Here is a 57,671-nt window from a genome sequence, read left to right on the forward strand (position 1 = left end):
ATTATAACTAATAAATGATGTCAAACTCTATTATTTATTATGAATAATAACAAAAATCGTAATTTTTTCTAATTATTCCTAATAAAAATAACAAATTTAAATTAATAAAAACAACAAAAAAAATCATTGAACAAGTTAATTTATTAAAAAAATAGAGATTTGGAATTTTCTATACAAATCTTATGAAATCAAAAAATAATCAGTTAAAACAACGTCAATAACGATATTCATTAAAGGAGATTTGGAAATGAAAAAAATATTTTTATACTTCCAGGTAACTATTTTTTTAGTATTTGCTATTAATATCACTTTTGCCCAAATCCAAAAGCCAAAAAATGTGATTATTATGATAGGCGATGGTATGGGCGAGAATCAAATAAAAGCTGCAACTTACTATCAACGTGGAGTTGATAACTCTCAGCAGTTTCATAAGTTTCCGGTAAAACTGTATGTATCGACTTATGCTGCAAAAGCCGGACAAAAAGGAGAAGACTCGGATTTAGACTGGAGCATAGGATACAATACTAAGGATGCGTGGGATAATTATTCGTGGATACAGAAGCAGTACACTTGTTCGGGTGCCTCGGGAACAGCAATTGCCTGTGGCGAGAAAACATATAACGGGGCAATTGGTATGGATATAAATAAAAAGCCAATTGAAAATTTATCAGAGGTTGCAAAAAAATTAAAGAAATCTGCGGGAGTTGTTACGTCAGTAATGTTGAGCCACGCTACACCTGCGGTGTTTGTTGCACACAACGAGCATAGGAACAACTATTCGGAAATAGCTAAAGAAATGCTACTTGATAGCAAGGTTGATGTGATTATTGGAGCAGGACATCCTTATTATAATCACGATGGAGAAAAAACATCCCAAGCAAAAACATTTAAATATGTTGGTGATAGCCTTATATGGGTTGGACTAACCAAAAATTCGACTGAATTTATTGTGGATGGCAAAAAGAAGACTGTTGCTGATATAGATGGAGACAAAGTTCCCGACGCGTGGTATTTAATTGAGAAAAAGCAAGATTTTGAGAAAATTGCACGTGGAAAATTCGTTCCCAAAAGATTGCTTGGAGTGGCACAAGTAGCTGAAACATTCCAGCAGAGAAGAAAGACAACTGACGATAAGTCATATTTCGAGGGGAAAGGTCAGGCAATGGAAGATGCATATGAAGTGCCATTCAACCAGAATATACCTGATTTAGCAACAGTATCGCTGGCGGCACTAAACACTTTAAAACAAAACAAGCAAGGCTTTTTCTTGATGATAGAAGGAGGAGCAATAGATTGGGCTTGTCACGGCAACCAAAAAGGGCGTTTGATTGAGGAAGCAGTAGATTTCTTTGTTGCAATTGATAGCGTAATTGCCTGGATAGAAAGAAATAGTTCCTGGGATGAAACTTTATTGATAATAACAGCAGACCACGAAACCGGATATTTAACGGGAACAGACGAAGAAAAGAACAAACCTTTTGACAAACCAATAAAGAACAACGGCAAAGGCAAAATGCCAGAAATGCAGTTCAATTCAACGAGCCATACAAACACTCTTGTCCCATTTTTTGCAAAAGGAGCAGGGGCAAATATATTTTCTCTGCTTGCTGATGAAATTGACCAGAAAAAAGGCAAATATCTGCAAAATTCAGAAATCGGAGCAGGAATAAAAATATTGTGGCAAATGCTGAACAACTAAAATCGTTCGGCAATTGCCTTTAGAATTTCTTTTGCAGCCTGAAGTTTTGGCAAGGGCATAAAATTAGTTTCATTGCCAAGCTTATCAATAATTGTAATAGTATTTTTATCACCGCCAAATCCACTGTCGGGAACATTTGCCAAATTGGCAACAATCAAATCGCAATTTTTTTGATGGAGCTTACGTTTTGCATTTTCATGCAGATTTTCCGTTTCGAGAGAAAATCCAACGATAAATTGATGAGTTTTTGATTTGCCAGCTTCGGCAAGAATATCTTTGGTGCGAACAAGTTCAATAGTAACGCTCTCCCCTACCTCTTCTTTTTTCATTTTATGTTCAAATTTGATTTTTGGAGTGAAATCAGCAACTGCAGCTGAAAATATTGCAACATCAACATTTGGGAAATATTGCATTACCGCCTGAAACATTTCTTCGGCAGACTGGACAGAAATATAACTGCAATTTTGGGGTTGTTCGAGTTGGGTTGGACCAGAAATCAAGATTACCTCTGCACCAATTTGAGCAGCAAAATCAGCAATCGCAAAGCCCATTTTCCCTGAAGAAAAATTGGAAATAAAACGCACGGAATCGATTTTTTCGATTGTAGGTCCAGCTGTGATAAGAATTTTCTTTCCCTTCAACCTGTCAAAAGTCTGAGAATGAATTTTCTTTTTTAGCATTTCGAGTTCAAGTTCGGCATTCCATTTATCTTTTTCAAGGCTTTCGTCAATTGTTTCGAGAGGTTTTTCTGTTAAATTGACGGCTTCATTTTTGGAGTTAATTGGGGATGAACTGCTTAATGAATCGAATGATTTGAAAATATAGTCCATTAATACGGGAATATCAGGCAAACGTCCAGGACCTATAAGCCCACTAGCAAGTTCACCTTCAGCAGGAGGAATGACAGTGTAGCCAAAAGATTTCAGAATCCGGACATTATTTTGAGTAGCGGGATGTTGCCACATATCGTAGTCCATAGCAGGAGCAATAAGCAAAGGTTTTTCCGGTGGAAGAGCCATCGCCACACATACGAGTGCAGTATCGCTTAATCCATTTGCGACTTTAGAAAGCGTGGTTGCCGAGCAAGGAGCAATAATCATCAAATCAGCCCATTGAGCAAGTTGAACGTGCCAAGCACCGCTTGTTTGATTAATATCTTCGAACATCTCAACAACGACCGGATGACGACTCAGGCTTTCGAGTGTGGTAGTAGTAATAAATTTAGTTGCGGCAGGTGTCATCACAACCTGAACATCAGCACCGGATTTGATTAGTTCACGAACAAGCAGAGCAGATTTATAAGCAGCAATTGAGCCTGTTACTCCCACAACAATTTTTTTATTTTTCAAAACTTTTTCCATAGTAATCAACAATTATTGAAACATTCCTTTTTTTTCGCCCTTATATCCATTGATAAAATCAGCAACAGTTGTTACTTTTTTACCTTCAATCTGCAATTCTTTGATAAAGATATATCCAGCTTTGCATTTGACGCAAAATAGCCCTTTCTCAATCAAAAATTCACCCGGATTTTGAAGACTTAAAAAAGCTTCATTTACTGAACAGCTACATTTTTCGTAGTCAGCGCGAAAAATTTTCATTTTCTTACCGTCGAAAATTGTGTAAGCGCCGGGGACAGGTGAATAACCGTGAATAAAGTTGCGAACTAATTCTGCATAATCATCGAAATTAATTTTGGCATTCTGACTGAAAATCTTAGGAGCAGAAGTGGCAAGACTCTCGTCTTGTGGAATTGGTTTGTAGTTGCCTTTTGCAAGTAGTTCACAAGTATCGATTGACAATCGGGCGGCTAATGGCGACATCAAATCGTGCAAATCACCGGCTGTTGCACCGTCGGGAATCGGAACAACAGTCTGAAGCAAAATATTACCTGTATCGACTTTTTCCTGAATAAGAAAAGATGTGAGACCGGTTACTGTTTCACCATTTATAATAGCCCAATTAATTGGTGCAGCACCACGATATTTTGGGAGCAAACTTGCGTGAATATTGAAGCATCCAAGACGAGGTATGGTAAAGACTTCCTTTGGCAAAATTCTGAAAGCAACGACAACTATTATATCCGGATTTATAGCTTTAAGAGTTTCTATAAATTCATTATCTTTCAGATTATTAGGTTGAAGAACCTGCAAACCAAGTTCCAAAGCAGTTTTTTTTATCGGAGAAGGCAGAACTTTGTGTCCACGTCCCTGAGGCTTGTCGGTAGCGGTAACTACGGCTTTAACGTCGTATTTCTTATTCAGTTCAATAAGAGTGGGAACCGCAAATTCAGGGGTTCCCATAAAAACAATTGAGAGACTCATTATTGTTTGTTCCTATTAGCAAGAGTAACATTAAAGAACATTTCTTTGTTATTTCTAAGGACACGAACTTTGACAGTATTGCCGGCTTTATATTCGCCGATAATATACATAAAATCGTGTAAATTTTTGACTTGTTTATCATCAATATGGGTGATAATGTCGTCTTCTTTCAGACCGGCTGCTTGTGCCGGGCTACCGGGCGAAGTACCGGAAATTTTCAGTCCGAGAGGAGATTCCTCGAAATTAGGTACAATACCGAACCAAGGACCACCTCCACGCATCGCGGGACGATTAGTTGTGTCCACAACTTCAGTAAAAGCAGGTTTCTGCTGGATAGAAGCGAAATGACGGACAACGCTTTCGGCAAAATCAACAACGCGAGCAGAAGCAACATAATCTAATTTTTCCCAAGTATCTGTGGGTTTGTGGTAATCACCGTGTGCACCGGTAAAGAAGTGCATAACAGGAATTTTCTTTTTGTAGAAAGGTGTGTGGTCGCTTGGACCAAATCCATCTTGAAGTTTGACAATCCCGATATTTTCAATTGAGGAAATTGAATCAATTACATTGGACAGAACGGGTGAAGAGCCTAAGCCAAAAATCTGGAGCTTGTTATCTTTCATTCGTCCAATCATATCAAAATTTAGCATAAGGAATGTGTTTTCGTGAGGGAAAAAGTTGTTTTCGACATAGTGAGTAGAGCCAAGCAATCCCATTTCTTCGCCAGTGAAAGCCATAAACACAATTGTTCTATCGGCAGGATTTTTTGCGAAGCGTTCGGCAAGTTCCATTACACCGGCAACACCAGAGGCATTATCATCTGCGCCGGGATGAATTTTAGGAGTTTTTCCTACATAAGCAGAATTTCCAAGTTGCCCGTATCCAAGATGGTCGTAATGAGCACCGACAACGATGTATTCCTGAGGATTGAAACGCCCTTCGACGTAACCGATAACGTTGCTTGTTGGTCTATAGTCGTCTACTAAGTCAATAGTAAGAGACACTTTAGTATATGGGACAGCAAAACTATTTGGTTTTTGAGATTTATTAATTGCGTTTTCAACATAATTGAGTTGCACATTCTTAGGCATAAGCGAGAAAGCAAGTGTTCTCTTGATATAGGCAACTAAAATACCAGAATTGCGGGACATCATCTGAAAGCTCAGAGGTTTCAAAATGTTTGCAGAATCACCTTGCGGATTGACAATCAGGACACCCACAGCACCTTTATTTCTGGCATTAGTCGCTTTGTATCTATCGGAAAGATAATTGACAAATTTTGATTTTTCGGTAGAGCCATCAGGACTACCAGAGATAACGATTACTATTTTGCCATTTACATCAATATCTTTATAGTCGTCATATCCCAGAGGTTCGGCAGAAATGCCATAGCCGGCAAATACAAGGTCTGCACTAACGGAACCATTTTCGCTGAAAGCCGCAGGCAACCATTCTTCTTCGACGTTAATATTTTTAGTTGCGGGTTTCCATTTTTCGACTGGCACACCGAGGCGCTCAACAAGCACAGTCAAAGCAAATTTATTTTCAGAACCAAGCTTAATTCCGGTTCTAACGTCGAATTGCTGAAAATAATTTTCACGAAAAGATTTTAGTCCAACTTTTTTAAAATGTTGGGAAATATAATTTGCAGCTTTGTCGATGCCGGCGGTGCCGGGTAGGCGTCCTTCGAGTTCTTCTGAGGCAAGATATTGGACGTATTTCTTAATATTATCTGGTGAAGAAGGGTCTTTCTGAGCAAAGGAATTTACAAAAAAGAGTGCAACAAAAATTTTTATAAACAATAATTTTTTCAGCAAATTCATAATTCAACCTATTTATTATTATAGCAAAGATTAAAAATAATCAAAATAAACTAAAAAATAAAAAAATATAAGACCAGAAATCGAATAATATTTCTCGAAATAAAAGAAAATTCATTTTGACAAATAAAATATTATTGATATATTTTATTAAATCAAGCGATTATGAATATTAATTAATTATTTTAAGCATTCTAAATTTGTTTGTAAAAAATGAAAAATATGGTGAATAAACGAAATCAAACTCAATATTAATGAAAATATGTTAATTTTTTAATAATTTGGATAATTAATTATGGAGTTACAGTAATGAAAAAATTTTTTATAGTTTTAATTTTGCTCACAGCAGGAATAATAGTTGGATGCTCGGATGACAGCAAAGACAATCCATCGGACAACACCAAAAATGTTGCTTCGTGCGAAGGTTGCCATACCAATTATGAGCATCTGAAAGCTGTGTATACTCCTGATAGCGAGGCTCCTGTCGGCGGCTGTGGTGGCGATGCACCGCATTTTGAGCCATATGACCGTGTGTATATGGGAGGGAATGGCTACCAGAGTTTCAAAAATTCTCCGCACGGCAGAATGAAATGCACAGATTGCCACAACGGTGTTGATAATACTGCGGATAAAGCAACTGCTCACTCGGGGAACTTTTTGAAGTCTCCATCAGACTCGGCAGTAGCAAAATGCGGGAAGTGCCATTCAACTTATGCAAACAATCAGCACTATAATCTGCATCAAGGATGGGGGCAAAAACGCAAAGTATGTTTACGTTCTGGATTAAGTGGAGCTGATGATTTTGCACAATTGCCTGCAAAACATCAGCAGGGTTACAATAAAAACTGTTCTATTTGCCACGCAAGCTGTGGAGATTGCCATGTGAACAGACCACACGCCGGCGGAGGAGGATTGGCACAGGGGCATAATTTCAAAAAACCTGATATGATGAATACTTGTGTTGTATGCCATTCATCACGTGGTGGACATGCATTTTTAGGTGTAGGAAGTGGCACTCAACCTGATGTTCATCTTACGAAGGCTGGATTTAACTGTCTCAGCTGCCATAAGAAAGATGAATTGCACGGGAACGGGCAGAAAGTTGTTCAGCGTTATGCTTATGAAAAACTTCCGAAATGCGAAGATTGTCATAAAAATGTAGCAACTTCTAACACTTACCATTCAGTACACGCAGATGATTTCAATTGTCATGTATGCCATTCGCAAAACTACAATACTTGTGGAAGTTGCCATATTGGTGGAGCCGGAGCCCGAATAACCTCTCATCTTGAGTTCAAAATAGCATTAAATCCAATACCTGATGTTAAGAAGAATTACAAGTTCACACTTGTACGCCGCACACTTGCAGCACCGGACAATTGGAGTATGTATGATGTTCCGCAATATGCAAAGTTTGATGCAGCGCCAACATTTAATTACACAAGTCCGCACAATATTTTGAAACGCACAGCAAGAACAACTGTGGCACAAGGCGAAGCTTGCTACGCAAGCTGCCATATTTACAAAGATGGAGATGTGTGGAAAAACAAAAACTTATATTTGTTCGATTCAGATTTATATGATTGGGAAAAACAAGCGAGCAAAAATATAGTAGTTGATGGTAAATTACCTAATTCCTGGGGTCTTAAATAAATTTCAATAAGATAACTTTTTGTTCCACTTTTTTGGAGAAATTATATGAAAGATTATTTTAAAAAACTTAATTCATTAATCGCAATATTATTGATTGCACTATCGCTTACTTTTGTAGGATGTTCGGACGATGATGACGACAATGGTCCGACGAAAACTGAAGCAGAACTTTTGCTCGAATATTTGGAAACAACAGGTGGCGATTTTATTAATACGCAAGCACCTACGATTATTAACGCAATTGACGTTTACAACAAGAACTTAGCTACACCAGACAAAATCAAAATCATTGACGTTCGCGCAAAAGCTGACTACGACAATGGTCATATCAAAAATGCAGTAAATGTACTAATTCCTAACTTATATGACTATTTCAAAACAAATGCAACTAATTTAGCAACATACGAAGATGTTGTGCTGGTATGCTATACCGGACAATCAGCAGCTTATTCAGCATCGTTATTGAGATTGCTCGGGTATTCAAATGTTAAGTCAATGAAATTTGGTATGTCTGCATGGCATGATGATTTTGCAAATACTTACAAAAACACTATTGCTAACGGGAATTCACGGGCTACCCAATTTGTGCAAACAGAAACACCAAAACCAACAACAAAGAACCCGCTACCTACTTTGAGCACAGGCAAGAAAACAGGCAAAGAGATATTGGAAGAAAGAGTTAAGTATTTATTCGGAAAGGGATGGGCATCCGGACTTGGAGTTGATGCAACAGGAATTAGCCACACTGATGTATTTAACAACTTAAACAATTTATTTATTATTAATTATTGGCCTGCTGCACATTATTTAGATCCCGGACATATTCCCGGTGCAATGCAATACACTCCGAAGGAATCTTTGAAATCAACAAAAGACTTACTCACACTTCCGACCAACAAACAAATTGTCGTTTATTGCTACACAGGTCAAACAAGTGCTTATGTAATTGCATTTTTAAGAGTTCTTGGATATGATGCAAAATCATTATTATTCGGAACATCAGGAATGATTTACGACAAAGTTAAAGAAAAAGGTTTAACGGCATTTGATCCAACAAGAGACATTATCAATAAAGATTACGAAAAGCCATAATATAATTGCTTTTCAATGATAAAGAACCTTCGTGCAGATAGCTGTCGCCCGAAGGTTTTTTATATAAATTTGAGGATAATAGCAAGAAGAGCAAGAATAATAGCAATTGAGGCGATGAGAATAGACGTATTGCTTTGCGAACTTGCAATTGTTTTTTCGATTGAGTCAATTTTTCTTGAAAGAAATTGCAGCTTACTATCTAATTTTTCGATTTGTTCGCTATCTGACGAGCGTTCTTTTTCATATTTAATCTTGCCACCGGAAAGAGAAGAGATTTTTTCATTGATTATGTTGAGCATATTTTCCAAAGAAGCAATTTTGTCCGATATTTCCTGATTTACAAGCTGGTTGTTATATTCGTTGTTTTGTTCTAAATCCAGAGAATAGCCGTGTTTGATAATATCAATGTCAAGAGTAATTTTTTTAATTACAGAAGAGAAATTAACTTCAAATGATTTAACTTTTTCGTCGAGACCTATCAAAGCAGATTCCATTTGTTTAAGCCGCATATTAATGCGAAGCTCGATTTTTTGAGATTCCACAGCAACTTCTTTTTCGATTTTAGATTTCAAGCCAATCAGGGTTGATTCAAGTTCAAGTTCGGATTTCTTTTTGAAAAATTTGAGCGATTTATCCATTTCTTCGACTATTTTAGCAGAGTTGCTTTGAATAGAAACAATATCATCTTTGAGTTGCTCCATTTCTTTTTTGAATGCATTAATATCACCAAGGTCATTGGCAAGCTTAATAGTTTCTTCGGTTTTATTTTTAAGAAGAATGATAGATTCAAGAATATTAGTATTGATTTTGCTAATTGCAGATTCAGCATCCTTAGATATTTTGGTCTCCATTTCATTTAGGCGGTTGATAGCTGCGTCGAAATCTTTCACTTTTTTATCAAGAAGTTCGAAAGCACGATGATATTCTTCGGCTTGCTGAATAATTTTATCGAAAAGCCCAATAATTTCCGGACTTATTGATTTGATTCTCTCCATTGGGACGTATACTCCAAAAAGTAGCTCAAAGATGAAATGAGTTTCTCCAAATAGTATTTTTCGACTTCTACAAAAGGTTCATTGCTATGCAATAGAAGAGTTTCGAAAATTTCACGCTTAAAATCTTCGTCGCTGTTAATTTTATCAGATAAAAATTTATTTAAATAATCTACAAGGAGACCATCTTTAGCTAATTGTTCGTAGAAAGTCTCAGGTTTTATTTTTTTCTTAATATTTAGTAGTCGAATAATACTCAATATTTTGGCAATAATTAATTTAACATAAATATCGACATCAATAATAATGAACTTAATAATAAAGACAAAAATAATACCAAAATATTTGTAGTGAATAAAGAGATAATAAAAAGAATACTCTTCAAATAATTAAGATAATTATTTGAAATTGCATTAATTTTGTATTTTAAACAAAAAAATGGAGCGATATGATACTTGAAAAACAGAATAAAATTGAGGAAAAACGTGAAAGAGCAATTGCTTGTAGTGTGAAAGTTAAGGGAAGCAATAGAGAAGAAGCTTTGGAAGACCTTGATGAACTTGTTTTTCTTGCTGAAACAGCAGGTGCGGAAATAATTCACAAGATATATCAGGAATTGCCAAAGATAAGTTCGGCAACAGTACTTGGAAAAGGAAAGCTCGAAGAGGTAAAACAAATTGTTAAAGAAGAGAACATTTCATTAATAATTTTTGATGATAATCTATCGCCGGCGCAAGTAAGTAATCTCGAAAAGGAACTAAATATAAAGGTTACAGATAGAAGTGGTATAATCTTAGATATTTTTGCTACGCGGGCAAGAACAAACGAAGCTAAGACACAAGTAGAGCTTGCACAATTGCAATATATTTTGCCGCGACTTACACGAATGTGGACACATTTATCCAAGCAATATGGAGGAATTGGGACACGAGGACCTGGAGAAACTCAGATTGAGACGGACAGACGAATAATAAGATTACGTATTCAAAACCTGAAAGAAAAGCTCAAAGAAATTGAATTACAGAAGAAAGAACAAAGAAAAAAACGTTCTGAAATGCCAAAATTCGCTCTTGTCGGATATACAAATGTCGGAAAATCAACATTAATAAATACAATTACAAATGCTGGGGTTTATGTTGAGGACAAGCTCTTTGCTACATTGGACACAACGGTTCGGCAATTCAGTTTGCCGAGCGGGCAGAAAGCACTGATTTCCGATACAGTAGGATTTATAAAGAAATTGCCTCACAATTTAGTTGCATCGTTCAAAAGCACATTAATGGAAGCAATGGAAGCCGATGTGTTGCTACACGTTATCGATGTATCGCATAAATTATTCAGAGAGCAAATACAGACAGTAAACAAGACGTTAGAGGAACTTAAAATTAATGAGAAGCCAACAATAATGGTGTTCAACAAGGTTGATATGCTTGATGATATAACAATACACAGAGCTTTGAAGCAAGAATTTGCTGATTCGATATTTATTTCTGCAAAAAGAGGAATTAATATTGAAAGTTTGCTTGAATTGATGCAAGAAAAATACAATCGTTTTCACAATATTTTTGAAGTAAATCTGCCTTATGAAAAATCTGAATTAGTATCTCATCTTTATGATAATTATGAAGTGCAGGAAAGACTGGATACAGAAACTTCAATGGTGTTTAAAGTGAAAATTCAGGCAGAAAAAGAGAAATATTTTGAGAATATTTTTGGAAAGTATATTTCAAAATAATTATTTATTAAAAATAAAAGAAGCAGGGGATAACCTCTCCCCTGCTTTTTTATTTATTTAGAAATATACACCAAGAGCCACCGATAAATAATTTTTAGAATCTTCTTTGTCGGACTTACCAATAAAATTGATATAGTTATATTTAGCTTCGACATTGAGAAGAATTAAGCCCAAAGAAAAATCAATACCTGTACCAATGCCAAAGCCAAGACGACCATCAGTTGGAGTTTTAGTAAGCGGCACTTCCACACCAGCAACTTTATAATCAAGCGAACTCGAAATATAGTTGTAGGACAAGTCGCCAGTAGCATAAATACCAATTATAGAGCGAATAGGATATAGATTAAGTCCAGCACTGATAGGAATGATATTAGTGGTAGAGTTCAATGTCGCCAAAACTTTGTTGGTTTGAGGATCAATAACTTCGATTTTAGTCTGAGGGAACTTGTGATAACCAAAACCTAAGTATAAATCTGCATTATCAGCAAGACCGATGCGTCCTTTGACAGCTAAATGATAGCCGGCATCCATTCCATTAGAAACCAAATTTCCTAAGGAATCACCATTAAGTTTAATTTGGCTTTTGTTGTAAACGTTTGCTATTTTGTCGTTTGGAGTGGAAAGCCCCAAATGAAAGCCAACATCGATACCCTGAGCAAACAGATTAGTTGAAATTACAGATAAGATAAAGGTAAAACTAAAAAATAAAATAAAACGTTTCATAGTGAAATCCTTTATTAACAAACAATGATTTTTTTATTAAAAAATTTTCTGATTTTATATGTTACCATAAACAACATTTTTCGTATCAAACTAATAATAGAGTAACGAATATATTATTTTTTTGTTTCACAATTTGTAAAGGAAGAGATAATGAGAACGAAATTGAAATTTTTCGCGATGGCATTGACATTTCTTTTCGGCGGAGTATTGTTTGCTCAAACATATCCGTATAATGGTCAAATCAACATAGGACCATATATAGGAGGTCATTTTAATTTTCATCAGCCATCAAATGTCAATCCAACAGGGACACTAAATCCGACTACTTTATTCAACACAAACAGCAATGAAATATTCTTCAATGGTGGAATAATTGCATATTTCCCTATCAGTAATATGATTTCAATATCGGGACGCTTGGGATATAATGGATTTCGCGGAGAATTAAAGGAAAACAATGAAAAATTAACAACTAAGATGGATTATTTGGAAATTACACCTTTGGTTCAATTTCATAATTTATTTGGGGATATACCATTGTATCTGAATATTGGTCCAGAAGTTGGGATTCCGCTAAATGGACATTACGAGTATCAATCTTTTCCTGAAACGGATATTCCAGATAAGAATTTCAGATTAGGAGTTGCTTTGGGCGCCGGCTACACATTCCAAATAGGAAGAAGCACGTATTTTTCACCAGAAGTATCATTTAGAATACCTTTTACGAAGGTATCCGGCAATACCAGTTGGGATAGTTATACAGTTCCACAATTGAGATTAGGAATGAATTTAACTTTTGGTTTAGGTAAGAAGAAAGTGCCGGAAGTAGTAGATGTTCCGGGTGTCGAATTAGAAGTCGGGTTCAAAGAAGTACGTTATTACGACAAGCAAATGAATACTTATCCATTGCAAAAAATCACAGTAGAAGAGACACAATATGGTGAGCTTTTCCCATTGCTGCCGTACGTATTTTTCACGGAAAGCACTGCCCGACCAGTAACAGAAGATGCTCTTCAAGCAAGTGGGAAAACAGGTGAGTTTTCAATCAAATCGCTTCCACCTGATGCAATGATTATTAACAATCAAGTTCTGGACGTTATTGGGGAAAGAATGAAGCAAAATATGAATGCAAGAATAACAATTACCGGAACTTTAGACAATCAAAGAGAGAAAGATACAAAATTATCGGCTGAAAGAGCTGAATTTGCAAAGAACTACCTTGTAAAGAATTTTAACATTGACCCGTTACGAATTCAGACAGTAGCAGGCAAAGAGCCGGCAAAACCATCTAACCCGAAAGTAGCAGATGGAATTGCAGAAAACCGCAGAGTTGAAATTTCAACTACAAATAATGATATTTTAGCACCGATAACAATCGAAAGTGAAAGACGTAGAATAGCAGATCCAGATTTAGTAGAGTTCGTTACATATGCTCGTTCGAACGAAGCGATAGCAGACTGGTATTTAGAAATCAAACAAGCCGGGAAATTAATTAAGAAGTTTGAAGGTAAAGGCGAACCACAACCTATTAAATGGGCAATTACTCCGAATGAATTAGCTCCGTCGCAGGTTCCGCTTGAATATACTTTTACAGCAAAGACATCGTCGGGCGCATCAAGATATGCTACTGCTTCTGTTCCAGTTGAATACTATTCATTCAATAGAAAAGTATCAGAAGACAGACCCGACAGAGTAATATACAAGTATTCATTAACACTGTTTGATTTCGATAGCCCGGAAGTATCTGAATTCGATAGAAAAATATTGGATCAATATGTAGTACCAAACATTAAGTCTAATTCAACTGTGCAGATTTTTGGATATACAGATAGAATTGGTGATGAAAATTACAATAAACGACTTGCTCAGAACAGAGCAAATAATGTAAAGAAATATTTAGAATCGAAAGTTAAAGCAAAATTTGAAACATTCGGAGTAGGCGAAAGCGAAATAATATTCGACAACAATTCACCTGTTGGAAGACATCTATCGAGAACAGTTCAAATATATGTTTCAACTCCGAAACAATAAAAGTAACAGAAACAAAAATCCCCAGCAAAAGCTGGGGATTTTTTTATTAATAATCGGTAATTATTCTGCTGGGGCTTCTTCTTGTGGTTGATTTTGAGCTTCTTGTTCAGCTTTCTTTTTGGCTTCGATGCGTTTACGGCGAAGTTCTTTGCGGCGACGATAGCGTTCAGCAACGATTTGACGATGTTTAGCAATTTCCTGCTCAATTTCTTCTGATTTTCTACCTTGTTTCATCAAAGCGCGACGAAGAAGGACACCATCGTAGCTTAGAAGAAGACGAACAACATCAGTAGGTTGAGCACCAACATTAAGCCAATAGACGGCACGTTCGTGGTCAATACTGATTGTTTTGGTATTTTGATGAGGATCAAAATAACCTAATCTTTCGATAAAAGCACCATCGCGACGTTTACGGCTATCGATTGCAACGATATCATAAATCGGATGATGAGTTCTACCTTTTCTTCTTAATCTTAATTTTACCATTTTAAAAAATCCTAAAATATTTAACTAAAAATTATTTTCGTTTACCACCAACTCCAAAGGGGAGATTTGGCAGGAATTTGGAACGCTTGCCCAAAGCAACGCTTTTCATTAATTTTTGCATTTCTTCGAATTGTTTAAGAAGTTTGTTTACATCCTGAACACTTGTGCCACTACCTTTGGCAATGCGGATACGGCGGGAACCATTAATAATTTTAGGTGCAGAGCGTTCTTTTGGGGTCATCGATAAGATAATAGCCTCGACTTTGGAGAAAGCTTTGTCGTCGATATTGACGTTTTTCATAGCTTTATCCATACCTGGGAGCATACCGAGCAAATCGCGAAGAGAGCCCATTTTTCTGATAGTGCGGAGTTGAGTAAGGAAATCATCGAAAGTAAATTGATTTTTACGGATTTTTTCTTCCAAAGCTTCAGCTTCTTTTTGGTCGAATTCTTGCTCGGCTTTTTCTACAAGAGTGAGGATATCGCCCATCCCAACAATACGGGAAGCGATACGCTCGGGATAGAAAGGCTCGAGGTTATCGAGTTTTTCACCAGTTCCGACGAATTTAATAGGTTTGCCAACTACTTTCAAGACTGAAAGAGCGGCACCGCCACGTGTATCGCCATCGAGTTTTGTAAGCACAACGCCGGTGAGGTTCAACCGTTCGTGAAAAGCACGAGCGGTGGTAACGGCGTCTTGCCCAATCATTGCATCGCAGACGAATAATGTTTCTGTTGGCTTGACAGCAGCCGCGATGTCAGCCACTTCTTTCATCATCTCCTCGTCGATTGTCAAGCGTCCGGCAGTATCGACAATGACGACGTCGCGAGCAAATTTGCGAGCATAAGTGAGTGCATCTTGAGCAATATCGACGGCAGATTTACCATCTTCAGAAAAAACGGGAACATTGACTTGTTCGCCAAGTTGCTTAAGTTGCAGAATTGCCGCCGGACGGTGAATGTCGCAAGCAACAAGCAAAGGCTGACGGCCTTTTTTGCGTAAGCTTCTTGCAAGCTTTCCGCAAAAAGTAGTTTTACCTGAACCTTGCAAACCTGCGACAAGAATGACAGTTGGGGGCTGTGGTGAGAACATTAGTTCAGCATTTTTGCTCCCCATAGTTTCAACTAATGCATCGTAGATAATTTTGACGATTAGCTGCTCGGGAAGCAATTTGCCACGAACTTCTGTTCCAATTGCTTTTTGTTTGACAGATTCTACAAACTCTTTAGCAACATTTATATTAACATCAGCTTCGATAAGAGAACGACGAATTTCTCTCAGAGCTTCGCTAATGTTTTCTTCTGTTATCTTGTTCTGACCACGAAACTTCTTTAATGCTAATTCTAATTTTTCTTGTAAGCTTTCAAACATAAATAAATCAAATTACTAATAGTTAATTTAAAGAATTACAAATATATTATTAATTCATAAAATTAACAAGAAAATAATCTATAAGTTGCTATTTTTCAATATGAAAGCGAACATACAAACAATACTAAGATATTAATAACGTCCATAATTATACTAAACTTTGAAATATTATTTTTATGAAAAACAGGTACGCAATTTCTGACATCCACGGATGTTACAAAACGTTGAATGCGTTGCTTTTCGATAAGTTAAGAATAACGAAAGACGACGAAATTTTTTTCGTTGGAGATTATATTGATCGTGGTCCGCGTTCAAAAGAAGTATTAGATTTGCTAATGGATTTAAAAATTGAAGATTATAATGTTCACTTTGTGCGAGGAAATCACGAGCAAATGATGATTGATTCTATGAAATCATTATCAGATATGGAATTGTGGATACTCAACGGGTGTAATGAAACGCTTAATAGTTTCGGAGTTTTTGAAACAAGTGAAATACCGATAAAATATATTAATTTCATCAATGAGATGCCCAATTACATAGAATTGGATGAATACATTCTTGTCCATGCAGGGCTGAATTTTGATATTGAGAATCCACTTGACGACCAAACAACAATGTTGTGGATCAGAAATTCAATTCCGAAAAAAGAAAAGATCAACAACAAAAAAATGATTGTCGGGCACACACCGAAAACAATAGATGAGATAGTAATTTCATTGAAAACGGACAAAATCACAATAGATGGCGGGTGCTGCTACCACCACAGGTATTCATCATTGGGGAATTTAGTTGCTTTAAATATAGACACATTAGAGCTTACTGTTCAAAAAAATATTGATTTATAATTTAGCATATTTCCTGAGCACTTCCAGAGTAGCCCCGAAATCTTTTGGATAAGCTGCTTCAAATTTTACAGTTTGATTAATAGACGGATGAATGAATTCAATCGAGCAGGAATGCATTGAAATACGGGAAATAATGGGTTTTTCGTCGGTATTCTTTTTCAAATTATATCGCCTTTTAATTGAAGACAGCAAAAAGGCAGAATTTTCTCCATATAAATCATCAACCAATAAGGGATGTCCGATAGCAGCAACGTGAGCACGAAGCTGATGTTGCCTGCCGGTAACTAAGTTTACTTCTACAAGAGTGGCGACTTTAAATCGTTCGATAACTTTAATAATCGAGAGGCATTCTTTACCTCGAATTGAAGGCAGCACACCAACACCATTAGGATTTTGAATTAAAGGGATATCTACTTCGAGTTCATCCTTTTGCAAAATACCCTGAACAATTGCGTGGTATATTTTTTTTACTTGCTGGTTGTCGAATTGCAGATTTAATTTTCTGTGAGCATCTGCATTTTTTGCAAAAACCATAACACCGCTTGTGTCTTTATCAAGACGATGAACTACAAAGCATTCCCCGAATTTTGATTTCAGATAAGAGATTGCTGATGGGAGCAAGTGATTGTATCTATCAGGGATTGTAAGCAGTCCCGATGGTTTATTTATGACAATAATGTCCTGGTCTTCAAAGATAATGTTTATATTGGGTTTCATCAGTAAATTGCACCTTCTGCGGAAAGCAAAGTGTTGTACATAAGCATAGCAATAGTCATAGGACCAACACCACCGGGGACAGGAGTAATTGCAGAAGCTTTTTTCGAAACAGAATCGAAATGAACATCGCCCACGATGCGATAGCCTTTTTCAGTTGATGGGTCGTCAATCCGGTTAATTCCGACATCGATTACAACCACACCTTCTTTAACATCTTCGCCACGAATAATTTCAGGTTTACCAACAGCAGCAACTAAAATATCGGCTTGTTTTGAATAGTATGATAAATCTTTTGCAGCAGTATGGCAGATTGTAACGATTGCATTAGCGAAAGCCTTTTTCTGATAAAGAATATTTGCGATTGGTTTGCCTACAATATTGCTTCTGCCTACGATTACAGCGTGTTTACCTGAAGTTTCGATATTAGAACGTTTTAGCAGTTCAAAAATACCAGCAGGAGTGCAAGAAACGAAGCCGGGAAGACCAATCACTAAACGTCCGACATTTTCAGGGTGGAAGCCATCAACATCTTTGTTTGGCTGAATAGAGAGCAATACTTTTGTTTCGTTAATATGCTTCGGCAGAGGCAACTGCACTAAAATCCCGTGAACAGACGGGTCGGCATTCCACTGATTAACAATATTAATCACCTCGCTTTCAGGTGTATCTTCGGGCAAACGCTTAACGATAGAATCGAAACCGAGAGATTGGCAAGCCTTTGCTTTGCTATTAACATAAATAGACGAAGCAGGGTCGTTGCCAACTAATAATACAGCCAAGCCCGGTTTAATAGATTTTTCAGAGAATAATTTTTCAGTGCGTTGTTTGATTTCTGATTTAATTTCGTCAGAAATTTTTTTCCCGTCAATGATTATTGCCATAAAAAAATCCCCAAATTTCAATATTACAAAAATACGAAATTTGGGGATAATTTCTACTTAACAATTATAAATTTATCTTTGTAGATACTTCTACTATCTATTACTATTATTTGATAAATCCCCGACGATATATTTACTAAATCTAACTCTACACGATTATTTGTACTTTCGACGTTTTTATTGAAAATCTCTGTCCCTTTGTAGTCAAATACTATTACCTGACACTTTTTCTCAAGATTTCCCAATACACTTATCGTAATTCTACCTGATGACGGTTGAGGATAAATTAGCAATTCTTCTGTTATTGCACTTGCAAGCTGCCCCGAAATATTCAAAATGTCGTCAGTTTTGTAAGAAAGAGTAGTTTCATTTGTTGATTTATCAAGATTATTTATTGTATTAATATTTGTATTGTAAACTGAATTGGTCGAATTCTTCCAAATTTTTATCTGTAATCTTTCGTTTTCGAATGCACCATCTTTTTCCGATGTGAATTCATCATCACCCCAGACAACCACACCTCGGCATACGTCCGACCACACTGAAGAGCCCACAAGCAAACCGTCTTCTGTGAAAACACCAATTTCATCGCCTTCGACAAGTCCGGGTATATCTATTGCAATGACTGATGTTTTTCCTGTAATATGCTTATTTCTTTTGAAAAATACAGGTTCATATATCGAATTATTCGAAGAAGATTTAATAGAAGGATTTGCAGGATAGACGAGCACACCAGTAGTAGAAGTGGAACGCAGCATATAGCCTTTGCCGGGTTCCAGATTTTGCAATGTTGTGATATACGGTGGATAGTAAACTTCGCCGGTTATTGATTTCACTTGCAGATATTTACCATTAATAGATGATAAAGCTGTGGAAACAGGCATAGACGCAGTGCGGAAATAAGGTATCCAATACCACCCAAATGAATTAAGCACAATCGGAGTTGAGTTGGGTATAATTTTCAAGCCTTGTATGTTCAAAGTAGAGCCGGAAAGAGTTCTTATCTGATAAGCCTGACGAATTTGCCACTCATTTATCATATTTGATAGATTTGGGATATACGTTTGTCCGGCAACGTTGCGTACAATCTGGAGATTGTTGCCAAGAGGGCTGAAAATATTAGCAATTGCTAAGTTATCTGGTTCGGCATAGGATGAAATCATATTCCAGCCAGAAACAAGCGGAATGCTATGAGTAACAGTTGAACGAGTTATAGTAAAGTTGCTTGTGCTCCAGCCACTTGTATCGGTCCCCGAAATTGCACGAACGCGCCAAGTAACCTGACCTTCGTAGAACAAAGGAGCAGACTGGTATTGCGTCTGATTAGTAAAAATATTCAGCATTTGTGCGTTGTTTGCGTTTATCACCTGAAGCTGGTATGATTGGGCATTATTTACTGCCGACCACGAGAAGGCAGGTCTATCGTGAGCAAGTACCGCCGACTGGGCTGGTGCAAGCAAAACAGGAGGCAGAAGAGGAGAGGAAATTGTCAGACGAATATTTGCACGGCTTGGGCTAGTTGCACTTGATGGGTCAGTTGAGCAAGTATTTGTATGATTGTCGGCGTACCGAGCATATGCACGATTCGAAATTGCTGTTGCCTGAACAACGGAGGAAGCTGTCCAGCTATTATTGTCGAAGCAGATTTTTATGAGTAAATTTTTTGTTGTATCGTATGCAAAAGGAGTTGATAGAACGTGTTCAGTCCATCCGGTCTGAGCAACTGCAAATGAGCTTGATGAATGAACAAGTGTCCATCCTGATGTAATTGGTGCAGTAACGGACGAAAGAGTAGTATTTTGCATATATATGGAAAAGCCGTTCATCGGTTGAGTTGCAACAGAAGTAACATTGAAGCCTATCGACTGGATGAGCCCACCAAAACCGCCTGCTGAAAGAATTTCAGACGAAGTATAGAGCAGGTAAGTAACAGCATCGTGATAATAGGTATAGTATGGGAATTGCGAAGTTGCAGTTCCTGAACCAATTTGAACGGTAACGAGGTTATAAGTAGTGAGTTTGCGGATTTCGCTCCATCCACTTGTATAATTTGAATTGAACGCCTGGACACGCCAATAGAAAGCACTATTCGCGGGTAAATTGCTCCAGGAATAAGAAGTGTCGGAGAGCACCTGATTTAAAATTAATGAGTTAAATAAGCTGTCGTTTGATATTTGCAATCGATAAGATGTTGCATTCTCGGCAACATTCCAGAAAAAGGTTTGCAAATTAGCATAGTTGTTAGCATTATTTTGAGGGGAAACAAGAGTAGGCGGATAGATTTCGATACGAGTAGTGAAATTCCAGCTTTCGCTCCAATCTGTTGAATCATTTTGCTTATATGCTTTTACGCGCCAGAAATACTGTGTGTTGTAATTTAAGTTTGTAAGATTAAACGATGTATTAGCAGTCAAAGAATTAACAATTAAGTTGTTGAAATTACTTGAAGTGGAAACCTGAACCCTATATGATACGGCATTTACAGAGGGCGACCATTGCAAAGAAAGATTCTGGTTAGTATTGCCTGCATTGTTTAGCGGAGAAGTAAGAGATGGTGGCGCGTTAGGTGCTCCGAGCAAAGTTGCTTCCCAAAGCCCGCGACCATAAGTACCTAAGCGAAGTTTATTAGCTGAATATTGAATTTCTAAATCATTGCAAATTACATTAGGCAGACCATCGTTATAGTCAACCCAGCTTGGATCACTATCTCCACGGTACCAAACACCGATATCAGTACCAACCCAGACACGGTTATCTGTGTTTGGCTGATAAATGACTACGTTGCAAGGGACATTTGGAAGATTTCCGGAAATGTTTTGCCAGGTTTGCCCACCGTTTGTAGATTTAAAAACTTTATTACCTGAGGAGTAGCCACTCATAGTAATCCAGATAACATCGGGATTAGAATGATTAGTGGTAAGAGAAGAAAGCGAAGCATAAGGAAGGGTGATTTGCGACCAGGTTGAGCCACCATCAGTTGTTCGCCAGAGTGCAGAACTGTGCCCGGCATAGATATAATTTGAGTTGGCAGGAGCAACGTGAACAACGTTAAGATAGGAACTATTAGTAAAAGTTGAGATTTTTGTCCAATTTGTTCCATTATTAGTTGATTTCCAGACGCCAGTATATCCGGCAACCAATGTTGTATGATTATTGGGATCAATCACGTATGGAGTAACCCAACCACCATTGTCGTTAGGCTCAGAAATATCTGTCCAGCTACTGCCTCCATTTGTAGAACGGTACAAATCACCATAATAACTTGAAGTAAACATAGTATTGCCATTAGAAGGATTAATAGCCTGATCCATTCCATCGCCGGTTGCCATTGTCATGGTAAAAGAAGAAGCGGTCATAAGGCTGGAACTATTATCCTGAGCGCCGCCAATAACGACGCTTGGATTAGTTTGGGAAGTAGCAATTCGATAGTATTGAGTAACACAAACTCCGGAACTTAAATACGTCCAGTTCACACCTCCATTTGTCGATACGTCTAACCCACCATCATTAGCAGTATAGAGACGGTTTGTGCCGCCAAAATAGAGCATATGATGGTCTGCGTGAACAGTTTGGACACTTGAAGAACTTGTCCAGTATGCCCGAAGCGACCAATTTGCTCCACCGTTTGTAGATTTCCAGATATTTACGCCGCCAACATAAACAATATTTGCATTAGTTGGATCAACAGCAATTGAAAGATCATACCAACCTTGTCCAGTGGTGCCTGTGCCAGTAGCTGAAGAACTCAAAATATTCGGGGTTGAAGAAACAAGAGAAAAGCTGCTGCCGGAATTTGTTGAACGGTAGAGACCATTATATGCTCCACTGCCATTTGAAGAGAGGGCATAGACGCTTGCACTATCTGCGGGAGTAACAGCCAGTGCAATTCTTGTGGAACCACTGATAGATGAAACAGATGTCCAATTAATTCCGCCGTTAGTAGAACGATATATCTGGTTTGTGGTAGCTGCATAAACAATATTTGGATCGGCAGGATTTAGTTTGACATCCCAGAAATCACCATTTTGCACGGATGTCCAGTTTGTCCCTGCGTTGGAAGTTCTATATAAGCCATTGTTTGTTGCAACCAGAAGAATATTAGGATTAGATGGATTAATAACCATTCTTCGGCAAGTAGTGAAATTAGTTATTTGGAACTGCAAACCAGTCAAATTCCACGTGTTGCCTCCATCGGTAGATTTCACAACACCGAATGAATAGGTATCAGTAGCATCGCCGTCCCCTGTTGCAACATAAATAATATCTGGGTTTGACGGATTAATCACGATATCGGCTATGCCAAGAGCAGCAAATTCATCGGTGGTAGTAGCCCAAGTTTGTCCACCATTTGTAGTTTTCCAAACTCCGCCGCTTGCACCACCGACAAAGATAGTTTTGTTGGTTACTCCATCGTAACGTGGATCCTCGATAATACAGTTTAAACGACCAAGTCCCCAATAGCCTCCCGAGGAACTCGAAGGTCCTAAGAAAGTCCAATCACCTGCTTGTTTTCTATCTTTTTGCTTAGATTTCAGCTCACGATATTTGGCGTACTCCAAATAAGTATGTCCGGGATTAGGGAAAACACCTGAAGGAGCAACACGTTGTTCCCAAAACCATTCCCAACGCTTGAATTGCTTCCACCCCATTCGTTCTTCGCGAGGTGTTTCTTTTGTTATTACTTTGCCTTCCCAATATTTATTGAAGTCAGCCTGAATCTCATAAAAATTACGATTATAATCTTTAATCATCCATAGAGGAGGCCTGTCCTGGGAAAACAATTGATTGGAAAACAGCCCAATTCCCAAAAGCAATATAAGGTAAAGGAAGTTTTTCATAATAATTGCTCAAAAAAACTTACAATTAGTAAAGACATTTAGTTAATATAATTATTTTGCTTTCAAATACAAAATTCATTTTGCTAACTACCATAAAATATTATAATTTTGTTTTTTTTAATAATCATAGGAACAAAATGAAAAAATTATTCCTGATTTTATTAGCAAGTTCTATTATTGCTGGATGTGTTTCAACAACCACATTCGAGCAAACCTGCCTAACCTGCGTTAGTTCACAAAGGTTTTCCTGCAAAAAAGGAGAATGCCCTGAAAGTTTTATGGTAGGAAACGATTGTTATGTAACGATTATTGAAACCGGCGAAAACATCTATCTAAACGACATATTGAAAGAAGAGCAGATACAACCAAGAAACGGAATCAATTTTTCAATTGCAAAATACAACGGAAGATATTTTCTTTATAGTGATAGTTTCACAAAAATGTGGCTAATTATCCCACACAAAAAAAATATTGTGAAGTATAAGTCGATTGAATTGCCTGAAAAGAATTTAGGCTTAGCAGTTTTCGAAATCAACGAAAAATTATTAAGAATATATGACCAGAATAGAGAAAGGTTCTATATTTTTGATGATGAAAAAGATAAATGGATAAATAATAAATCAGTTAAAGCAGGAGAATAAAATGAAAAGTATGACAAAAATTATGCTATTGTTGCTAATATTTGGTTTCATTAGTATTCAAGCACAACAAATAAGCGAAAATTTTCAAACATTTTATTCTGATATTCAGAAAGTATTGGCTAAAGAAACTGAAAGCTTAACACAAAAAGATATTGATTTTTTAAATGCAACAATCCAGCTTAATCCGAATCATTTTGGAAATGCTAATCAAAAATTAACATCAAAAGCAATTCAAGATGCTAAAAATAAGAAAGCAGAATATGAAACCTGGCTACGAAACAAGCAACATTTAGAAGCAACCAAACAGAAATTAGACGAAACTTCCGAAGAACTGAAAGTATCGATTGCACGCGGCGACAGCTTGTATGCAGAAAATGTGCAGTTGAAAGAACTAATCGAGCAACTTACCAAAAGAGTAAAATTTTTGGAGAGAGAGGCAACACATCTGCAAAAAGTAAATAAAAATCTAAAAGAGGAAAATATTCAAACAAGGTATGTGCTTGAACAAAGCAAAACAGCAGTTCAGCGAATTATGCGACTATTGCCAAAGAACACACAAGATAACGAGTTGTTTAGCCAGGTGCCTTCGACTTTGCAAGATTCTTTGAACCAATCGGAATGTCAGATCGCAGAATTAATAATGAACAATTTTTTGATAACACTCGAAAAAGTAGAAAAGGACCAGACGTTTCTTGATTCTGCAAGAGCATATTATAAAGAGAACAAAGTGCATCTTGCTGAAGTTGAATCATATATTTCGCAAGCAAATGAGTTAATTAACAAATTCCGGGAATTGAACACATCCTGCACAAATAGTTATGCATCTCAAATCGAGAGTGCGGTAGCGGATTTAAAGAATATGATTGAGATGGGCGATGCTTCGTTTGGAGAAAAATTGGCAAAATTCTTAGCAGAAAATCTGTTGATTGTGATAATATTTATTGTGTTAATCGGAGTAATAATATTTTTATTAGTGCAAAATCGGAAAAAGACAAAAGAACAAAACGTTAAATAACTGAAACAAAAAAAAACAGAATAAAGAAGACGCTTATAATTAAGCGTCTTTTTTTATACAGTTCGGTAAAAAATACTTAGAAAATTCCTGGACTTTTATAAGAGATGATTGCAACAGTAACTATTATCTATAATACTGGAACGAGAAAGGTTTGAAAAGAAAAAAGGCTGTCCAAATATATTGGCAGCCTTTTAAGGAATGCGGAGCCGACGAGACTCGAACTCGCGGCCTCCTGCGTGACAGGCAGGCGCTCTAACCAAACTGAGCTACGGCTCCAAAGAACGGATTTTCGATTGCGGAGCCGACGAGACTCGAACTCGCGGCCTCCTGCGTGACAGGCAGGCGCTCTAACCAAACTGAGCTACGGCTCCAAATTGCGAAGTGGACCCAAGGAGAATCGAACTCCTGACCTCTTGAATGCCATTCAAGCGCTCTCCCAGCTGAGCTATGGGCCCCTTCGAGAGTTATTAATTTGTCAATCACACTCACAAGGGAAAGCAAAATTACAGAAAAAAAATAATTTCTCAAAAGAAATTTTTTGACTCAATAAATTTATCGTTTCAAGATAAACTAAATAATTTGTTTTATTAACTTATTTTTAAGATATTTGTTTATGTATTTTTTTGTATGGAGCGAAAATAATGAATAATGATCCAGCAGTTAGATTGCAAGATTATCAAGTTTTTGGTGAATTCGGTGATGTGAACCCATCAATTTCAGATGCAGCCACATATACTTTTTTAAGTGTTGAAAAAATGCAACAATTATTTAGTGAAGAAGTTGAAGGATGCTTTCTTTATTCAAGACATATGAGCCCGATGAATCACTATTTGACGCAGGCACTTGCAGCGATCGAAGGCACAGAAGATGCGAACGTAATGGCTTCAGGAATGGGAGCTATTTCGACTTGCTTGCTACAATTATGTGGTTGCGGTGATGAAATTGTTTCCAGCAGAACGATTTATGGTGGAACTTACGCTTTGCTTAAAAACTTCTTCCCTAAGCTTGGCATTAATACTCACTTTGTAAACATCACAAAACTTGATGAAGTTAAAAGCAAAATCAACGAAAAGACAAAAGTGATTTATTGCGAAACCATTAGCAATCCATTGCTTGAAATTGCTGATATTAGAGAATTAAGAAAAATTGCTGACGAACGCGGTATTAAATTAGTCGTCGATAACACTTTCAGCCCGATGGTTGTGCCTGCCTACGAATTAGGTGCTCATATTGTTGTTTATTCGCTGACAAAATTCATCAATGGCACAAATGATTGTGTTGCAGGAGCGGTATGCGGACCTCACGATTTTATTGCAAGCATGAGAAATGTTAATGATGGTGCAGCAATGTTGCTTGGACCGGTTCTGGATAGTTTCAGAAGTGCCAGCATATTGAAAAACCTTCGGACATTGCATATCCGAATGAAAAAACATAGTGAAAATGCAATGTTTATTGCAAGTGAATTGGAAAAAGCAGGAGTAAAAGTATTTTATCCCGGTTTGCCATCACATCCGCAGCACGAATTAATCAAATCGATGATAAATCCGAAGTACGGATACAGCGGAATGATTACAATCGATGCGAAAGACGCCGAAACTGCCGGCAATTTAATGATTTGTATGCAGGAAGCAAAAGTAGGATATTTTGCTGTATCGCTTGGTTTCTATAAGACGCTGTTTAGCTCGCCCGGAAGTTCAACTTCTTCAGAAATACCGAAAGAAGAACAAGAAGCAATGGGAATGACACCGGGTCTTGTTCGTTTTTCGATGGGATTGGATAATGATATTCAGGATACATTAGAAAGAATATTAGGTTGTATGAAAAAAGTTGGGTTATTGAAATAATCATTTAAATTATATAATATAGAGAAAGAGGCTGTTTCATTGTTTGAGACAGCCTCTTTTTTATAGATGAAAGAATTTGATATTATTCTTCGTTATTTAAAAAATCATTGAAACGACGTTCCGGGCGTCCTTCCCAAGCGCGAGTGTGATAACCGTAAGCAGTAATTAACGGAAATGCGATTGTTGCTTCGCTGAAAACCATTTGTTCATAAGTAGTTTCAACTTTGCCCCAAGAACTTGCTTCTTTGAGTGTTGAGCCGGAAAGCCCGCCATCACGTTCATCAGCAACGGTAATCTGTATAGCATATTTATGCATATCTGCATCAATATCAAGCACTTCGCAAGCAACAACAATGTCCTGAGTAAAGTTTTTTGGCACACCGCCACCAATCATATAAATTCCAGTAGTTGGATTTTTGATTTTTGTCTTGGTCAGTTCAAGGAAATCCTTTGCAGAATCAATAGAGACAACATCTTTTCCTTTTCTATGATATTGATGATGAACAAGTCCGAAACCAGCACTACAATCAGAGAAAGCAGGACAGAAAATTGGCACACCTTTTTCGTAAGCAGTTCTAATAATGGAGTCTTCGCCGCGATTGTTTTCAACCAACCACTTACCAATTTCCTCGATAAACTCGCGGCTACTATATGGGCGAGGCTCTAAAGAATTAGCAATTTCTGCAATTGTCATATCGCAGACGCGCAAATCTTCTTCATCGATATAAGTATCGTAAATTCTATCAATCATCAATTCGCGAAGTTCGTTGTCATCGACAAATTGAGAACCTTTGTAATGATAAAAACCGAGTGCTTCGAGAAAATCCTGGTCAATGATATTTGCACCAGTTGAGATAATAGCATCGCACATATTATTTTTTATCATATCAACAACTACTTTTTTCAAGCCAGCACTAATAAGCGAACCAGCAAGAGTAAGGTAAACAGCACATTCCTTGTCTTCGAGCATCATTTTGAAAATGTTAGCAGCGCGGTTAAGGTTTCTTGCCTGAAAAGCCATATCGCCCATATCATTAATCAATTCAACTACATTATATTTAGTAATATCAATATGTTTAATAATATTGTCAGGCTTCAAAAAATCTTTCTTTTCTGCCATTTTGTTCTCCGATTGTTATTGAAAAAATATTCTACAAAAATACAAAAAATTATAAACTTATAATAAAATAAATTGCTTACGTTATTTCTTACTGAATTTTTATACTTTTTGTTTCTAATAAAAAAATGTTTAAATTTGAGTAATGTATTTCAAAATTCATAAATTATGCAACAAAGTTCAACCCAAAAGAAAATTTTAGAGATAATAAACGTCGGTGGAAAACTTACTATTACTCCACTATCATCTATTACAATATTCAATGCAAATGAAATCGAGCAACAATTAAAGCTTGAAAAAGTAAAAGATGAGATTAATAAGATTACTTTGAATTTGAGTGAATTAACCAATTATGACTCGTATCTTATTATTGTAATCAATGAAATAAAAGAATATTGTTCATCGAAAAATATTCAGTTTGAATTAACAGGAATAAATGAAAATTTACAAAACTTTATAAATATATTGCTACCGAAGCAACAAGAGACAAAGCCAACGGAACGCCAATCGTTTTGGATTGCATATTTTTCTAATATCGGGGAAATAGTCAGGATTATTTTTTCAGATTTATTCAAATTAGTTGAATTTATTGGTGAGCTGACAAAAAATTTCTTGTATTCTTTGTTCAAGCCGAGTATAATCCGATGGAAAGATTTTCCACATCATTTTTTAAATGCTGGTGTAAATGCAGTACCGATAACAAGCCTAATAGTGTTTTTGATTGGGCTAATATCAGGTTATCAAGGGGCGATACAACTCTCTCAGTTTGGAGCTGATATATATCTGGCAGACTTGGTTGGGATATCAATAACAAGGGAACTATCTCCGTTGATGGTAGCAATAATTGTTGCCGGACGAAGCGGTTCGGCATTTGCTGCGGAAATTGGCACAATGAAGGTGTCTGAAGAAATCGATGCACTCACGACAATGGGTTTCGACAGGATGCAGTTTCTGGTGTTGCCGAGAGTAATTGCGGTTGCACTTGCGATGCCGTTTCTTGTTATAATTTGTGATTTAGTTGGAATAATAGGTGGATTGCTTGCAGGCTTGGCAACTCTCGATATTACAATTTCAAGTTTTTTTGCTCAACTGAACATAGCATTGAACTATGGACACGTTTTTAGCGGAATAATCAAGAGTATTGTTTTTGGTTTGCTGATTGCAACAATTGGATGCTTCCGTGGATTTCAGGTGCAGGGAGGTGCAGAATCGGTTGGGCGCTATACAACGGCAAGTGTAGTATCGGGTGTATTTCTTGTGATACTAACTGATGCTATTTTCGTCTTTTTGTTGTCGGCTTTAGGAATTTAAAAATGGCAGATAATAAAATCATAGAAGTTAAAGATTTAACAGTAAGATATGGTGATAGAACAATTCTGGAGAATGTGAATTTCCAAATAAATCGCGGAGAAATTTTTGTAATAGTTGGCGGGTCGGGTTGCGGAAAAAGCACACTATTGCGACAATTAATCGGGCTCGAAACGCCTACAAAAGGAGATATATTCTTCGAAAACATTAATTTTACTTCTGCCGACAAAAAGCAAAAAAATCATATTTTACGTCGGTTTGGAGTATTATTTCAATCGAGTGGGCTATTTGCGTCGATGACTCTTGCAGAAAATATTGCCCTTGTATTAGAAAAATATACGGATTTGCCGGAAGATAAAATTGAGAAGATAATAGAGATGAAACTTGATGCAGTTGGACTAAATGGATTTCAAGATTTTCTGCCTTCGGAGATAAGTGGAGGTATGAAAAAACGAGCTGCATTTGCACGTTCGATGGCACTCGACCCGGACGTGTTATTTTTTGATGAGCCATCGTCCGGGCTGGATCCTGTTACTTCTGCATCACTTGACGAACTAATTGTGCAAATCAACAGAGGATTAGGAACCACAATGGTAATAGTTTCGCACGATTTAGCAAGCATTTTGAGCGTTGCTCACAGAATTATTATGCTGGATAAATCACAGAAAGGAATAATAGCGGCAGGAACACCTGATGAATTGCGAAACTCGCCTGATGAACGCGTTTACAATTTTTTCAATCGAATTGCATCTTGAAAATAATTCGGAGAAATAAAAATGGCTATTCGTAGCAGAAAAATCAACTCATCTTTTTTGATAGGATTATTTGTAGTTACCGGAACAATAATATTAGTAGGTTTTTTAATATGGATGGGTGCAACTCAATTTCTAAAAGAACAAACATTTTATGTTACATATTTTGATGGATCAATAGAAGGGCTCGAGCCGGGTTCGGCTGTGAAATATCTGGGAGTCCCGTGCGGGCGGGTGCAAAAGGTTCAGGTGGCTCCGGATGGCAGGTTGGTAGAAGTAATAATGAATATAGACGAGAAAATCACAATATCGGATAGTTTGCGAGTGAAAGCAGAAATGGCAGGAATAGCAGGTGGCAAGTTTCTTCAGCTTTTTATTCCGACAGATCCTCAGATGTTTGAAATGAATCCAAAAATAACATTTAAACCGCCATATACATTAATAAAATCGGCTCCTTCGGGAATTGAGGAAATAACACTTGCGGCTCGGGATGTAATGAATAATATAATGAAACTGCAATTTGCTGAAATTTCGAAAGGAACGATAAATTTTCTCGATGCTACAACTAAATTTTTTACTTCGCCAGAACTGAATAAAATTGTTGAGGAACTTGCTCAGTCCAGCGAAAAACTGAATGCGGTTCTGACAAAAGCCGATACATCAAGTGTAATCTCTAACCTTACATATACCAGCTATAAACTAAATGAAACAGTAAACGAACTAAAAAATTTCTCGATGATGCTAAATTCCGAGTTTGAAAAAATGCAACTGCCATATTACGTAAGTAAGATTTACGAAAAATATGATTCGACTATGGTCAATACAAATCGTTCGATTAGCACAATTACTTATCGGATGCAAACAATATTGTTTGGTTTGAACGAAACATTTGAAGAGCTGCGACAGACAAACCGGGCACTGCAACGTTCGTTGAGAGCAATAACAGACAATCCATCGCAGATATTTTTAAGCGAACCACCACCGCCAGAAAAATAATTATGCCGAAGCCGAACTTTCAAAATTATTCGGACTACCGAAATAAATTGCTACAAGACTGGTTTCTTGTATTATTCTTTATTTTGATGATATTTTTTATTTCTTATGCAATCGGACTATACGATATTGTAACAAATTTTCTTAAAGCGATAAATGTCGGTTGGCTTGATGATTTACTAATCGCCTTAATTTTTTCGTTCATTCCATTTTTTATTTTTGCACTACGTCGGCAATCAGATTTAGTGGAAGAAATCAAAAATCGAAACGAGATTCAAAACGAATACAGAAATTACGTTAATCAAGTTAGAAAAGTGTTTGAGGCACTTGATGATGTCGTGCTACAAACAGATGAAAATTTACGTGTAGTATGGGCAAATACTTCTGCACTCGAACAATTCAATAAGCCGATAGGTGCAACAATAAATAAGTTTATGTTCGGAGATGAGGAAAATCTTCCGAAAGACAGTTACATAATAAAAGCGTTTGAGAAGGGCTCAATTGAACGAGAAATAAAGTTTTTCCCGGCGAATTCGGAAAGAGAAAAAGACAAGTATTTAGAGCAAATAGCAATACCATTTAAAAACAAAAAAGGTGAAATAATTGGTATTACTTCAATTTCAAGAGATATAACAGAAAAGATAGAGTTTGAAGAATCGAAAAGTCGCCTTGCATCGATTGTGGAATCGAGTGAAGACGCAATATTTGTAGTATCGCCTGACGGAAGCATCCACAGTTGGAACAAATCAGCAGAGAACATATTTGGATATAAAGCGTCGCAGGTAGTTGGGCAACAAATCACAATTTTAGACCATATTATTGATTTTGAAACTTTGATTAAAATTCCACAGCTCGACTTATCATTTTCGTCGGGTAAGAAGATTCTGCATGTGGATATGGTGGCAGTTCGGCGTGGTGATGAAACGATATATGTAAACCTGACAGTGTACCCATTCGTAGATGAGCGCGGGCAAGTGCTCGGATTTACTACCATTGCACGAGATATTACAAATTCGATAAAAGCAGAAGAAGCTTTGCGTGAAAGTGAAGAAAGATACCGTACATTTGTTACTAATTTTAAAGGTATTGCTTATCGATGGTCTCCTGATTATCATCCAATTTTTATGCACGGAAATGTAGAGGAAATAACCGGTTATGATGTAGATGATTTTCTCAGTAATAAAGTTCACTGGGATAATATTGTATTGAAGGAAGACCGGCAAATTGTGCAGCAAAACCGTGAATTTATTCGAAAAAACCCGAATAAAAGTATAGAATTTGAATATAGAATTATAAACAAAAATGGTGATATTTGCTGGCTGAATGAAAGTTTGCTAAATGTAACAAATGAAAAAAATGAGATAATTTATATACAAGCAACGATTTACGATATAACTCAACGCAAAATTGCAGAAACAGAGCTTCGGGAATCACGACAGCAATTGAGAAATCTTGCATTGCATCTTGATTCTGTTCGTGAGGAAGAACGTAAGCAAATTGCATTTGAAATTCACGACGAACTTGGCTATGCACTTACAGCTATCAAGCTTGATATAGCGTGGCTTGTGAAAAAAATTGACGTTTCGAGAGACAACCTTGAACAAAAGATTAGGGAAATGTCTGATCTACTGGAACTTACAATTCAAAAGGTGAGAACAATTTCTTCTCAACTGCGACCATCAATATTAGACCATTTCGGGCTTGTAGCAGCAATTGACTGGCAAAGCAAGGAATTTCAGAGACGGACTGCAATCCGCACACGTTTTTTTGTTAATCCGCGGGATCTAACAGTACCTGAAAATCTTGCCACACCAATATTTCGTATATTTCAGGAATCGTTAACAAATATTTCCCGATATGCAAAAGCATCGCGAGTGGATGTTTCACTTGAAATAATTGATAGCAATCTTGTATTGAAAGTTGTTGATAACGGGTTGGGGATTGAGCCTGAGAAAATACACCATAAGAACTCATTCGGACTATTAGGTATGCGAGAAAAAGCAAAATCTATGGGCGGCGAACTCGTCATAAGTAATTTAAAATATAAAAACAATGGTTATCAAAATAATGGTGAGGTTCAGGGAACAGAAGTAATTTTGTCTGTCCCGATAAAATTCGAGGTGAAAAATGATTAATATTATTATTACTGATGACCATGCAGTTGTTAGAAAAGGGTTAAAACAAATTATAGAAGAGACGCCCGGATTTGTTGTTGCCGACGAAGCAAGTTCAGGGAATGAACTGCTCGAAAAAGTACGAAAGAACAAATATGATGTGGTGATACTTGATATATCAATGCCCGGTAAGGACGGTTTGGACACACTCAAAGAGCTCAAACAAATTGCGCCCGATCTCCCGGTGCTTGTTTTTACTATTTACCCAGAGGAACAATATGCCGTGAGGCTGCTGAAAGCCGGGGCGTCTGGTTATATTAACAAAGAGAGTAAGCCGGAAGAGTTAATTGAAGCAATTGAAAGAGTAATCAGAGGAAGAAAATATATTTCATCTCATCTTGCTGAGTTACTTGCAAATAATCTCGACTCAACATCTGGCAGCGGCGAAGTGCCACTTCACGAAACACTTTCCGACCGTGAATTTCAAGTAATGTGTATGATAGCATCGGGCAAAACACCCACGCAAATAGCAAATGAACTGTCTTTGAGCATAAACACAATCAGCACTTATCGCATACGAATACTTGAAAAGATGAAGATGCGTTCAAACGCAGAAATCACTCACTATGCAATAAAAAACAGATTAGTTGAATAATCAGAACGATAATCGAGTGTTTGGCAGCAGTCTTCTTAGTCTGTCTTTTTCGTTTTCAGACAGCGGGTTGAACTTCAAATCGAGCACTTTCAAATTAGCCATTTGCCTGATATTCTGAGGGAAGTTTCTTATTTGATTACTTTCGAGAAGAATTATCCGACAATTGCGAAGTTCGGAAAGTTCCTCAGGAATATAAGAAATTGAGTTTCTATTTAAATAAAGTGAATTTAAATTATACAGATTTCTGATCGATTTATTTAAGTAAGTAAGATTATTTGAGGAAAAATCAAGATGCCGAAGTTTCTTGAGAGAGAAAATCTCACGAGGGATATCGTCGAAATTATTATTTGCGGCAATAATACTTGTAAGGTTTTGTTGATGTTGTATTCCAACAGGGAAAGACGAAAGGTTGTTGTTGCTAATATCAATAAATATCAGATTTCTGAATTTGAATAAATTTTGAGGGACGGAATTATTTTTTGCTGAAGCGATTGAGATATGAACCACATTTTTCATTCTTTCGATACAATCGGGGAAATTCACAATTTTGTTGCTATTAAAGTTAATATTATTCAAGGAATTCAGGCTACAAAACTCATCCGGCAAGGCTGAAATTTCGTTATTCTGAAGGTCTAAGTATTCAAGATTATAGAGTTTGCCGAATTCCTTCGGCAAAGCTTTTAGTTGGTTATTGCCTAAATATAATTTTTTGAGATTGGAGTATTTACCAATTTCGGAGGAAATTGCAGAAAGCTTGTTATTATTTAAATCCAAAAGTTCGAGTGAGTTTGGAGCAAAACATTCAAGATTTCTAATTTGATTATTTGCCAAATAAAGTTCTTTTAGCTTGGTTAGATGAATAATTTCACGAGGTTCTTTTGTCAGATTATTTGATGAAAGATCTAAAACGAGCAAATTGTATAGATTACTTATAGAATGAGGCAAAGTGTTGATTTGATTACCCGAGAGAATAATAATTTCCAGACTTGGGATTTGGAGTAATTCTACGGGGAAACTTGTAAATCTATTGTTATTCAAGCGAATTTCTTTGAGCTTAGAGAGACGAGCAATTTCGGCTGGGAGCGAAGATAAATTGTTATTGCTTAAATCAAGATACTCTAAATCCTGGAGCTGCCCGATAGAGGGCGACAACACATTAAGATTTTTGTTAGAAAGAGATAATTTTTTAAGCCAGTTAGCATTTTTGACAGCATCATTAATTGAATTATATTCGTTGCATCTATTGATAGGAACCGGTCGGCGGTTACTGTTCTGGGCTAACAATAACACAGGAATTGTTGCAACAAGCGAGATAGCTAATAATTTATTTATTTTATTCAACATTGTATCATTAATTACTTATGCCAAACAATGTATTAAAGCTTCATAAAACTCCATAGAGAATTGAACAAACTAACATAAAATTAATACTTTTAAGATAAAATGCAAAATAAAATTATCCGCGGGGCGGTGTCCACCCGTTGCGTTTCCATCGGATAAGTTCGATAATAACATTACCGACGTAAACATTCATTTTAGCACGTATCGGAACGCGAGCTTCGTCGTCGCTGAACCAACCTTCGAATTTACCAGAGAGCCCGTAAACACCTTCCCAATCAGCTCGACCATCGAAGTAAACAGTTTTGACAGGATATTTAATAGCTGGTATCTGAACGTTTTCTTTTTTTCCGTGAAAATTAAGGTATGTAGTACCAATTTTTGTGTCCATAAGAGTGGGAACTTTGACACTACGTTTCATATTAGTGTATTGGCGGGCTAAAAAGAACAGCGACAGCCCATCGTTAATCTTTTTTGTGGTAGGAGTGTTTAATTTTTCGATTAGAACTTTATCTTCGTATTTTTCGTTGTAAATCATATTTTCGTCGTAATTGAAGAGAATTTTCTGGAAAGCCCATCTATCGGCGTCAAGTTTCAAAGACCCTTCGAACCTATGGGAAAAAGAAATAGTAGTATCTATCCAGCTTGAATAGGATGCTTTCAAATCAACAAAAGGAATACCTGAGTACGACTCCATAAAAGATTTTGCCCTGTAAACCTGAAAACCACGATAGTCAGTAATTTGTTCGGTTACGATTTTAATTTTACCCAGTTTGACGTTGAAAAAAGAAACTTCATATTCTAATTCCTCGCCGGGTTGCATAACAATTTTAGTTTGTGAATTAGCAGGCAGCAAACCGATTGAAAAAACTAAAAGCGATAATATCAAAAAACGAAATTTCATCATTTTCCCATCTTTATTTTATCAATTAAAATAATAACGAATGAAAAGCAAAAAAGTTGCTTATGTATCAGATTTTTGAACAAGAGGAATTGTAATTTTGAAGATAACGCCTTTGTCTAACTTGTTATTTATTTCAATTTCTCCATTAAGCAATTCGACACATCTTTTTGTAATAGCCAGACCTAATCCTATGCCAGGGGTAATACCAATAGTTTTTTTGTTTCGATAGAAAGGTTCAAAAACATTCTCTAAATCTTCGTCGGAAATCCCTTTTCCTTCATCTTTGATTAGTAAATAAATGGAGCTATTTTGAATCCGGCAATCAACATCGATATAAGTTCCCTTTTCAGAATATTTAATCGAATTATTTAGCAGATTTGAAATAATTTGCTTGAGTAGATACCTGTCAGAGTTTATCCAGTAGTTATCTTCGGGCATATATAAAGTAATATTATGTTCCTTTTGGTCGTTAATTCTTGCTTCTTCAATAATATCGAGTAGAAACTCGTGTAAATCAAATTCAGTAAGGCGAACTTCGAGAATACCTTCTTCGGCTTTTTCGAAAGTAAGGACGTCTTCCAACAATCGGGACATCACTGTAACAGAATGGTGAATTTTATGCAAGTGCCTATCGACCTCATCATCGAGCCCGCGTTTCAAGCTTTCTTTAATCAAATAAGCAGAGGACAAAATTACAGTAAGTGGCGTTCGGTATTCGTGGGAAACCATAGAGATGAAACGAGACTTGAGCTCACCTAATTCTTTTTCTCTTTCGAGTGCAGCCAATAGTTTTTCATTTGCTTCGAACAGTTCTTTTTCTGTTTTTTCGCGAATTTGTATTTCAAATTTTAAATCTGTCAGTGCTTTTTCTAATTCAGCAGTTCGAATTTTTACAATTTCTTCCAATTCTTCGTTCAATTTACGAAGTTCGCTTTCGGCAATTTTTTTCGCGGTAATATCCTGAATAATGGCGTAGATAAACATATTGTCGGATAAATTAATTTTACTTTGATAAATAATACCGTTGCGAACTTCATTATTAGCAGTTTTATAAATAGTCTCAAATTCTTTTTGTTCGATAAGATAATTTAAGAATTCCTCTTTATTCTCAATTTTTTCTGAAAGAAGTTCAAAAATAGTGATATTGCCAATATCGCTTTCTGTTATTCCGAAATAATTTAGTGCTGATGGATTAGCTTCAAATATAATTCCTGTTTTGGGATTATAGAAAATCATATATGCATTGTTATCGACAAACATTTGTTTGTAACGGATTTGAGATTCTAATAATTCCTTTGTACGAGATTTTACTTCTTCTTCTAATTTTTTTCTATATTGCCAATTTGAGATGTATTTAATAATAAGGTAGATAACAACTAAAATAATAATGACAACAAGCAAGATAAAAATTGGAGAAAGATAGTAAGGCATTTCAACAATGATTAGTGGCGAAGAAATCTCGTCTGAAATAATTCCGATGGCATTTTTAGCACGTAACTTTAAACGATAAGTACCATAAGGGAGATTTCTGTAAAGGAAGTTAGAAGTAAAATTTTTCTGGAAATCGAACCAATCTCTATCAAATCCTTCTAATTTATATTGAATAGTATTATTATGTTCATCTATGAAAGACAAGACGTCAATACTAAAAGTAATATTAAAAGCGTTAGATGGAAGATTTATTTTCTGCTGCTGGTTGCTAATATATATATATTCGGATAAGTTATAATTAATACTGTTGATTTTAACAATTGGTTCAGGAATAGGTAAGTTATCGAAGTGGTAATTATAGCGAGTAAGCCCACTATTAGTTCCAATCCATAAGATACCCAATTTATCTAAATAGCAAGCATCGCGATTAGTCTCGAAACCAGAAAGACCTTGTTTAGTACCAAATTGAGCTAAATATTTCCCATCCCAACGTAAAACGCCTGCATCCGTGCCAATCCAGAGATAATTAAAATATTTCTTGATGAAATAGACAGGTCTATCAATTTTCAACCAATAGGGTTTTAATTTGTTTTGTGCAACGTAGTAAAGTCCTTTTTTCGTTCCGACAAGGACGGTGTCAGGAATATCAAAGTTAATTGCTGTAGTTGAATTGGCGTAAGCATTCTCTCCTTTGAATAAATAAATGGAATTATTTTGAATTTTTACAACACCACCGATAACAGTAGATAGCCAGATAAAATTATCATGGTCAATAAATATCTTTCGAATTTGGTTGTTGCTTTTATAAATCAGTTTAAAATCGGTGGAGTTAATTGATTTTGTGAATACTTCGAAATTTGTTGCAACAAACATATTCCCTTTTCTATCGAAGGCAACGCTTTGAACCAAATCTTTGCTTGGGAAGTTCGTATTAATTAACTTATTATCTTTTGTGATTTTCAGAAGTCCTTTGTCGGTTGCAGCAACGTAAATCTCACCGAATGGTGAAACATCCATATCCATCACACGTGTGGTTGGAGATGGATTATCAAATTTTAAATGAATAATTATATAATTTTGGAGAGCAACAGAAATTCCAGAATTATGACCGATATAATGTATTCCATTATTCTCGACAATGCTTGTAACTTCATTTTCTAAGAAACCGCTTGATTTATCATAATTCATAAACCTCAAAGATGGGATTTTAGTAACTCCTCTGTCGTTTGCAATCCAGATATTATATTCACGATCGATAAAAATATCGTTTGCGGAGTTGTCTTTCAGATTATTAGCCACAGAAAGAGGGAAAATTCTTAAATTATCTTTTGTAGCGACAACAATTGTAGCAAGACTTGAATAAATCAATGAATGGTAGTAATTAGGAATAAGGACTACATTCTCGGAATTGGTTTTTCGAACAATTTGTTCTGATTTAACCAAAATATTATAATTCTTATAATCATAATAAGCAATGAAGCCATTACCAGCAAGCCAGATTTTGCGAATTTTGCTTTCGTGATTTTCCAATGCAACAGTGAAAAATTCTTGTTTTGGAATGGAATTACTCAGATAACCCAAATTAAGGTTTTTATCAAAAAAGAGCAGTCCTTTGTTTGTAGCAAGGAAGAATTCGTCTTTATATCCAATTATTTTGTTTACATAAATGTTTGTGTCAAGGTCGATTTTCTTCCATTTATTGTTGCTGAAGTAGAGTAAAAGCTTATTACTATATGCTAAGAAACGGAAATTATTTTTGCTGGAAGAGACTGCAAATGGTATGAAGTTTCTTTCGAATTGATTAAGAAATTGCTCCGGAATAACCGCCTTAATAACCCAATCATTTCCTTCTTTCTTGTATAACAATTTGTTAACGAAATTAGATAAAATCCATATATCGTTATTTTCATCCTTATAAAAATAAGCTTTATCTGCGTGGGAAGGTTGGAAAGTATTCCATTCAGTTTTCCATTCTTTGCCGGAGTATCGGGCAAGTCCGTTGCGAGTAGTGAAGTATATATAACCTTGATTGTCCTGCGTTACAGAATAAACAGAACTACTTGGAAGACCATCTTCTTCGTTGTAAGAAACGGTCAATAATTTCTGACAAAAAACATCTATCGAAAAAATAAATAAGATGCTATATATTGTTATAATCTTTTTCAAATATTAGATAAATAATGTATATACAAAAAGAAATCTTCATTTGTAAAAATTAGATTTTACAAAATTATTAAAATTAATAAACAATACAAAGATAATTTCTTTATATTAATAGCTATTAGAAACAAGAAAAAAGCTATATGTTGAATGATAAACATATAGCTTATATTATAAGAAGAAATTATATATGAAAATTTTCGGCTAACTATCTTTTTCGTAAAATTTCCAACTTTCACTGAGTTTTTCAACTAAATAATCGAATGCTTCCTTTGGAGAATTAGCATAAACGAACAAATCGAAATCTTTTTTGGAAATCATTCTATTTTGCACCAAATAATCAAAATTAACAGTATTTTTCCAAAATTCTTCAGAATAGAGAACAATTGGGAGTGGTCGAGTAATTTTTAAAGTTTGGCGGAGAGTAAGTATTTCAAACAATTCGTCTAATGTGCCGAAGCCGCCAGGAAGAGCCACCATAGCCTTTGCAAGGTATGCAAACCAGAATTTTCTCATAAAGAAATAGTGAAATTCAAAATTAAGTTCATCGGAAATATACATATTTGGTTCTTGCTCGAAAGGAAGGCTAATATTCAGTCCGATGGAGGGCTGGTTTGCCTGATAAGCACCACGGTTAGCAGCTTCCATCATACCGGGACCACCGCCGGTACAAACATAATAACGACGTTCAGGTGGCAATTTGGCTGACCATTTGGCTATCATCTCGGCAAGAGCAACAGCTTCGTCGTAAATGCGTGAAGTAAATTCCAATTTTTCATGCTCTTCGATTTGATGTTCAATTTCAATTCTTTCTTCATCAACAGCATTTGAAAGTAGATTATTTAAAAGAGCGAGCTGGGATGTATATTTTTCGGTGGACATTGTTCTTGCAGAACCATAGAAAACGATAGTGTTTCTGATATTGTGCTTACGGAAATATTGCTCAGGATAGAGATATTCAGCAAGCATTCTGATGGTGCGACCATCCGGACTGTGGATAAATTCGGTATTGTCGTAAGCTTTTTGAACTCTTGCTTTACGTTTTTTCTTTTCAGGAGTATTTTCGTTAATAATTTCAGGGTTTGCCATAAAATCCTCAAAAAATAATAATAAGATAATGATTGACGAAATTAATTCGATTTTCTTATTAGAGAGTACCCTCCATCAACAATAATATTTTGCCCTGTTAAATATTCATTTTCTATAAAGAAATTAACTGCTGAGAGAATATCTTGGAGCTGACCATATTTTTTCAGTGGAATGTTTTCGTGAGTAATCGAAATAGGTTCATCTGCAACTTTTATAATACCGGGGCTAATGCAATTAACTGTGATACGGGGCGCAAGTTCAACAGCAAGCGATTTAGTCAAATGAATCAGAGCGGATTTGGATACATTATAAAGCAGGCTTCCCTTCCAGTGCTCAAGCCCACCGACAGAACTAATATTAATGATTGTGCCTTTTGATAAGGGTTGTCGGGCAAACTGCTGCGAGAACAAGAAGGCACTTCGCAAGTTAATATTGAACACCTCGTTCCATTCCTCAATTTTAATATCTGTGAAATTTTGTTTTTGAGGAAAAATGCCAATATTATTAATCAAAATATTAATTTCGCCGAGGTAATTAATAATTTCTGAGAAGGAGCGTTCAACTGCAGAAGGGTCGCTTGCGTCGGCTTTAAAGAGTTGGACATTAATTTTGAAATCTGATAATTTATGCGACAATTCATTTGCAACGCTTTCTGATTTGAAATAGTGAAGTGCTAAATTATACCCTTTGCGAGCAAGTTCAATTGCTAATTTTTGACCAATTTTGCTTGTCGAAGCTGTTAATAAAATGTTATTCATTGTTAAAATAAATTGATAAATGTTAATAGAATATTCTATTTTTCTTTTTTCTTAACATTAAGTTTCTTAATTTTCGTAACTTAATTATGTAAAATAAAAATAAGTTTTATTGTAACAAAATTGAAAAAATAAACTCGATATATGTTCCACATTATGTTGTTCAAGTAAAAGAAAAAAAATGTCTAAAAAAGTAGAACACCTTGATAAGGTAACAATTCGCTTCGCTGGAGACTCTGGCGACGGGATGCAGCTTGTGGGAACGCAATTTTCCAACACAGCTGGAACAGTCGGGAATAGTGTGAATACATTTCCTGATTATCCATCAGAAATACGTGCCCCCGAAGGCACATTATATGGCGTTAGTGCCTACCAAATTCATTTTGGTTCGAAAAAAGTTAACACAATAGGTGATAAGATTGACGTGCTTGTATGTATGAATGCTTCGTCGCTGAAAGTCAATCTACCAAATGTTCGTGAGAAAGGAATAATCATTGCTAATACTGCTGGTTTTGGTGAAAAAAACTTAAAGTTAGCAAAATATGACAGCAATCCGCTTGAAGACGGTTCTTTGAGCAAATATCAGCTCATAAAAATAAATATGAGCGAGATGATGAAACAAGAACTTGCAGATTTAGGAATATCTCCGAAAGCAGTCGAAAGAACGAAAAATATTTTTGCACTTGGTTTCATCTATTGGCTGTTTAATCGTCCTTTGGATTTGACAGAAAAATGGTTAAAAGATAAATTTGCAAATAAACCACAGATATTAGAAGCAAACCTGCGCGCACTGAGAGCTGGATATAATTACGGTGCTACACGTCAGGAAATGATAGTTCAATATCATGTTCATCATGCAGATTTGCCAAAAGGAACATATAGAAATATTACCGGGAACGAAGCTTGTGCAATAGGACTTGTAACTGCAGCAACAAAAGCAAAGCTTCCTCTTTTCCTTGGTTCGTATCCAATAACTCCTGCAACAGAAATTCTTCATTTTATCTCCGGATATAAACAGTTTGGTGTCAAAGTGCTCCAAGCAGAGGACGAAATTGCAGGTATTTGCAGTGCAATTGGTGCTTCTTATGGTGGTTATCTTGCAGCAACAACAACTTCGGGACCTGGCTTGTCTCTCAAAGTTGAGGCTCTTGGGCTTGCGGTAATCTTGGAATTGCCACTTGTTGTAATTGACGTTCAACGAGCTGGACCAAGCACAGGACTTCCGACAAAACCAGAGCAATCAGACTTGAACATTGCTTATTATGGTCGTCACGGGGAAGCTCCGATACCAATAGTTGCAGCAAGTGGTGCAGCTGATTGCTTTGCAATGACTGTTGAGGCTGCTCGTATTGCACTTAAATATATGACACCTGTAATCTTGCTATCAGATGGTTATATGGCACAAGGAACAGAACCTTGGCGTATTCCGGAAATGAGCGAGCTACCGGATTTAACTGTTAATTTTGCAACAGATCCGGAAACATTCAAGCCATACAGACGCGACCCGAATACACTTGCCCGTATGTGGGCTGTACCCGGCACACCAAATTTGGAACACCGTATTGGTGGACTTGAAAAAGAAGACATTACAGGTTTGGTAAGCCACGATCCACTCAATCACCAAAAGATGGTTGAACTTCGTCAGAAGAAAGTCGATGAAATTGCTAATGATATACCTCTGGCAGAAGTCGAAGGCGAACAATCGGGCGATTTGTTAGTTGTTGCTTGGGGCAGCGTTTATGGTCCGGTAAAAACTGCGTTTGATACTTTACGTGAGCAAGGACACAAGATTTCCTATACTCATTTGAAATATATTCGTCCGTTCCCGAAGAATTTAGGCGAAATACTATCTCGTTTTGAGCGTGTAGTCGTGCCAGAAATGAATATGGGACAGTTGGCTGATTTGCTCCAAAGCAAGTTCTTGCGTCCGGTACTTCGCATCAATAAAGTTCAGGGAATGCCGTTTAAAGCAAAAGAGATAGAAACAAAATTATTAGATTTGCTTAACAATAAAGGAGACAAATAAAATGACAACGATGCTTCAAGATATAGTTGTTAAGCGGAATGTGCCTACAAATCAATATACTCCGAAAGATTTCAAAGTAGATATAGATGTTCGTTGGTGTGCAGGATGTGGCGGCTATTCAATACTTTCTCAGGTTCAGAGAATTATGCCGGAGCTTGGAGTGCCGCGTGAGAAAATTGTGTTTGTTTCGGGGATTGGTTGTTCGAGCCGCTTCCCTTACTACATTAATGTGTATGGATTCCACTCAATTCACGGACGAGCATTAGCTGTTGCAAGCGGACTGAAAATTGCCCGTCCTGATTTATCAATCTGGGTAGCAACTGGCGACGGCGACTGTATGAGTATTGGAGGTAATCATTTTATTCACGCTTGCCGTCGAAATGTTGATTTAAATGTCTTAATGTTTAACAACGAAGTTTACAGTTTGACAAAAGGGCAGTATTCACCTACTTCCCAGCCGGGACAAAAGACAAAAACATCTCCGTTTGGAGTTGTGGACGACCCATTCAATCCTGCTTCGCTTGCTTTGGGTGCAGGAGCAACTTTTGTTGCTCGTGGCTATGACCGCGATCCTAAAATGTTGCAATATTTATTCGAGCGTGCGGCAGCACACAAAGGCATTTCTTTCGTTGAAATTTATGCCAATTGTGTAATTTTCAATGATGGTGCATTCGATAAATATACCGAAAAGGAATACCGTGATGATACAACAGTATGGTTGGAAGACGGGAAACCTTTGATTTTCGGGAAAAACCGAGATAAAGGTATCATTTTAGATGGATTTACTCCGGTTGTCGTTTCGTTCGAGGATGGCAAATATTCACCAAATGACGTTCTTGTCCATAACGAAAAAGATTCAACTCTTGCATTTATCCTTGCAAATATGACTTACAATCCGGATGTTCCTCGTCCGATCGGTGTATTCCAGAGCATTGACAAGCCATCATACGAAGAAAAAGTTGATAATCAAATCGAAGAAGTAACGAAAAAATTAGGTGAAGGCGATATTAATAAGCTTATGCGTGGCGAAGATTTCTGGACAATAGATTAATCAATTCTGTTATAATGAAAAAAGCCGCTCTTCATAGAGCGGCTTTTTTATATATTTAAACAAGTAGCTTCTCCTCTTCCCTACTTGCCGAATTCAGAGAGTGGAACGCATAGACAATCAAATTTTATTCAATGACTACAGAAAGTCTTTTCATAGATTTATCTTCAAGATATACAATCATCATATAATTGCCTTTTGCTAAAGAACATAAATCCAAAGCTTTATAATTAAATGAGGATTTTTCGTTCGTTACTAATTTCCCGTGGATATCATAAATTTCAATTTTTTCAATATTCAAAATTTCAGAGTAAACACTCAAAATATTGTTTGTTGGATTTGGATAAGCAACAACAAAATCAGTAGGTTTGATTTCGGAAATGCTTGTAATGCCAACATTGAAAGTGTAAGGAACATCGATATAATCGTTTTCATCAGCAACATTGGTAAAACGAATACGGATTTTGGACTGGCCAGTATTCATATTTGGCTTTAGATGAGCGGTTGGTTGGTAACCTAATACTTGACTGATTTTGAAGGAAGCAGGCAAATCAATTTCGTCGCTACCTTCTTTGTAAGAAGTTGTGCGAGTTACATAAGGATAGCAAAAATAAGTGCATACAGATACTTCGTGTCCTTCAGCAAGTTGATCAACAATAATTGAAGGATAAACTGTAACATTAGAGTTAGATAGATTTCTAATATCGAATTGGGATTCAATTTCATTATTTACATTTTGCGTGGAGATAATACTATCACAACTCGTAATTTCGAAACTGCTTTGCGAGTATGCTGAAATATAGGAGGAAACGATTAAAAAAAGCAGAAATGAAATTAGAAAAGTAACTTTTTTCATAATTTTAGCGTCCTATAATTATTAATAATTTGTTAATTTTAAAAATAAAACAAAGTAAAATAATAAAAAGTTACACAAAATTGGAGCAAAAAAAAATGAAAAAGGCAATATTGGTGTTAGTTTTCTCAATATTATTTGTTCAATTTGCAAATGCACAGGAAAAATCAAAGCTTCCGGATGCTAAAGTAAAGGATTTACAAGGAAATACAGTATCGACAAGTACATTCAGAAATGATGGGAAACCCGTAGTAGTAAGTTTTTGGGCTACGTGGTGCAAGCCTTGTATGGAAGAAATGGCTGCAATCAATGAATTATTTGCAGAATGGAAGGAAGAAACAGGCGTTCGCTATATTGCAGTCTCTATTGATGACTCACGTTCAAGCAGACGAGTTGCACCACTTGTAAAATCGAAAGGTTGGGAATTCGAAGTATATTTGGACGACAATCAAGATTTCAAGCGAGCAATGAATGTGAATAATCCACCCCACACATTTTTGTTGGACGGAGACGGGCAAATAGTTTTCGAACATAATGGATATGCACCTGGCGACGAGAAGAAACTCTATCAGAAGATTAAAGAAATTTCCCAAAAATAATGAAAAAAAAGCCGGAAATCACTGCTCCCGTTGGTTCTTTTGAATCGCTCCGGGCTGCAATACAAGCAGGAGCGAAATCAATTTATTTTGGAGCGGGCAATTTAAATATGCGCTCCAAATCAACGTTCAATTTTTCAACTGATGATTTATTTGAAATTCAAAAAATTGCAAACCGACATAGAATCAAGACTTATCTTGCTGTGAATACAGTAATTTATGATGATGATATAATTAAAGTTGATGAAATATTAGACGCTGCTTCCGATGCTGGTATAAATGCAATAATTGCGTCTGATTTTGCTGTAATTCTACGGGCAAGGCAAAGAAATTTACCTGTTCATTGCTCCACTCAGCTGAATATTTCTAATATTGAAGCTGTTCGATTCTTTGCTCAGTATGCTGATGTAATGGTGTTGGCTCGCGAACTATCTTTGGAGCAAACAAAAAACATAATTTCAGCAATACAAAAAGAAAAAATCAAGGGACCAAGCGGAAAATTAGTTAGAATAGAAATATTTGCTCATGGGGCACTTTGTATGGCAATTTCGGGAAAATGCTATTTGAGCTTGCACTTGCACGACCATTCGGCAAACCGTGGAGAATGCCTGCAAGTATGCCGTAGAAAATATCTTGTTACTGAAAGAGAACAGGGATATCAGCTCGAAATTGATAATGAATATATAATGTCCCCGAAAGATTTGGCAACAATTGGTTTTCTGGACAGGATAATTGATGCAGGTGTGGATATTCTTAAAATCGAGGGGCGGGGACGCTCTCCTGAATATGTAAAGCGCACTGTTGAATGCTACAAAGAGGCAATAGATGCTGTTTTCGATGGCTCCTACACGGCTGAGCGGATTGAAGAATGGCGAAAAAGGCTTCAAGAAGTGTATAATCGAGGATTTTGGGATGGATATTATTTGGGACAAACCCTTGGCGAATGGAACAACAATTATGGTTCGTCGGCAACCAGGCGAAAAATATATGTCGGTTTTGTTCAAAATTACTACTCGAAAGTAAGAGCAGCGGCGGTTCAAGTGCAGGCGGAAGAATTATCAGTTGGCGACGATATACTAATCATCGGGAATAAAACAGGGGTGTTGGAGACGAAAGTGGAAGAATTGAGGCTCGAAGATGCTCCAATACAGCGAGTGAGCAAAGGCGCGCTTTGTTCGATTTCGGTTCCCAGCAAAGTTCGACCAAACGACAAGGTCTATAAGTTTGTAGAGAGCAGGTAGAAAATAGTTGTAGCCATACAACAGCAAAAATGTGGAAAACTTTTTCTTGCATTTGTATTTTTTTTTTTTTTTTATTTTTGCCTTAGTTCTTTGACAATATATTTAATACTTTAATGGTTATTAAGAAAAGCTTCCTTCGTATCTTGCTTTTCTTCTCTTTGGGGTGTTGCTCGTTTTGCTTTAAGTTGTTCTCTCAACCAAGTGAACAATTCGCTAAAGCTAATCTGGCGGTTTTCCTCAACCAATCTCTTAACGATGATTGGAAAATGGGTAAATATCAGTCTTTCGAATGTTCTTCCGCAAATGAACTTTTGTTTAAATTCTCTTTTTTTGACAGATTTTTTTGCGAAAGCAAAAACAAAGTCGCTATCGGTTGCAAATACGAATATTTCGAAAGCAATAAAAATAGATATTTTCTTCCCACTGATAATATCATTCAAAGTGATAATATGTTGAAATACCTGATTGGCTGGAAAATCGACCCATACGTTAGTTTTAGCCTAAATACTCAGATTACTGAATCGTTCAGAAAATACCAAAATTCTGTAGTTCCTACCTCAAAATTCAGAGACCCTATTACTACTCAGCAAGGATTAGGTTTTGCCTCTATTTTAATCACAAATAATCATACTTTAATTGAAACATCACTTGGTGCAACAACAAAACAAATTCGAGCAAAGCGGTATACTTTGCTTACCGACAACAGACAAACCAAAGAAGTAGAAAAGTATAGAGCAGAAACTGGTGTCCAAATGAGATTCGACCTTATGCACAAATTTGCTGAAAAGATTGAATATCGAGGTAAATTTGATGCACAATTGAATCAGCTTGACAAGAAGCAATGGATATGCAACGCTGATAACGAAATAAAAGTTCAGCTATGGAAAATCTTTGGGATATTGATTAAGTTGGAACTTACTTATAACGAACAGGTTAGCAAAAGAATTGGTTACAAGCAATCGACTAAATTCGGTATAATCACCAGCTTTTGAACAAATCGGTTTAGAATGAGTTTTGGTAATGCTTTATTATCAATGATTGTAAAAATGATTACTCCCTTTGCATTTTTATTATCAGAGATAATAATGTATTACAAAGGGAGCAAAACCATTCTAAACACAATAAAATCAATTAAAATTAACTATTTTTCGGAGATTTTACAATGAAAAAGTTTGGAATGATACTGATTGCTTTTTTATCAGTATTCTTATTCAATGTTCAATTAGAATTGAAAGCAGCCCCGGCCCAGCCTCAATCAGTAGCTTGGGTATGGGGAGGATTTAAAAAAGCGGAAGCTGTGTCTCCAAATTCTGTTAAATTTGAATGTGGGAACGATATGTCAATAAAATGTTATGGAGTAACAAGCAATGGTGATCTAATTATTGGCCAACCAATAAAACTATTTATTAACAATAACAACATTAAAACTTCTATTGATGAAGCACCAGATGTAGGTACAGGCTATATTAATGTTATTTTGGAAGAAATAGATATGCAAGGATTAGAGCCATTTATTAAAATAACAACAACATCTGAAACAATTATTGTACCAACATATAAAGAATGGATTGATTATAATAGTAAATAATAAATATGGGGGCTCAAAAAAGCTGTTTAGATAATCTTCTGTTTCTAAACTTTCGAAGGTTCCACAAATTCATTGTTAGGGGCACGTTTAATAGTACAACTAAAAATAATTAATAAAAAAGTCTACATTTTGAGCCCCCCCCTTACATCATTTGACTTTTCATCAGAGGTAATTATGAGAAACGAAAGAATTTTTTTACTTATCCTGATCAGTAGTGTTTTAATATTTCTATTGTCTGATTTTGAACTTAAATCGCAATCACTTAGCAAAATTGATTCTGTTGGAATTTATCTCTCTTCGCAGGATTGCATTTCTTGCAATTCAGCATACGTGAAACCGCTAATCAATAAAATCAAGATAATTAAAAAACTATTCAATTTTAAATTAATAATAATATCCAAAGAAAAAATCACGACCAAACTAACAGAAACATATAAAAAATACGAAGTAGACGCAATTATTGATTTGTCCTCGCTTCCCAAAAATCTTCATCAAAAATTTCTCAAAATAAATGCCCCAGCTATTGTATTATTTAACGAAGAAGTAATTATTAACGAAATAAATTCCTCGTGTTTATTAAAAGAAGAATTTGATATAGATGAAATAGTACAAAAATCACTAAAAGTGCAATTTCGGTTGAACGACAAAATCACCTTTTCCTCTGACGAATTCACAAAAATTGATAAAACATTCAATAACTACAAAAGAAAAGAGATCGTATTTAATGATGATATTAGTAATTGCATTTTCAAAATAAAATACTCAGATACAGATAAATTAACTCAGAATAAATTATTTTGTTTAGACAACGAGTTTGAGGCAAAAATCAATCTAAAGAGAGATACTATTATATCAGAAAAGTTATTACCAAAATCAAAAATTGAAGGTTTCACAATAGATGATACAAGCTTAATTGTTTTTATTCGATATTATTACCAAAAAGCATTTACCAGTGAAAATGGAATCTTTGAAATACACAATTATCCAAAAGTTAGCTATACAAGCTCATCTGACAATTTCATAGAGATATTTAACACACCAAATGAATATGAAATATTTTTCGATAATATTATTAAACTCGATACAAATTATTTAGTAAATGGATTTAATCGTCCAGAATGCAATAATTTCCCATTTTATGAAAATCCTGATAGTACATTTTTCCTATTACTTTTCGATAGCAAACTTCAAAAAATCAAACCACTACTAAAACTATCTCATATAATTGATAATTATGATATTTCACATTATTATAATTTCTTTTCTTCAAAATTCTTTCCTTTGAGAAACAATAAAGTGCTAGTTGTAAGCAACCTGAATAATACATTCCTAATACTTGATTTTAGCAAGAAAAACGACATAAAAGTAATTCCAATCTCCAATAAATCATACTTATCTTTATTTAGAAATGAAATGAAGAAATTAGAACTCAATCCTAAAAAATTAATTGAAGAACCTCAAAATATTCTAAAAGGATTAAAAATATATTATTTGGACACCTACGTTAATAATGACAAAATTTGCTTTTTATTTTATGATAATACTAAAGATATTTTCACTATTGATATCTTTGATATAGATGGGAAATTTATTTTTAATGTATTTTTTCAGCTTGATGAGAATTTTGATACATTAAATAATATCAAATTGATAAATTTTGACGGAGATATTAAAATTATGTATTATAATTTTATTGAAGGTCAATGGAAAATTAAAGGGACAAGTTCTTTTTAAATATTTCTTACTGATTGTGATTAAATAATGGATAGTATTTTTTTAAATTTAAGGATACTTCGTTAGGATTTAGAAATAACAATTTAGAATTGCAAAACTTAAACCTTCAGATCGTAATACTTGTAGCAAAGCCCCATTCGTCTGTCTGGGGCTTTGTTTTGCAGGTGATTTTTTACTTGCGCAAGATTATTTCCTCAATTGAACTTTCATAAACTTGTTTCAGTTCTGAATATGAAGTTTCAAGAAAATTCTCGATAATAAAATCATTGAAGCAAACTTGTCCTAATTGGAAATAACCGACACCAAATTTATTGCAAATATCAATGAAATCATTTACTTTTTGCGGGTGGATAGAAACAACAATACGAGATTGCGATTCGCCGAAAAGTTCGCCCGCAGAATTGCCAATATTTACACGGCAACCAAGGCAATCGGAAGCTATTGATTTTTCAGCTAAACAGATAGCAAGACCGCCCTCGCTTGTGTCGTGTGCAGAAGACAGCAAGCGACTATCTATCATTTCAAGAACAGCATTTTGCAAAGCAATTTCTTCTTCAATATCAATTACTGGTGCTTTCCCCGTGATTTTGCCAAGTTTCATCTTTAAATATTCCGAGCCGCCGAGTTCGCACCGCTTATTTCCGAGAAGGAAGATAATATCGCCTTCTTGCTTGAAACCCATCGAAATTACTTTTGAAATATCGTCAATAACGCCCAGCATTCCAATTGTAGGTGTCGGGAAAATTGCATTATTTTGCGATTCGTTGTGGAAGCTGACGTTCCCGCCAGTAACGGGTGTGTCCAGATGTCGGCAGGCGTCCCCCATCCCGCGGATAGCTTCTTTGAACTGATAATAAACTTCCGGGTCGTAAGGATTGCCAAAATTCAAACAATTAGTGATTGCGACAGGCTTAGCACCAACACAAACAACATTGCGAGCAGCTTCGCAAACAGCGGACATAGCTCCCGAGTATGGATTTAAGTAAGTGTAGCGACTGTTGCAATCGGTTGCCAGAGCAATAGCCTTTCCAGGAAGTTCCTTTAATCGAACGACAGCAGCATCACCTTTCGATGAAACTGTATTTGTGCGAACCTGCGAATCATATTGTTCGAAAACCCACCGCTTGGAAGCGATAGTTGGGGAAGCAAGCAATTTCCAGAAGTCGTCTTTTTCTGCATTTGCTTGCTCAAATATAGATGTATCGAAATTTTCGGTTTCGTTTAGATATTCGGGGCGTTTCCATTCTCTATCGTATTGTGGCGCACCACCACCGAGCACAAGCGATTCGGCGGGAATGGAAGCAACTTGTTTGCCATTACGCTTAATGTTTAGAATACCATCGTCGGTAACATATCCAACGAGAGTGAAAGGCACATCCCATTTTTCGCAAATTTTACGTGCAACTTCCTCTTTTCCTTTGTGGATAACAGCAAGCATTCTTTCTTGCGATTCGGAAAGCATAATTTCATATGCACTCATATCTTCTTCGCGTAATGGGACTTTGTCCAAATCTATATCCATACCGGTATTTGCTTTGGCACTCATTTCGGAAGTAGAGCAGCTGATGCCGGCGGCACCCATATCCTGAATACCGGCGATAACACCGGCTTCGATAAGTTCCAGAGTAGCTTCGAGCAATAATTTTTCAGCAAAAGGGTCGCCCACCTGAACAGTTGGACGCATATCTTCGGTTTTTTCATCAAATTCACGAGAAGCAAGCAGGGAAGCACCGTGAATTCCATCTCTTCCGGTAGAACTTCCGAGAATAAACACAGGATTTCCGACACCAGAAGCTGCGGCAGAAGCAGTTTTACGAACATCTACAATTCCGACAGCCATTGCATTTACAAGAGGATTATCCTGATAGCAAGAGTCGAAATAAATTTCGCCTCCAACAGTAGGCACTCCGAAAGAATTGCCATAATGGCTAATACCTGCAACAACACCGCTCAATAGATACTTAGTTCTATTATTATCCAGATGACCAAATCGCAAGGAATTCAATGCTGCAATCGGACGGGCACCCATTGTAAAAATATCTCTTAAAATTCCACCAACTCCGGTTGCCGCCCCCTGAAAAGGTTCGATTGCAGACGGATGATTATGGCTTTCGATTTTGAACGCTATTGCATATCCCCCACCAATATCGACAAGTCCGGCATTTTCTTCGCCGGCGGAAACAAGCAAACGACCTCCGGAACGAGGTAATGTTTTTAATTGCTTGATGGAATTTTTGTATGAGCAATGTTCGCTCCACATAACGCTGAAAACGCCTATTTCAGTGTAAGTGGGAGTGCGACCGAGTATTTCAAGGATTTTGTTATATTCATTTTCGGTAAGTCCAAGTTCAAGAGCAGTTTCGAGGGAAACTTCAATTTCGGAGTATAGTTCTTTGTTCATTTTATTCTCAATTTAAAAAATTTCAAAAAACAAAAATAAAAAAAATAGGTATGTAAGAAAAATACTATTCGTGAATATTCCTTCTGAATGCTTCGATATTCGAACGGAAGTCGCCATTAAACAAAGCAGAGCCAGCGACAATAATATTGGCACCAGCTTCGACAACTTGCCGAACGTTTGAAGGAGTAATTCCACCATCAACCTGAATTTCAATATTTGCTAAATTATTATTATCCAGAAAAGACCTCAATTTTTCGCATCTACGAAGGAAAGAAGAGATAAAAGATTGACCACCAAATCCGGGATTGACAGACATCAGCAAAATAAAATCGCAAAACTCAGCGGCTTCGAAAGCGTATTCGAGAGGTGTAGCCGGATTGAGCACTATTCCAGCTTTGCAACCATAATTTTTAATAGTCGATATTGTGCGATGAAGATGAAAACCTGTTTCGACGTGAACAGAAATCATATCAGCACCAGCTTCGACAAAGTCGGCAATATATTTATCTGGGTCAGTAATCATAAGGTGGCAATCCAACGGAAGATCGGTTAAGCGTCCAATTGCAGAAACGACAAGCGGACCGAAAGTAATATTAGGCACAAAATGACCGTCCATAATATCGAGGTGAAGAATATCTGCTGAATTTTCCTCACAAAGTCGAACACTTTTTTCGAGGTTAGCGAAATTAGCCGAGAGCAAAGAAGGTGCAATTTTAACATTATTTATCATTTTTCTTTTCTCCGTTTGCCTTAGCAATTTTATACATTTCATTCAATTTTGCATCAACTTTTCCATAGAGAGAATTTTTAGGATATGCACCATTTTTATTGATTTTGCCGGCAGGGATATCCATCAAAATTTCTACTCCTTCATCAATATTATTGATAGCAAAAATCATAAATTTTTTATTTTTTACAGCTTCAACAATGTTAGTTGGCAACATTAAATCTTTCACATTTTGCTGAGGGATAATCACGCCGTGTTCACCTGTTAAACCACGTTTTTCGCAAACTTCGAAAAAGCCGCGAATTTTTTCGTTCACTCCGCCAATTGGTTGAATGTTTCCTTTCTGATCGACGGAACCTGTAATAGCAATGCTTTGTTTTATCGGGACTTCGGCAATAGCAGATAGAATAATATAAATTTCAGCAGCTGTGGCACTATCGCCATCAACTCCGCCATAGGATTGTTCGAACGCAATCGAAGCAGTAAGAGACAGAGGTCTTTTTTGAGCGAATTTTTCGCGCAGGAAACCAGTTAAGATAAGCACTGCCTTGTTGTGAATATTTCCGCTTAACTCGGCTTCCCGTTCAATGTTGATAATACCAGAATTGCCGGCAGAAATCGAAGCAGTAATTCTTGCGGGTTTCCCAAAAGAAATGAAACCGTTATTATACACCGTTAAACCATTAATTTGCCCAATGCGTCTGCCTTCGGTAGCGATGAGCATATCGCCTTCTAAAATTGATTTTTTGATTTTTTCATCCAAGAGATCGTTTCTGCGGCGTCTCCATTCAATTGCGTTTTCGACAACTTCCCTATCAATCAGAGCGTTTTTGCTCTGGCTGTCGTAGTATGCGGCTTCGCGAATAATATCAGCAACATCAGAAAATTTAAGAGTAATTTTGTTTTGGGAACCAGCAGTTTCAACAGCCCATTCGATGATTGCGGCAACACCATCGGGGGTGCAATGAGGGAGCTTTTCCATTTCGCAAATTCTCGAAACAAATCGTGTAAAGTTTTCAATCATCTCGTCGGTTCTATCAGTTTCGTAATCGAATTGAGCGTGAACTTTGAAAATTTTCTTAAAACCTTTTTCGTAATGGAAAAGCAAGTGATAAAGGGACAGCCCACCAATAATAATAACTTTAACATTAACATCGATAGGTTCGGGCTTGAGCGATGCTTGTGAGAACTGAAAATATGCGTCGAAAGTTTGAATTTCGAGTTTGTCGTAGAGAAGCACTCGTTTCAAAGCAGTCCAAACTCCCGGCTCGCTGAATAAATCGTTTGCATTGACGATAAGAAATCCCTGGTCGGCTTTGAGAATGGAACCGGCTTTGATTTTGGTGAAATCTGTTCGCCAGTATCCACCACGTTTGTCGAAAACACGTTCGATAGTACCGAAAAGGTTGTTATACGAAGGTGTAGTTTCTGTAATTACGGGGGCTGTTTCTGTATTAGAATTGTCCAACACAACATTAACGCTAAACAAGCGGAGAATATCCTCATCTACAGATTGGTCAGGATTAGGAATTAAATTGTTAAGTTGTCCAGCAGTTGCAACGAACAGGTTGAGATGATCTAAAATATATTTTTTAACTTCGTCAATATAAATATTAACTTTTTCATTATCAAATTGTTTAGGAATTTCGTCCAAAATAGAAGAGACAACAATTTCGGAATGTTTTTTGTCGTTTTCGATAATTGCTTTACGAAATTCCTGCATCATTTTCATATTTTCGCGAACAAGCTCGATAAGCTCATCGTGAAACTGACGCCATAAGTTTTTAATTTTTGAGGCTTCATCTTTGGTCATTTTGCCTTCAGCGAGCAATTCATCTATGACTTCTAATGTAACGGGTTTACCTTCGACAATAGGAAAAACTTCCGGCACAACAGTACCTTGTTGAGTTTCGAGTTGCCCGCGCATAAACTGGTGAGGGCGAATTTTATCATCGAACTGTTCAATTAAGGCTTGCTCGCGAGATTGGTATTCTTCAATAATTTTCATTCGGCTTTTTTGATAATTATCCTCTTCGAATAATTTAGGCAATCGACGGCGAATGAAATCGATAGCATCGTCCATTGCTTCGGCAAGTTCTTTCCCTTTTCCTTTTGGGAGCTTGATTAATCTTGGCTCGTCTGGTTTTGCAAAATTATTAACATAACAATAATCAAAAGTAATCGGGCAGCTATTGGTTACTTCTTCAAGAATATTTTTTACAGTAGTCAGACGACCGGTACCGGAAAGACCCGTAACGAAGATATTGTAGCCTTTTGCGTGAAGAGCGGCGCCCATTTTAATTGCTTCGATAGCACGGGGCTGACCAACGATAGTTTTCAGAGGTTCAACATCGCGAGTGGAGTTGAAATTAAATTTATCAATCGGACAGGACCACCTTAATTTTTCTGGTGGAACTTCGTAAATTTTTGTTGTTTTTTTTGCAGCAGACATATAATTATTAATTTTTTTGAATTAAACAAATCATAAAGCAAATCTACAAAAAAATATTATTTTTCCTAATAATTCTTAACATTCCAATAATTTTTGAGAAGTAAATGTAAATATATTTTATTTCAACAAAATGAAAATATTTTAATATTAAATTCATTTTTTCAGTAATATTTTTCTTGTTTGTTATCTAAAAGTAATTTATCTTTGTCGTAAGATATTAATCATAAGCAGCATAATGAGGAAGGTATATCGCTATCCGCTATACTTTCCCAAATTACTCAAAACGCTTGATACTGTTTGTTCTTTATATTTCTGAAAAGTAAGTAGTCAAATTAATAATTTTACTTAGAAGAAGTTATTATTTTGAAAAAAACAAAACTTACGCAGAAATTAAAGAATAAAGGCAAGCAAATATTCATAAAAGGGAATGAAAGTAGTAAAGAAAATAGTAAAATTTCTGGGGGAATTAAGTAAGAAGAAGGTGGCACGTCCAAAGCTTCTATTACGATTGTCGGTAGTACTCGCCATATTTGCACTTCTAATTTTTCTTGCCCAATTGTGGAATTCCAACCAACCTATTCATCAAATCTCAATTGTTGGCACATCATTTTTGACACCGGCAGAGGTAAAAGCTGAAATACAGGACGCTCCAATAATTAATCGCCCGAAAAATGAAATAAACTATGCAGAGCTTGCAAAAAGACTGCGACAAAATCCTTTCATAGAGAACACTTATCTGAGCGAAGGCATTAACTCGCTTACTATTGAGGTAAAAGAAAAGCAGCCAATAGCACTATTAGTTGATAATTACGGAAAGATGAGATACGTTTCGTATGATTATTCTATTCTCCCCTATCGATTATTCAATACAAATCTTGATATACCAATAATAACGGGCGTTTATAAGGACGAACTGCTGGATACGACGGCTCTTCGTAGCTCCATTGATATAATAAACCATATTCGTTCTAACTCGAATTCATTATTGATAAGTCTGATTTCAGAAATACATTATTCGAGAGATTCAAGAGAATTTATATTATATACATCTGATGATACTAAGAAAATCATTTTCGGAGGCACAGAGGATATTGAAGATAAAATCATGAATTTACATGATTATCTGAAATATGATCTTCAATATAATGGGAAAAAAGATTTTTCTTATATAGATGTTCGATGGAAAAACAGAGTAATAATAAAAAATAATATATAAGGAACTATATGATAACAAATGAACAAAATAAAAGTGGTAGTGAAATAACAGTTGGTTTAGATATTGGAACAACAAAGCTTTGTGCGTTGGTTGCAGCAAACGATTATTCTACTAAGACACTGAAAATACTTGGATTTGGTATAATTGAATCAGAGGGATTAAATCGTGGAGTTGTTGTTAATATTGATAGAACGGTAAAATCAATAAAAGCAGCAGTTCAACAAGCAGAGCAACAGTCGGGAATAAAAATCGAGGAAGTAGTTGTAGGAATTGCGGGCGACCATATAGAATCATTTCAGACATCGGGAATAGTTGGGATATCAAATCCGACAAGGGAAATTTCGAAAAGCGATGTGGACAGATTGCTCGACGACACCCGGAATTTTGCTATCCCAGCAGATAGAACAATTTTGCATATTATTCCTCAGGAATTTATCATCGACGGACAGGATGGGATTCACG

The 57,671-nt window shown here is 36.3% G+C and carries 44 protein-coding genes and 3 tRNA genes (1 of these 47 cut by a window edge); 23 read left to right on the plus strand and 24 right to left on the minus strand.

The window, feature by feature from the left end; all coding sequences use genetic code 11:
* Positions 1-247 precede the first annotated feature (247 nt).
* Positions 248-1,699 carry an alkaline phosphatase gene (locus tag ACY2LT_RS05280; RefSeq protein WP_491814322.1) on the plus strand — a complete coding sequence of 484 codons (1,452 nt, stop codon included), beginning with the start codon at positions 248-250 and terminating at the stop codon, positions 1,697-1,699.
* Here the strand turns inward: ACY2LT_RS05280 and coaBC are convergent.
* The 3 genes from coaBC to ACY2LT_RS05295 are packed head-to-tail and all read right to left on the minus strand — an operon-like array spanning position 1,696 to position 5,846.
* The gene (gene coaBC, locus ACY2LT_RS05285; RefSeq protein ID WP_491814323.1) at positions 1,696-3,060 is read right to left on the minus strand and encodes a bifunctional phosphopantothenoylcysteine decarboxylase/phosphopantothenate--cysteine ligase CoaBC; all 1,365 of its coding nucleotides are present in this window, start codon (positions 3,058-3,060) and stop codon (positions 1,696-1,698) included. The two genes, ACY2LT_RS05280 and coaBC, sit on opposite strands and share 4 nt — an antisense overlap.
* Positions 3,061-3,072: 12 nt before the next feature.
* On the minus strand, positions 3,073-4,023 hold the full coding sequence (gene fmt, locus ACY2LT_RS05290) for a methionyl-tRNA formyltransferase (RefSeq protein ID WP_491814324.1): 951 nt from the start codon (positions 4,021-4,023) through the stop codon (positions 3,073-3,075).
* The gene (locus tag ACY2LT_RS05295; RefSeq protein ID WP_491814326.1) at positions 4,023-5,846 is read right to left on the minus strand and encodes a M20/M25/M40 family metallo-hydrolase; all 1,824 of its coding nucleotides are present in this window, start codon (positions 5,844-5,846) and stop codon (positions 4,023-4,025) included. The genes fmt and ACY2LT_RS05295 overlap by 1 nt, the downstream gene beginning before the upstream one ends.
* Positions 5,847-6,152: 306 nt before the next feature.
* Between ACY2LT_RS05295 and ACY2LT_RS05300 the strand changes: the two genes are divergently transcribed.
* Together ACY2LT_RS05300 and ACY2LT_RS05305 are read left to right on the plus strand one after the other, a co-directional pair.
* Positions 6,153-7,496: a cytochrome c3 family protein gene (locus tag ACY2LT_RS05300; RefSeq protein WP_491814327.1), complete on the plus strand. Its 1,344-nt coding sequence runs from the start codon at positions 6,153-6,155 to the stop codon at positions 7,494-7,496.
* 45 nt (positions 7,497-7,541) lie between these two features.
* The gene (locus tag ACY2LT_RS05305; protein ID WP_491814329.1) at positions 7,542-8,588 is read left to right on the plus strand and encodes a rhodanese-like domain-containing protein; all 1,047 of its coding nucleotides are present in this window, start codon (positions 7,542-7,544) and stop codon (positions 8,586-8,588) included.
* A 59-nt stretch (positions 8,589-8,647) separates the two neighbouring features.
* On the opposite strand, the gene ACY2LT_RS05310 is transcribed toward ACY2LT_RS05305, so the two are convergent.
* Both ACY2LT_RS05310 and ACY2LT_RS05315 read right to left on the minus strand, forming a co-directional pair.
* Entirely contained in the window at positions 8,648-9,583 is a 936-nt protein-coding gene (locus tag ACY2LT_RS05310) for a hypothetical protein (protein ID WP_491814330.1), read from the minus strand.
* Positions 9,562-9,840: a hypothetical protein gene (locus tag ACY2LT_RS05315; protein WP_491814332.1), complete on the minus strand. Its 279-nt coding sequence runs from the start codon at positions 9,838-9,840 to the stop codon at positions 9,562-9,564. Before ACY2LT_RS05315 ends, ACY2LT_RS05310 begins: the two co-directional genes overlap by 22 nt.
* Positions 9,841-10,028: 188 nt before the next feature.
* Here ACY2LT_RS05315 and hflX point away from each other — a divergent pair, with 188 nt between their 5' ends.
* Positions 10,029-11,315, plus strand: a complete 1,287-nt coding sequence (gene hflX / locus ACY2LT_RS05320) for a GTPase HflX (RefSeq protein WP_491814333.1) — start codon at positions 10,029-10,031, stop codon at positions 11,313-11,315.
* Between the two features lie 57 nt (positions 11,316-11,372).
* Here the strand turns inward: hflX and ACY2LT_RS05325 are convergent, their stop codons facing one another.
* Positions 11,373-12,038 (minus strand): outer membrane beta-barrel protein, encoded by a 666-nt coding sequence (locus ACY2LT_RS05325; RefSeq protein ID WP_491814335.1) that lies wholly within the window; start codon positions 12,036-12,038, stop codon positions 11,373-11,375.
* 150 nt (positions 12,039-12,188) lie between these two features.
* Between ACY2LT_RS05325 and ACY2LT_RS05330 the strand changes: the two genes are divergently transcribed.
* Positions 12,189-14,069, plus strand: a complete 1,881-nt coding sequence (locus ACY2LT_RS05330; RefSeq protein ID WP_491814337.1) for an OmpA family protein — start codon at positions 12,189-12,191, stop codon at positions 14,067-14,069.
* A 60-nt stretch (positions 14,070-14,129) separates the two neighbouring features.
* On the opposite strand, the gene rpsP is transcribed toward ACY2LT_RS05330, so the two are convergent.
* Together rpsP and ffh are read right to left on the minus strand one after the other, a co-directional pair.
* The gene (gene rpsP, locus ACY2LT_RS05335; RefSeq protein ID WP_491814339.1) at positions 14,130-14,555 is read right to left on the minus strand and encodes a 30S ribosomal protein S16; all 426 of its coding nucleotides are present in this window, start codon (positions 14,553-14,555) and stop codon (positions 14,130-14,132) included.
* A gap of 31 nt (positions 14,556-14,586) precedes the next feature.
* Positions 14,587-15,927: a signal recognition particle protein gene (gene ffh / locus ACY2LT_RS05340; RefSeq protein WP_491814341.1), complete on the minus strand. Its 1,341-nt coding sequence runs from the start codon at positions 15,925-15,927 to the stop codon at positions 14,587-14,589.
* Between the two features lie 176 nt (positions 15,928-16,103).
* Between ffh and ACY2LT_RS05345 the strand changes: the two genes are divergently transcribed.
* Entirely contained in the window at positions 16,104-16,775 is a 672-nt protein-coding gene (locus tag ACY2LT_RS05345; RefSeq protein WP_491814343.1) for a metallophosphoesterase family protein, read from the plus strand.
* Here the strand turns inward: ACY2LT_RS05345 and ACY2LT_RS05350 are convergent.
* Genes ACY2LT_RS05350 through ACY2LT_RS05360 form a run of 3 tightly spaced genes read right to left on the minus strand, consistent with a single transcriptional unit; the run spans position 16,770 to position 23,211 of the window.
* Complete coding sequence (locus ACY2LT_RS05350; protein WP_491814344.1) at positions 16,770-17,492, minus strand: RluA family pseudouridine synthase; 723 nt, start codon at positions 17,490-17,492, stop codon at positions 16,770-16,772. The genes ACY2LT_RS05345 and ACY2LT_RS05350 overlap by 6 nt on opposite strands.
* Complete coding sequence (gene folD, locus ACY2LT_RS05355; RefSeq protein ID WP_491814346.1) at positions 17,492-18,373, minus strand: bifunctional methylenetetrahydrofolate dehydrogenase/methenyltetrahydrofolate cyclohydrolase FolD; 882 nt, start codon at positions 18,371-18,373, stop codon at positions 17,492-17,494. Before folD ends, ACY2LT_RS05350 begins: the two co-directional genes overlap by 1 nt.
* Positions 18,374-18,426: 53 nt before the next feature.
* On the minus strand, positions 18,427-23,211 hold the full coding sequence (locus ACY2LT_RS05360; protein ID WP_491814348.1) for a VPS10 domain-containing protein: 4,785 nt from the start codon (positions 23,209-23,211) through the stop codon (positions 18,427-18,429).
* Between the two features lie 137 nt (positions 23,212-23,348).
* On the opposite strand from ACY2LT_RS05360, the gene ACY2LT_RS05365 reads away from it, so the two are divergent.
* The gene (locus tag ACY2LT_RS05365; protein WP_491814350.1) at positions 23,349-23,852 is read left to right on the plus strand and encodes a hypothetical protein; all 504 of its coding nucleotides are present in this window, start codon (positions 23,349-23,351) and stop codon (positions 23,850-23,852) included.
* Position 23,853: 1 nt separating this feature from the next.
* Positions 23,854-24,867 (plus strand): hypothetical protein, encoded by a 1,014-nt coding sequence (locus ACY2LT_RS05370; protein ID WP_491814351.1) that lies wholly within the window; start codon positions 23,854-23,856, stop codon positions 24,865-24,867.
* 201 nt (positions 24,868-25,068) lie between these two features.
* Here the strand turns inward: ACY2LT_RS05370 and ACY2LT_RS05375 are convergent.
* The 3 genes from ACY2LT_RS05375 to ACY2LT_RS05385 all read right to left on the minus strand — a co-directional run bounded on the left by ACY2LT_RS05375 (position 25,069) and on the right by ACY2LT_RS05385 (position 25,322).
* Positions 25,069-25,143, minus strand: a tRNA-Asp gene (locus ACY2LT_RS05375).
* 20 nt (positions 25,144-25,163) lie between these two features.
* A tRNA-Asp gene (locus ACY2LT_RS05380) sits at positions 25,164-25,238 on the minus strand.
* A gap of 11 nt (positions 25,239-25,249) precedes the next feature.
* Positions 25,250-25,322: transfer RNA gene (locus ACY2LT_RS05385), tRNA-Ala, on the minus strand.
* Positions 25,323-25,508: 186 nt separating this feature from the next.
* On the opposite strand from ACY2LT_RS05385, the gene ACY2LT_RS05390 reads away from it, so the two are divergent.
* Positions 25,509-26,711, plus strand: a complete 1,203-nt coding sequence (locus ACY2LT_RS05390) for an aminotransferase class I/II-fold pyridoxal phosphate-dependent enzyme (RefSeq protein ID WP_491814353.1) — start codon at positions 25,509-25,511, stop codon at positions 26,709-26,711.
* A gap of 82 nt (positions 26,712-26,793) precedes the next feature.
* Here the strand turns inward: ACY2LT_RS05390 and ACY2LT_RS05395 are convergent, their stop codons facing one another.
* Positions 26,794-27,831: a 1,9-bis(guanidino)-5-aza-nonane synthase gene (locus tag ACY2LT_RS05395; protein WP_491814355.1), complete on the minus strand. Its 1,038-nt coding sequence runs from the start codon at positions 27,829-27,831 to the stop codon at positions 26,794-26,796.
* A 165-nt stretch (positions 27,832-27,996) separates the two neighbouring features.
* On the opposite strand from ACY2LT_RS05395, the gene ACY2LT_RS05400 reads away from it, so the two are divergent.
* The 5 genes from ACY2LT_RS05400 to ACY2LT_RS05420 are packed head-to-tail and all read left to right on the plus strand — an operon-like array spanning position 27,997 to position 33,650.
* Positions 27,997-29,139 (plus strand): MlaE family lipid ABC transporter permease subunit, encoded by a 1,143-nt coding sequence (locus ACY2LT_RS05400; protein WP_491814357.1) that lies wholly within the window; start codon positions 27,997-27,999, stop codon positions 29,137-29,139.
* Between the two features lie 2 nt (positions 29,140-29,141).
* The gene (locus ACY2LT_RS05405) at positions 29,142-29,891 is read left to right on the plus strand and encodes an ABC transporter ATP-binding protein (RefSeq protein ID WP_491814358.1); all 750 of its coding nucleotides are present in this window, start codon (positions 29,142-29,144) and stop codon (positions 29,889-29,891) included.
* Positions 29,892-29,912: 21 nt separating this feature from the next.
* On the plus strand, positions 29,913-30,884 hold the full coding sequence (locus ACY2LT_RS05410; RefSeq protein ID WP_491814360.1) for an MlaD family protein: 972 nt from the start codon (positions 29,913-29,915) through the stop codon (positions 30,882-30,884).
* 2 nt (positions 30,885-30,886) lie between these two features.
* Positions 30,887-33,016 carry a PAS domain-containing sensor histidine kinase gene (locus ACY2LT_RS05415; RefSeq protein ID WP_491814362.1) on the plus strand — a complete coding sequence of 710 codons (2,130 nt, stop codon included), beginning with the start codon at positions 30,887-30,889 and terminating at the stop codon, positions 33,014-33,016.
* Entirely contained in the window at positions 33,009-33,650 is a 642-nt protein-coding gene (locus ACY2LT_RS05420; RefSeq protein WP_491814363.1) for a response regulator, read from the plus strand. The genes ACY2LT_RS05415 and ACY2LT_RS05420 overlap by 8 nt, the downstream gene beginning before the upstream one ends.
* On the opposite strand, the gene ACY2LT_RS05425 is transcribed toward ACY2LT_RS05420, so the two are convergent.
* From ACY2LT_RS05425 to ACY2LT_RS05445, 5 genes are all read right to left on the minus strand, one after another.
* The gene (locus ACY2LT_RS05425) at positions 33,651-34,994 is read right to left on the minus strand and encodes a leucine-rich repeat domain-containing protein (protein WP_491814365.1); all 1,344 of its coding nucleotides are present in this window, start codon (positions 34,992-34,994) and stop codon (positions 33,651-33,653) included.
* Between the two features lie 112 nt (positions 34,995-35,106).
* On the minus strand, positions 35,107-35,895 hold the full coding sequence (locus ACY2LT_RS05430; RefSeq protein ID WP_491814366.1) for a DUF3108 domain-containing protein: 789 nt from the start codon (positions 35,893-35,895) through the stop codon (positions 35,107-35,109).
* Between the two features lie 57 nt (positions 35,896-35,952).
* On the minus strand, positions 35,953-39,489 hold the full coding sequence (locus ACY2LT_RS05435; protein WP_491814367.1) for a sensor histidine kinase: 3,537 nt from the start codon (positions 39,487-39,489) through the stop codon (positions 35,953-35,955).
* Positions 39,490-39,687: 198 nt separating this feature from the next.
* Complete coding sequence (locus ACY2LT_RS05440) at positions 39,688-40,572, minus strand: LOG family protein (protein WP_491814368.1); 885 nt, start codon at positions 40,570-40,572, stop codon at positions 39,688-39,690.
* Between the two features lie 41 nt (positions 40,573-40,613).
* On the minus strand, positions 40,614-41,330 hold the full coding sequence (locus tag ACY2LT_RS05445; RefSeq protein ID WP_491814369.1) for an SDR family NAD(P)-dependent oxidoreductase: 717 nt from the start codon (positions 41,328-41,330) through the stop codon (positions 40,614-40,616).
* Positions 41,331-41,508: 178 nt separating this feature from the next.
* On the opposite strand from ACY2LT_RS05445, the gene ACY2LT_RS05450 reads away from it, so the two are divergent.
* Both ACY2LT_RS05450 and ACY2LT_RS05455 read left to right on the plus strand, forming a co-directional pair.
* The gene (locus ACY2LT_RS05450; RefSeq protein WP_491814370.1) at positions 41,509-43,353 is read left to right on the plus strand and encodes a 2-oxoacid:acceptor oxidoreductase subunit alpha; all 1,845 of its coding nucleotides are present in this window, start codon (positions 41,509-41,511) and stop codon (positions 43,351-43,353) included.
* 1 nt (position 43,354) lies between these two features.
* The gene (locus ACY2LT_RS05455; RefSeq protein WP_491814371.1) at positions 43,355-44,404 is read left to right on the plus strand and encodes a 2-oxoacid:ferredoxin oxidoreductase subunit beta; all 1,050 of its coding nucleotides are present in this window, start codon (positions 43,355-43,357) and stop codon (positions 44,402-44,404) included.
* 124 nt (positions 44,405-44,528) lie between these two features.
* Here ACY2LT_RS05455 and ACY2LT_RS05460 read toward each other — a convergent pair whose 3' ends face one another.
* Positions 44,529-45,257 (minus strand): T9SS type A sorting domain-containing protein, encoded by a 729-nt coding sequence (locus ACY2LT_RS05460; RefSeq protein WP_491814373.1) that lies wholly within the window; start codon positions 45,255-45,257, stop codon positions 44,529-44,531.
* Positions 45,258-45,352: 95 nt separating this feature from the next.
* Between ACY2LT_RS05460 and ACY2LT_RS05465 the strand changes: the two genes are divergently transcribed.
* The 5 genes from ACY2LT_RS05465 (at position 45,353) to ACY2LT_RS05485 (ending at position 50,413) form a co-directional block, all read left to right on the plus strand.
* Positions 45,353-45,853, plus strand: a complete 501-nt coding sequence (locus ACY2LT_RS05465) for a TlpA family protein disulfide reductase (protein ID WP_491814374.1) — start codon at positions 45,353-45,355, stop codon at positions 45,851-45,853.
* Positions 45,853-47,091, plus strand: coding sequence for a peptidase U32 family protein (locus ACY2LT_RS05470; protein ID WP_491814375.1), 1,239 nt, complete (start codon positions 45,853-45,855; stop codon positions 47,089-47,091). The genes ACY2LT_RS05465 and ACY2LT_RS05470 overlap by 1 nt, the downstream gene beginning before the upstream one ends.
* Before the next feature lie 113 nt (positions 47,092-47,204).
* A complete protein-coding gene (locus ACY2LT_RS05475; RefSeq protein ID WP_491814376.1) occupies positions 47,205-48,083 on the plus strand; it encodes a hypothetical protein in 879 nt (292 codons plus the stop codon).
* Between the two features lie 170 nt (positions 48,084-48,253).
* Positions 48,254-48,679, plus strand: a complete 426-nt coding sequence (locus ACY2LT_RS05480; RefSeq protein ID WP_491814377.1) for a hypothetical protein — start codon at positions 48,254-48,256, stop codon at positions 48,677-48,679.
* Between the two features lie 174 nt (positions 48,680-48,853).
* A complete protein-coding gene (locus ACY2LT_RS05485) occupies positions 48,854-50,413 on the plus strand; it encodes a hypothetical protein (RefSeq protein WP_491814379.1) in 1,560 nt (519 codons plus the stop codon).
* 172 nt (positions 50,414-50,585) lie between these two features.
* Here the strand turns inward: ACY2LT_RS05485 and purL are convergent, their stop codons facing one another.
* The 3 genes from purL to ACY2LT_RS05500 all read right to left on the minus strand — a co-directional run bounded on the left by purL (position 50,586) and on the right by ACY2LT_RS05500 (position 55,993).
* Positions 50,586-52,814, minus strand: coding sequence for a phosphoribosylformylglycinamidine synthase subunit PurL (purL, locus tag ACY2LT_RS05490; RefSeq protein WP_491814380.1), 2,229 nt, complete (start codon positions 52,812-52,814; stop codon positions 50,586-50,588).
* A 64-nt stretch (positions 52,815-52,878) separates the two neighbouring features.
* On the minus strand, positions 52,879-53,544 hold the full coding sequence (gene rpe, locus ACY2LT_RS05495; RefSeq protein WP_491814382.1) for a ribulose-phosphate 3-epimerase: 666 nt from the start codon (positions 53,542-53,544) through the stop codon (positions 52,879-52,881).
* On the minus strand, positions 53,534-55,993 hold the full coding sequence (locus tag ACY2LT_RS05500; protein WP_491814383.1) for a Lon protease family protein: 2,460 nt from the start codon (positions 55,991-55,993) through the stop codon (positions 53,534-53,536). The genes rpe and ACY2LT_RS05500 overlap by 11 nt, the downstream gene beginning before the upstream one ends.
* A gap of 427 nt (positions 55,994-56,420) precedes the next feature.
* Here ACY2LT_RS05500 and ACY2LT_RS05505 point away from each other — a divergent pair, with 427 nt between their 5' ends.
* The gene (locus tag ACY2LT_RS05505; RefSeq protein ID WP_491814384.1) at positions 56,421-57,209 is read left to right on the plus strand and encodes a cell division protein FtsQ/DivIB; all 789 of its coding nucleotides are present in this window, start codon (positions 56,421-56,423) and stop codon (positions 57,207-57,209) included.
* A gap of 8 nt (positions 57,210-57,217) precedes the next feature.
* Positions 57,218-57,671, plus strand: the 5' portion of a protein-coding gene (ftsA, locus tag ACY2LT_RS05510; RefSeq protein ID WP_491814386.1) for a cell division protein FtsA. Its footprint extends 926 nt past the window's final position; 454 of the gene's 1,380 nt are visible here — the first part of the coding sequence; its start codon is at positions 57,218-57,220; its stop codon lies off the right edge, out of view.

It is taken from the genome of Eximiradius proteiniborus, from assembly GCF_058546985.1.

What these genes read in the sequence shown, in the direction of transcription:
- ACY2LT_RS05280 (WP_491814322.1), top strand. Translation starts at nt 248, where the DNA reads ATGAAAAAAATATTTTTATACTTCCAGGTAACTATTTTTTTAGTATTT.
- coaBC (WP_491814323.1), bottom strand. Translation starts at nt 3,060, where the DNA reads ATGGAAAAAGTTTTGAAAAATAAAAAAATTGTTGTGGGAGTAACAGGC.
- fmt (WP_491814324.1), bottom strand. Translation starts at nt 4,023, where the DNA reads ATGAGTCTCTCAATTGTTTTTATGGGAACCCCTGAATTTGCGGTTCCC.
- ACY2LT_RS05295 (WP_491814326.1), bottom strand. Translation starts at nt 5,846, where the DNA reads ATGAATTTGCTGAAAAAATTATTGTTTATAAAAATTTTTGTTGCACTC.
- ACY2LT_RS05300 (WP_491814327.1), top strand. Translation starts at nt 6,153, where the DNA reads ATGAAAAAATTTTTTATAGTTTTAATTTTGCTCACAGCAGGAATAATA.
- ACY2LT_RS05305 (WP_491814329.1), top strand. Translation starts at nt 7,542, where the DNA reads ATGAAAGATTATTTTAAAAAACTTAATTCATTAATCGCAATATTATTG.
- ACY2LT_RS05310 (WP_491814330.1), bottom strand. Translation starts at nt 9,583, where the DNA reads ATGGAGAGAATCAAATCAATAAGTCCGGAAATTATTGGGCTTTTCGAT.
- hflX (WP_491814333.1), top strand. Translation starts at nt 10,029, where the DNA reads ATGATACTTGAAAAACAGAATAAAATTGAGGAAAAACGTGAAAGAGCA.
- ACY2LT_RS05325 (WP_491814335.1), bottom strand. Translation starts at nt 12,038, where the DNA reads ATGAAACGTTTTATTTTATTTTTTAGTTTTACCTTTATCTTATCTGTA.
- ACY2LT_RS05330 (WP_491814337.1), top strand. Translation starts at nt 12,189, where the DNA reads ATGAGAACGAAATTGAAATTTTTCGCGATGGCATTGACATTTCTTTTC.
- rpsP (WP_491814339.1), bottom strand. Translation starts at nt 14,555, where the DNA reads ATGGTAAAATTAAGATTAAGAAGAAAAGGTAGAACTCATCATCCGATT.
- ffh (WP_491814341.1), bottom strand. Translation starts at nt 15,927, where the DNA reads ATGTTTGAAAGCTTACAAGAAAAATTAGAATTAGCATTAAAGAAGTTT.
- ACY2LT_RS05345 (WP_491814343.1), top strand. Translation starts at nt 16,104, where the DNA reads ATGAAAAACAGGTACGCAATTTCTGACATCCACGGATGTTACAAAACG.
- ACY2LT_RS05350 (WP_491814344.1), bottom strand. Translation starts at nt 17,492, where the DNA reads ATGAAACCCAATATAAACATTATCTTTGAAGACCAGGACATTATTGTC.
- folD (WP_491814346.1), bottom strand. Translation starts at nt 18,373, where the DNA reads ATGGCAATAATCATTGACGGGAAAAAAATTTCTGACGAAATTAAATCA.
- ACY2LT_RS05360 (WP_491814348.1), bottom strand. Translation starts at nt 23,211, where the DNA reads ATGAAAAACTTCCTTTACCTTATATTGCTTTTGGGAATTGGGCTGTTT.
- ACY2LT_RS05365 (WP_491814350.1), top strand. Translation starts at nt 23,349, where the DNA reads ATGAAAAAATTATTCCTGATTTTATTAGCAAGTTCTATTATTGCTGGA.
- ACY2LT_RS05370 (WP_491814351.1), top strand. Translation starts at nt 23,854, where the DNA reads ATGAAAAGTATGACAAAAATTATGCTATTGTTGCTAATATTTGGTTTC.
- ACY2LT_RS05390 (WP_491814353.1), top strand. Translation starts at nt 25,509, where the DNA reads ATGAATAATGATCCAGCAGTTAGATTGCAAGATTATCAAGTTTTTGGT.
- ACY2LT_RS05395 (WP_491814355.1), bottom strand. Translation starts at nt 27,831, where the DNA reads ATGGCAGAAAAGAAAGATTTTTTGAAGCCTGACAATATTATTAAACAT.
- ACY2LT_RS05400 (WP_491814357.1), top strand. Translation starts at nt 27,997, where the DNA reads ATGCAACAAAGTTCAACCCAAAAGAAAATTTTAGAGATAATAAACGTC.
- ACY2LT_RS05405 (WP_491814358.1), top strand. Translation starts at nt 29,142, where the DNA reads ATGGCAGATAATAAAATCATAGAAGTTAAAGATTTAACAGTAAGATAT.
- ACY2LT_RS05410 (WP_491814360.1), top strand. Translation starts at nt 29,913, where the DNA reads ATGGCTATTCGTAGCAGAAAAATCAACTCATCTTTTTTGATAGGATTA.
- ACY2LT_RS05415 (WP_491814362.1), top strand. Translation starts at nt 30,887, where the DNA reads ATGCCGAAGCCGAACTTTCAAAATTATTCGGACTACCGAAATAAATTG.
- ACY2LT_RS05420 (WP_491814363.1), top strand. Translation starts at nt 33,009, where the DNA reads ATGATTAATATTATTATTACTGATGACCATGCAGTTGTTAGAAAAGGG.
- ACY2LT_RS05425 (WP_491814365.1), bottom strand. Translation starts at nt 34,994, where the DNA reads ATGTTGAATAAAATAAATAAATTATTAGCTATCTCGCTTGTTGCAACA.
- ACY2LT_RS05430 (WP_491814366.1), bottom strand. Translation starts at nt 35,895, where the DNA reads ATGATGAAATTTCGTTTTTTGATATTATCGCTTTTAGTTTTTTCAATC.
- ACY2LT_RS05440 (WP_491814368.1), bottom strand. Translation starts at nt 40,572, where the DNA reads ATGGCAAACCCTGAAATTATTAACGAAAATACTCCTGAAAAGAAAAAA.
- ACY2LT_RS05445 (WP_491814369.1), bottom strand. Translation starts at nt 41,330, where the DNA reads ATGAATAACATTTTATTAACAGCTTCGACAAGCAAAATTGGTCAAAAA.
- ACY2LT_RS05450 (WP_491814370.1), top strand. Translation starts at nt 41,509, where the DNA reads ATGTCTAAAAAAGTAGAACACCTTGATAAGGTAACAATTCGCTTCGCT.
- ACY2LT_RS05455 (WP_491814371.1), top strand. Translation starts at nt 43,355, where the DNA reads ATGACAACGATGCTTCAAGATATAGTTGTTAAGCGGAATGTGCCTACA.
- ACY2LT_RS05460 (WP_491814373.1), bottom strand. Translation starts at nt 45,257, where the DNA reads ATGAAAAAAGTTACTTTTCTAATTTCATTTCTGCTTTTTTTAATCGTT.
- ACY2LT_RS05465 (WP_491814374.1), top strand. Translation starts at nt 45,353, where the DNA reads ATGAAAAAGGCAATATTGGTGTTAGTTTTCTCAATATTATTTGTTCAA.
- ACY2LT_RS05470 (WP_491814375.1), top strand. Translation starts at nt 45,853, where the DNA reads ATGAAAAAAAAGCCGGAAATCACTGCTCCCGTTGGTTCTTTTGAATCG.
- ACY2LT_RS05475 (WP_491814376.1), top strand. Translation starts at nt 47,205, where the DNA reads ATGGTTATTAAGAAAAGCTTCCTTCGTATCTTGCTTTTCTTCTCTTTG.
- ACY2LT_RS05480 (WP_491814377.1), top strand. Translation starts at nt 48,254, where the DNA reads ATGAAAAAGTTTGGAATGATACTGATTGCTTTTTTATCAGTATTCTTA.
- ACY2LT_RS05485 (WP_491814379.1), top strand. Translation starts at nt 48,854, where the DNA reads ATGAGAAACGAAAGAATTTTTTTACTTATCCTGATCAGTAGTGTTTTA.
- purL (WP_491814380.1), bottom strand. Translation starts at nt 52,814, where the DNA reads ATGAACAAAGAACTATACTCCGAAATTGAAGTTTCCCTCGAAACTGCT.
- rpe (WP_491814382.1), bottom strand. Translation starts at nt 53,544, where the DNA reads ATGATAAATAATGTTAAAATTGCACCTTCTTTGCTCTCGGCTAATTTC.
- ACY2LT_RS05500 (WP_491814383.1), bottom strand. Translation starts at nt 55,993, where the DNA reads ATGTCTGCTGCAAAAAAAACAACAAAAATTTACGAAGTTCCACCAGAA.
- ACY2LT_RS05505 (WP_491814384.1), top strand. Translation starts at nt 56,421, where the DNA reads ATGAAAGTAGTAAAGAAAATAGTAAAATTTCTGGGGGAATTAAGTAAG.